The following is a 56,320-nucleotide window of genomic DNA, read 5'->3' as shown; positions in this document are numbered from 1 at the left end:
CGTCGATCGAGACGGCCTCGTACAGGTGCCTCGGCACGCCCTGCAGCCCCGCCAGGAAGATCACCATGGTGTTGCCGAAGCCCCACGTGCTCATGATGATCATCGAGGGCACCGCGGTCGACTCGGCGTAGATCCACTGTGAGCCCGGCAGGCCTCCCTGCCGGAGCAGGGAGTTGAGCAGGCCGAAGTCCGGGTTGAAGATCCAGATCCACAGGACGACGTTGGCGATGGCGGGGACGAGCGTCGGCAGGTAGAAGATCGTCCGCCAGACGGCCAGGCCGCGCACCTTCTGGTTGAGCAGCATGGCCACGGCGAAGCTGACGATCAGCACCAGCGGCACCGCGCCGAGGGTGTAGTACGTGGTGGTGGACAGCGACTTCCAGAACAGCTCGTCCTGGACCATGGTGGCGTAGTTGTCCAGGCCGATGAAGTTCGGGCTGGCGCCGATCGTCCAGTCGGTCAGGCTGAAGAACGCCGACGCCACCATCGGCCCGATCGTGAAGATGACGAAGCCGAGGATGGCGGGCAGCGCCATCAGGACGCCCCATCGTGCTTCGAGGCGGCGCATCAGAGCTCCTGGGTGTGCTGCCAGCCCTGGAGCATGCTGGAGATCTTCGGCGCGACGGCCTTGAGGATCTCGGCGGCCGGGCGCTTGCCGGTCTCGAGCTCCTGGAGAGCGGGGGTGAGCACGTCGCTGGAGATGGTGGACATGTTCTTGACGCGGTTGCCGAACGTGGGGACGCCGTGGTCGCGCGCGTAGTCCACCACGGCCGTGCGGAACTCCGCCGGGTGGAGCTCGTTCTTGGTCCAGGAGTCGATGGAGGCCTGGTCCTCGTAGTACTTCTTCTCCTGCGGCATCCACAGGCCCTTGGCGAACAGGTCGACGTAGCGCGGGTCGTTGTGGAAGGCGAACAGCTCGACCGCCTCCTGCTCGTGCTTGGACCCCGCGAACACCGCCGAGGCGCCCGCCACCTGCGAGGAGGTGAACGGCTCCTTGTACTTGGGCAGCACGCCGATGCCGTAGTCGACCTTGCTCTCGTTCATGTCGAGCAGGCTCCAGTGGCCGTCCACCACCATCGCCACCCGCTTGGTCTTGAGCAGGATGTTGGTGCCGGGCACGTCGTCGCCGGTCGCGGCCAGCTGGCCCGGGCCGGGGGCGACGCGGTGCTTGTAGATGAGGTCCTGCAGGTTCTGGAACACCTGGATCGCCTCGGGCGTGTCGAGCAGGCACTTCTTGCCGGTCTCGTCGGCGAAGTCGACGCCGTTGCTGCGCAGGAACCCGTACCAGGCGGCGCCGTAGGTGATGCTGCTGGAGATGCCGAACTGCTTGATCTGCTTGGGGTCGAAGCCCGACTCGTCCGGGTGCTTGCCGCTCTGGTCGATGGTCAGCTTGTAGGCGTTCTCGACGAGCTGGTCCCACGTCCACGCGGAGGCGGCGTCGGCGGGCGGGGTCACCCCGGCGGCCGCGACGGCGGACTTGCTGTACCACAGCAGCTCGATCTCGTTCGCGGTCGCGACGCCGTGCAGGTTGTCCTGACCGCTCCACAGGTACGCGTCCGGCAGGTATCCGGCCAGCTGCGGATATTTCTTCAAATAGGGGAACAGGTTGACCAGCTTGCCCTGCTGGCCCAGGCGGTACGACATCGCCAGCGGCACGTACCCGGCGTCCGGGAGCCGGTTGCTGGCCACGAGCGTGTTGAGCTTCACGTCGTACTCGTCGGGCGTGTAGAGCGGCTTGACCGTCACCCCCGCGTGCTTCTGCTCGTACTGCTTGAGCATCCGCTCGACGGCCGCCTTCTCGAACGTCGAGCCCCAGTACATGAACTGGAGCTGCACGTTCTTGCCGCCCGAGCCGGAGCCCGAGCCGCCACCGCAGGCCGCGGCCGCGGTGCCGAGGGCGGCGAGCCCGCCCAGCTTCAACAGGTCGCGTCTTCTCATCCGCGTCTTTCCTTACGCGAGGGGGATCCAGACCCGCATCGGGCCGCCGTCCCGGTTGTCCCACTGGAAGTAGGGGACGGCGGTCGCGGTCACGCTGGTGCTGGTCGCCAGGGGTTTCGTGGTGTACGGCAATCCGCCGCGCGGCTCGTCCACGGCGACGGCGTCGGTTTCGATCACTACGGTGCGCCCCACGCCCGGGAGGTCGTCCACGGGCTTCGGACGCAGGGGTGCCTGCGGGCTCAGGGCGAGGTCGTCCACCTCGACGCCCTCGGGCTGGTCGGCCTGCTCGAAGCAGTAGACGAGCGGTCCGCGCTCCAGGGCCACGCTGCCCCGCACCGCGTCGATCCTGCGGTGGGGGTGGACGAGCCTGGGCGTCATGTCGAGCCGGAGCTCGACCGTGTCGCCCTGACGCCACCGACGACGGATGCGGAAATATCCGTCTTCGGCGGCTCGGGCGGGAAGGTCATCGATGTAGGTGTTCTCGCTCCAGGCGGGGATGCGGAGCGCTAGCTCCCATTCGCCCTCGTCCTCGATCGTGAGGCGGACGAGCCCGTCCCACGGGTAGTCGGTCTCGATCCGGACCCGGCCGTGCACGGTCCCGGGGACGTACTGGTGCAGCTGCAGGCCGGCGTCGGTGGTCGTGGCCAGGTAGGAGCCGAGCGAGGCCACCAGGCGCATGATGTTCGGTGGGCAGCAGGCGCACGCGAACCACTCCCTGCGCCGCCCCAGGTAGGCGTCCTCGACGAGGTCGGCGCGGCGCTGCAGCGGGTTGACGTAGAAGAAGCGCACCCCGTCGGCCGACGTGGAGGCGGCGAAGGCGTTGTAGAGCGTGCGCTCGATCAGGTCGGCGTGGCGGCCGTGGCCGGTGGCCAGGAGCAGCCGCCAGTTCCAGTGGATGCTCGCGATGGCGGCGCAGCTCTCGCTGTAGGCGCGGTCGGACGGCAGCTCGTACCGCTCGCCGAACGCCTCGCCGTCGTGGCGCGAGCCGTGGCCGCCCGTGATGTACGTCTTGGTCGCGACCATGTCCTCCCAGCGGCGCAGCGAGCACTCCAGCAGGGACTCGTCGCCGGTCTCCAGGTAGACGTCGACGATGCCGGCCTCCAGGTAGAGCTGGCGCACGGCGTGCCCGACCGCGGTGTCGGCCTCGCGTACCGGCAGGTGGTCCTGGGCGTACAGCATGCCCATGCCGCTGTCCTTGATGAGGCCCTTGCCGCGGTTGTCGATCAGCTTGGACGCCAGCTCCAGGTACGTGCGCTCGCCCGTCAGCCGGTACAGCTCGACCAGCGCGGTCTCGACCTCGGCGTGGCCGTCGATGCCGTCGTTCCCGCCGGTCAGGAACTCCTCCACCAGGTGGTCGGCGAAGCGCCTGGCGACCTCGACCACCCCCTCGCCGATCCCGGCGCGGGCGGCCGCCACCGCCGCCTGGAACAGGTGGCCCGCGCAGTACATCTCGTGGCTGTACTCGAGCTCGGCGTAGATCTTGTCCGGCTTGACGACCTGGTAGTGCGAGTTGAGGTAGCCGTTGTCACGCTGGGCCTTCTCCAGCACGGCCGCCGCCTGGTCGGCGAACTCGGCGTACTCTGGCTCAGGGGCGCGGACGTGCTCCCACGCGACCGCCTCCAGCTGCTTGTAGAGGTCGGAGTCCTGGAAGCGGTAGCCCTGGAAGGGCCCTTCGCCCTCGCCCGCGGCGCGGCGGAGGTTGGGCAGCACGCCCGAACGCTCCATCTGCTCCAGGCCCAGCGGGATGCTGGCCTCGTGATTGATCCGCTGCCATCGCGCGAACGGGCCGCCGGTGATGACGACGTCATTGATGCCGATCGGCCGCCACAGTGCCCGACTGGACGGAACGACAGGACTCTGATGCATCGAGCTCCTCTAACCTCAACCTCGGGGCCTCGCTGAGAAAACCTTGGGAATAGGTTTTCTCAAACGGAGGGTAAGGTGTGATACATCACAGGTCAAGAGCGGATGCTTGTGCGCGAAAGGGGACTCGGTTGACCAGTCCTTCCGATGGGGCGGCGAAGACCATCACGATCAGGGACGTCGCGGCGGCCGCCGACGTGTCGATCGGCACCGCGTCCAAGGCGCTCAACGGCCGTGGCCGGATGCGCGACGAGACCCGCGACCGGGTGCTGGCCGCCGCCGAGCGCCTCGGCTTCCGGCCCAACCCGCTCGCCCAGGGGCTGCTGGCGGGCCGCACGTACACGGTGGGCCTGGTCACGGGCGACAGCTTCGGCCGCTTCAGCATCCCCGTGATGCTGGGCGCCGAGGACGCGCTGGGCGCGGGGCAGATCTCGGTGTTCATGTGCGACACGCGCGACGACCCGATCAGGGAGCGGCACTACGTCGAGCGCCTGCTGGCCAGGCGCGTCGAGGGCATCATCGTCACCGGGCGGCGCACCGAGCCGCGCGCCGGCATCGGCCGTGACCTGCCCGTTCCCGTCGTGTACGCGATGACGCAGTCGACCGACGACTCGGACGTGTCGATCATCCCGGACGACGAGGGCGGCGGGGCGCTGGCCGCCCGCCACCTCATGGCGACTGGCCGCACCCGCATCGGCCACGTCACCGGGCCGCAGCGCTTCCAGGCCGCGCGGCGGCGCGCCCAGGGCCTGACCACCGCCCTCGCCTCGGCCGGGCTGTCGCCCGCGGGCGAGATCCTGTACGGGCAGTGGAGCGAGGAATGGGGGCGGCAGGGCGCCGACGTGCTGCTGCACGCCGCGCCCGACGTGGACGCCATCTTCTGCGGCAGCGACCAGATCGCCCGCGGGGTCGCCGAGACGCTGCGCGAGCGGGGGCGGCGGGTTCCCGAGGACGTGGCGCTGGTGGGGTTCGACAACTGGGAGCCGATGGCGCTGGGCTGCCGGCCGCCGCTGACGACCGTGGACATGAACCTCGGGGAGATCGGCCGGATGGCGGCCCGCCACCTGCTGGACGTCATCGCGGGCAAGCCCGCCACCGGCGGCGTCACGATCGTCCCGGCCAGCCTGGTCCTGCGCGAGTCGACCCGCCGCGCCGCCCCGTAGCGCGGGGCGCTGCAAGGCGCTGCAAGGACGGCGGATGGGGTTGACCGGTGCTGTGTAACACCTTACTGTGCGCCAGGGAAAACCTATTCCCATCCTTTAAGGAGTCCGAATGGACCGAGGATGCCGCAGCGCCCCGAAAGCCGCCAAGGGCGCCAGGCGAATCACCGTGGCGGCAGTCGTACTCGCCTCCTTACTCACCGGCGTGTCGCAGCCAGCGCACGCCGCCGCGCCGACCGCGACGGTCGTCGACATGTTCGGCAGGACCGTCAACGACTACGGCGTCAAGCTCGTCGACTGGCAGGGCTACCTGGCCAACCCGTACGTCGAGCTCACCGTCAAACCCCCGACCGGCGTCCAGTACCCCGTCACGATCGACCTCAAGGCCGAGGGCACCTCCAGGCTCATGATGGACCTGCCCAGCCAGCTCACCGCCACCGGCGCCACCAAGACGCTGACGTTCGCGAACGCGAACGACCAGAAGGTGTTCCGCCTCGCGATCCACTCCAAGCGGGGCCCCGGCCAGGATGAAAGTTACACGCTCAAGCTGAACATCCGGGACGGGTCAGGCACCACGACCCAGCAGCAGCTGCCGATCCGGGTGCAGCAGGACGAGAAGACCGCGCTGCAGCCCAGCCTGCCCCTCACCTTCGACTACCGCTACGACACCATCACCGGCTACTTCAACGAGCCGAACTTCAGGACCGCCGCCGAGGAGGCGGTGAAGGACTGGTTCAGGTTCTTCGACATGCAGCCGTTCGACACCGTGGCGGCCGGGGCCGAGAACAACCACCTGCCGGGCAACGACTGGCAGAACACCATCAACGTCACCAACAACGCCGCCTACAACGGCATGTACGTGTTCTTCCGCGGCATCCAGACTCCGTACTCGACTGGCTACCCCGCCGCCAACGGCAAGTACAGCACCCGGGGCGGCCAGCAGCTCGCGGGCCCGCTGCACCGCTCGACCGCGATGATCTTCGAGTACGACGAGGCCGGCAAGAAGCTGTTCACCTCCCTGGCCGACGAGGACTGGTACAAGACGGAGATCGCCGGCTCGGTGCTCGACGTGCACGGCCTGGTCATGCACGAGTACGGCCACGCCGTCGCCTACCACAGCGACTGGGCCGGGATGCGCTCCTACGTCGCTTCAGGTGGCAATGACCCCGACGTGGTCGCCTACGAGGGCTACCCCGTCCCCCTGGACAGCAGCTACCACATCCCCGGCGACCAGAAGTACTGGGACCGGCTCAGCGGCCAGAACGGCGGCTGGACCCACATGTTCCCCACCCGCCGGTGGATGCTGACCAAGCTGGCGCTGCTGGTCGCCGAGAACGCCGGGTGGAAGCTCAACCGCAACCTCACGCCGTTCCTGCCGCCGTCCATCGTCACCACCTCCCTGCCGTCGGCCACGCCGGGCACCGCCTACAGCCAGACCCTCCAGGCCAAGGGCGGCGTGCCGTTCTACGACTGGCAGGTCACCAGCGGCTCCCTGCCCGCGGGGCTGACGCTCGACCGGTTCACCGGCGCGATCAGCGGCACCCCCACCACGGCCGGGACGTCCAGCTTCACCGTCCAGCTGCGCGACTACGACAAGCTCAGCACCCCGCAGACCAGGACCTTCCAGCTGACGGTCGGCAGCGGCGGCGGCACCTCCACCAACGTGGCCGGCAGCGCGACCCCGTCGGCGTCCTACACCTCCCCGTGGGAGAGCGTGGCGGCGATCAACGACGGCATCGACCCGCCCAGCTCGAACGACACCGTCAACCGCCGCTGGGGCACCTGGCCCAACACCGGCAGCCAGTGGGCCGAGCTCACCTGGCCGTCCGCCCAGACCCTCAAGTCGGCCGACGTCTACTTCTTCGACGACGCCGACGGCGTGCGCCTGCCCGCCTCCTGGAAGCTCCAGTACTGGAACGGCAGCGCCTACGCCGACGTCCCCGGCACCTACCCGATCGCCATCAACGCCTACAACAAGGTCACGTTCAACCCGATCAGCACCACTCGCCTGCGCGTGGTCCTGCAGAGCGGCCAAGCCTCGGTGGGACTGCTCGAAGTGAAGGCCTACACCTAGAAGGGTTCAATGCGGAAGATCGCCATCTTCAGCGCGCTGGCTGCCCTGGCCGGCGCGCTGTCGGTCCCCTCTCCCAGCCTCGCCGCACGCCAGCCCGCCCCCGCGCTGGACGTGTTCGACATCTTCTACCGCAAGGTGAACGACTACGGCGTCCGACTCGTGGACTGGCAGGGCTACCTCGCCAACCCCTACATCGAGCTGACCGTGCGCGCGCCGAAGGTCCCCGGCATCCAGTACCCGCTGAAGGTGGACCTGCAGGCCAAGGGCACGTCCCGGCTGATGTTCAACATGCCGAGCGAGCTGACGGCCGCCGGGGCGACCAAGTCCTTCACGCTCACCGGCCCCGCCGACCGCGAGGTCGTGCGGCTGGCCATCCACTCCAAGCAGAGCGGCGGCCAGGACGAGCAGCACCAGTGGATCATGAAGACCACGGACGCGAGCGGCGCCACCGGCACCCAGACCATGCCGATCCGGGTGCAGCAGGACGAGAAGACCCCGCTCAAGCCGACGATCCCCATCGACTTCGACTACCGCTACGACGACATCACCGGCTACTTCAAGGACCCCGGCGTCCGCAAGGCCGCCGAGGCCGCCGTGCGGAACTGGTTCGCCTTCTTCGACCTGCAGCCGTTCGACACCGTCCCGGCGGGCGACGAGGTCAACCGGCTGCCGGGCGATGACTGGCAGAACGAGGTCGAGGTCTCCAACGCCAAGCCGTACAACGGCATGTACGTCTTCTTCCGCGGCATCCAGACCCCGTACTCGACCGGCTACCCCACCATCAACGGCAAGTTCCACACCCAGAACGGCAAGCCCACCCCCTACCACCGCTCGACCAGCATGATCCTCGAGTACGACGAGCAGCTGATGAAGCTGTTCACCTCGCTCAAGGACGAGGACTGGTGGAAGACCGACCTCGGCCAGGTGATCGACGTCCAGGGCCTGGTCATGCACGAGTACGGCCACGCGGTCGCCTTCCACAGCGACTGGCAGGGCATGGCCGACTACGTGGCCTCCAAGGGCAGGGACGACCGGGAGGTCATCGACTACCAGGGCTACCCCGTACCGCTCGACACCAGCTACCACGTGCCCGGCGACGACCCGTACTGGGACCGGATCAGCGGGCAGAGCGGCGGCTGGCGGCACGTCTTCCCGACCCGCAGGTGGGAGCTGACCAAGCTGTCGCTGCTGATCGCGGAGAACGCCGGCTGGAAGCTCAACCGCAAGCTGACCCCGTTCCTCAAGCCCTCGATCGAGACCTCCGCCGTCCCGGCGGCCAAGGTCGGGGTCGCCTACGAGCAGCGGCTCCAGGCCAAGGGCGGCGTCCCGTTCTACGACTGGCAGGTCACCGGCGGCGCCCTGCCGGAGGGGCTCACCCTCGACCGGTTCACCGGAACCGTCACCGGCAAGCCCGCCAAGGCCGGGTCGTACGAGTTCACCGTCCAGCTCAGGGACTACGACAAGCTGAGCACCCCCGTCACGCGTGACTACAAGCTCACCGTCGGATAGCACGAAGGAGAGCGGCGGTGACCCCGCCGCCCTCCCCCTTTTCATCGTTCGTCAGAGGCCGTAGCGGCTCTTCAGGTGCCGCCACCAGTCCCGGAACATCCACTTGTCGAACTCCGTGATCTGCGCCGCGCTGCCCGCCTTCATCAGGAAGCAGCACTGGCCCGTCGGAGTCCAGTCGTAGAAGTCGTCCAGGCCGAACGAGTGGCCCATCTCATGCAGCAGGATGTGGATGTTGTCGGTGTTGAGGTTCGACATGTAGTACTCGCTGCCGATCCGCTGCCCCCAGTCGCCTCCGGCTCCCCCGCCGAACCCGGCCGTCAGCCAGAGCGACATGTCGTAGTGGTGCGAGGCGCCGCCCGGGCAGTTGGGGTACTGGCCGCTCTGGTTGAAGAACCGGCCGCAGGGCTCGGCGCACTGGGGCGCGTTCTCGCGGATGTTGTTGACGTAGATGTCCACGGAGCTGTCGCTCCACTGCAGCTGCGCCCGGTCCCGTACGGCCCAGCCCACGACCTTGACCGGCACGTTCGCGTAGGGCCAGCCGTTGTGGCCGGCCATGACGTCCATCCACTTCTTGAACTGGCGGGCCAGCGCCGCGTGGATCTGGTCACGCTGCGCCGCCGTCACGGTGGCGGTGGTGTCCCAGCGCACGCAGTAGTTGATCGAGCCGCCGTTGGCCATGACCTGGTCCCAGCCGTAGTTGCGGAACCCGTACAGGTTGGGGTACGTGCTCTCGACGTGCTGCCAGACCTCGTTGAGCGGGGTGACCAGGTTGGCGGGCGGGTTCCAGGTCGAGGTGCCGCCGCCGGAGTCGGGGGCCCACGCCTTGACCTCCAGCAGGCCGACCGAGCCCGCGCCGCTCTGCAGCTGGATTCGCAGGCGCGTGGTGCTGACCTGCGTGAAGGTCACCTTGTTGTAGGCGTTGACGGCGATCGGGTACGAGGCGGAGATGTCGGTGTAGGCGCTGCCGTTCCAGTACTGGAGCTTCCAGGAGGCGGGGACGCGGACGCCGCCGCCGTCGTCGAAGAAGTAGACGTCGGCGCCCTTGAGGGTCTGGTTCGAGGTCCAGGTGAGCTCGGCCCACTGGGTGCCGGTGTTGGGCCAGGTGCCCCAGCGGCGGTTGACGGTGTCGTTCGAGCTGGGCGGGTCGATGCCGTCGTTGATGGCCGCCACGCTCTCCCATGAGGAGGTGTAGGAGGCGGACGGGGTCGCGGTCCTGGCCACGTTCGTGTCGGCCAGGGCGTTCTGGATGGGTAAGAAGAACGTGATGATCAGGAGGAGGGGCAGGACGGCCAGGCGTTTCATTCGGGCCTCTCTGATTGTGGTAGCGCTAACATCCGGAGGTTCACCGGTAGGTGATGTCCGATGAAGAGTAGATGCAGTTCACGCCGTCGGCCCCGGATCCGATCTTCACCGGCTCCTGGCCCTTGGGGACGCCCCGGTACTTCTCGCAGATGGTGGCGCTGCCGTACACGGTGATCCGGCTGAACCTGGCCGTGTCGCCCCAGTTCGTGTTGATGCCGGCCAGGACCTTGGTGGTGCGGACGGTGACGCCGTCCATGACCACGTTCCGCCGGTAGGAGGTGGAGCAGTTGCCGCAGGCGCGGTAGAGCTTGCCCGAGCCGTGCACCTGGAAGTTCCTGATGGTCAGCGTGCCGGCGCCGTTGTGCTGGAACACCTTGTCGGAGGCGGACTTGGCGCCGCCGCCGTCCACCAGGTAGGTCGCCGACGAGCTGGACGACTTGAACGTCGCCGCGTCCTCGCCCACGTCGTTCCACCACACGTTGCGGATGGTGCACGAGCCCTCGCAGTGGATGCCGTCGCCGGCCGGGGCGTCGATGATGACGTTCTGGATGGTGCCGCCGTTGGCCACGACGAACATCGGGTCCTGGCTCTCGCCCTGGCCGCCGTCGCCGATGCCGTAGTAGCGCTTCATGCCGCCGTCGAAGAACGTGCCGGCGTTGCGGGTCGAGGTGAGATGCACGCTGCCGGTGTTCGAGGGCCAGGGACCGCTGCCGTCGGTCGGGGCGGCCTGCGCGGCAGGCGCCGCGGTGACGGCGGCCAGCAGCCCGGCGGCCATCGCCGTGGCCACCACGGTGGAACGGGATCGGATTGTCAAGGTCGCCCTCCCTAGGTTGGTAAGCGCTTTCCCAGCGAGACTGAACCGCGCCTGCTTTGATCGCACGGGCACGGGTCCGCGTCAAACCGCGGAGCGGAGCCTCGTGGCCGACCTGCGCGTTCGGGCTGAAACTTTCATCTTTCGCGGCCCCGGTGAATTGTCGGCCCGGCCACGTAAGGTGCCCGCATGGCGATGCTCATCGGGAGGGAGCGACCCGCCGCCGTGCTCCGCGGCGAGGTCTCGCGCGCGCTCGTCAGCCATGGCGCGCTGGTGCTCGTCACCGGGGAGGCGGGGATCGGCAAGAGCGCCCTGGTGGCGGACGCGGCGGCGGAGGCCGTGCGCGGGGGCGCCCGGCTGCTCGGCGGCGCCTGCTGGGAGGGCGAGGGCGCGCCGGGCTACTGGCCGTGGGTGCAGGTGGTCCGCCGCCTCACTCCCGGGGCGACGCCGCAGAGCCCCTTTCCGGGCCTGGCCGGGTCGGACGGGTTCGAGCTGTACGACGCGGTGACCGGCCTGCTGGTCGACGCCTCCCGCGAGCAGCCGGTCGTGGTCGTGCTCGAAGACCTCCATTGGGCGGACGCGGCCTCGCTGCGGCTGCTGGAGTTCGTGGTGAGTCATGCCTGGTTCGAGCGGCTGCTGGTGATCGGCACCTATCGTGACGCCGAGGTCGACGGGCCGCTGAGCCTGCCCCTGGAGGCCAAGGCCACCGTCCTGACGCTGACGGGGCTGGACCGGGAGGAGGTGGGCCGGCTGGTGGCCCACACCACGGGCGCGGACCCCGGCGAGGAGCTGGTGACGGAGATCCACCGGCGTACGGGCGGCAACCCGTTCTTCGTGGAGCAGACCGCCCGCCTGTGGCAGGGCGGGACCCCTCTCGCGACGATCCCGCCGGGGGTGGGGGCGGCCGTGCGACGCCGGTTGTCGCGGCTGCCGGAGGGGGTGCTCGAGGTGCTGCGCATGGCGGCGGTCCTGGGCCGCGAATTCACCGAACCCACCCTCCACACCGCCCTCACTCCCCCACCCACCGCATCCCCCCTCAACACCTCCGCACCCAACGACACCTCTCCTCACGACACCCGTCACGACAGCTGCCCACCCACCGCATCCCCACCCGACGAAGCTTCTCCTCACGGCGCCCGTCACGAGGTCTCCCCGCCCACCGCATCCCCTCTCAGCACCTCCGCACCCGACGGCACCTTTCCTCACGGCGCCCGTCTCGACGGCTCCCCACCGACCGGCACCTCGTCCGAGGCCTCGGTGCGGCGGGCCCTCGACCAGGCCGTGTCGGCCAAGCTCATCACCTCCCTGGGCTCCGGCCGCCACGCCTTCATCCACGACCTCGTACGCGAGACCCTCTACGCCGAGCTGAACGAGGACGAAGTCCGTGCCCGGCACGCGGCCGCGCTCCGCGCCCTCGACGCGGCACTGCCCGCGATCCGCGCCCACCACGCGTACCTCGCCGCCACACCCGACGCCCCCGACCTCCTCCTCACGGCGGCCAGGGACGCCGAGGCACGGATGGCGGACGAGGAGGCGGTCGGACACTACCGGCGCGCCCTGGAGCTGACCCCGGTGTGGGAGGCGCGCAAACGGGCCACGATCGGCCTGGACCTGGGCGTGGCGCAACACCGGGTGGGTGACACCGCCACCGGCGCTCGCACACTGGAGACCGCCGTCGCCATCACCCGCCGGCTCGACGACCCCGACCTGCTGGCCCTGACCGCCCTGAAACTGCACGACCTCGGCCACACCGGCCAGGGCCGCTGGACCGACTTCGTCCACGAGACCCACCACCGCCTGGTCCCTCAGCCCGCCCCCGCTGCCGACGCGCCCACCGGCCCCGTAGGACGAGCAGCCGCACACGAGCGCCTGGAGGATCAGAGCGCACCTGATCATGCCAGGCCCAACCCGACGGAGGCCCCCGCATACGACCACACCACCCCGGCAGCCCGACGCGACAGCACCGCGCATGCACACCCCGACATCCCTCACGAGGCGGGCGACACCGCATGCCCCCACACCACTTGCCAGGGCCGCAACACCCTGCACGAGCCCAACGCCCGGCACGAGGTCGACCACCCGCTTGGGGGCGACCACCCGCTTGGGGGCGACCACCCGCTTGGGGGCGACCACCTGCACGAGGGCAACCGCCTGCGCGGGAGCGACCGCATGCACGGCAGCGACCACCTGCACGAGGGCGACCACCTTCACCGGAGCGACGCCGTACGCGGGAGCGACCACCTGCGCAGGGGCGGCGCCACGCCCGACACCGCCGGCTATAGCCGGGGTCGGCTGGATGTCGCCGCCCGGGAGTTGAGCGAGGTCGCAGCCGAGCTCGCCAGGCAGGGCGAGGATGACGCGACTCTCGGCTTCAGCCTGCTGGCCCGGCTCGGGGCCATCTGGGGGCCGGGCACCGCGCGCGAGCGGCTGGCCGTCACCGGGGAGCTGTCGGCCGTGGCACGGCGAAGCGGCGATCCACAGCTGGAACTGACCGCCCGCTCCTGGCGCGTCGGGGCGCTGCTGGAGATGGGCGATCCCCGATGTCTGGCCGAGCACCGCACCTTCGTCACGCGCGCCGGAGATGCCGAGCTGGCGCTGTTCCAGCACGAGGCCACGGTCCTCAGGGCGGTGTTCGCCACGCTCACCGGACGCTTCGACGAGGCGGGGACGCACATCGAGGCCGCCTACGAGCTGGGCGAGCAGCCGGGCATCGGCCGACGCGACCTGCGCTGGATGCAGCGGTGGTCGGTCGCGACGCTCAGCGGCCGCTTCGATGTGGCCGACGGTGTTCTGGCGGAGATGGAGCTCGCGGGCAGCCACCACTTCCCGCTCTACCGCGCCGCGACGGCGGTCCAACGCGGCGACGAGGGCGCGGCACGCCACCTGGCGGAGGTGATGGCAGCGGGCGAGCAGTACCTGCGGTGGATGGCGCCGCTGTGGCTGAGGCTCCAGGCGCAGGCGGCCGCCCTGTCCAAGGATCCGATGCTCTGTGAGCAGGCGCGTGCCGCGATCACCCCGTACGTCGGCCAATGGGGCGTGACGGCCACTGTCGCCGTCGAGGGGCCGTTCGCGCACTGGGCGGCGGTGCTCGACGCCGCCCAGAGACGCTGGGACGAGGCCGTCGACGGGTTCACCGCCGCCTACCGCGCGGCCGACCTGCTGGGCGCCCGCCCCTGGTCGGTCGAGTCCCGCGCCCGCCTGGCCGAGGCGCTGCAGGCACGCGGCGACGACGCCTCCGCGCTGATCGCGCAGGTCCAGCGCGACGCCGCCGCCCTCGGCATGCTGGTACGCCTGCCGCGCCCCGCAGCCAACACCTTCAACCTCCACGGCGGGGTCTGGACCCTGACCTTCGCCGGCCGTACCGTTCACCTGCCCGACTCCAAAGGCCTGGCCGACCTGCGCGTCCTGCTCGACCACCCTGGGCACGACGTCTCGGCGGTCGAGCTGCTCAACCCGGCCGGCGGCGAGGCCGTGCTCGCCGCCAGGCGCATGGGCGGTGACGACGTACTGGACGATGAGGCCAGGACCCGCTACCGGAGGCGGCTGGAGCTGCTCGACGACGAGATCGACCGCGCCGCGGAGCTGGGCGACGACCGCCGGGCGGCCGAACTCGACGCCGAGCGCACAGCGCTGCTGAACGAACTGCGCACGGCCACCGGCCTCGGGGGCCGCCCGCGCCGGCTCGGCGACGAGGCCGAACGCGCCCGCAAGGCGGTCACCAACCGGATCCGCAACACCCTGCGCCAGCTCGACCAGCGCCACCCCGAACTGGCCGCCCACCTGAGATCCTCGATCTCCACAGGTGCCACATGCCGGTATCACCCCAGCCCCGAGGTGCGCTGGTCCCCGTGACAACCTTCCCCACCAGCCGCCGATTGCCGGTTGCTCTCAAGAGCGCCGGTCACCGCAACGACCGGCCGTCAAGGGTGCCGATCACCGCAACGACCGGCCACCCGGGGCACCGGTCACCGCAACGACCGGCCGTTTTGGGTGCCGATCATCGCAACGACCGGCTATCCGGGGCGCTGGTCAGCGCGACGGCCGGCCATCGAGGGCACCGGTCACCGTAACGACCGGCCGTTTTGGGTGCTGGCCGCCGAGACGGCCGGACGGCCGCGGGGACGGGCCCAAGCGGCTGGGGCCGGCGATTGGAGCTCGCGATCGTGCCCGGGGCGCGGCGTCCGATGGCTGGGCTCGGTGGTTGCGGCGACGGCGGATCAGTCATTGCCTGGACGGTGTCGCCCATGTCGCCGAGATGCCGTCACCAGGTGGCGTCAGCGGAGCTTGGCAAAGAACGTGGTGACGTCTTCGGCGAAGAGGGCAGGCTGCTCCGTGGCGAAGAAATGGCCGCCCTTGTCGTATTCGGCCCAGTGCACGATGTTGTGATCGCGTTCAGCCCAGGGGCGGATGGTGACGTCGCAGGGCTTCGACACGAGCACGCCCGTCGGCACGGTGCCCCGCGCCGCCGCAGCCCAGTCCTCCGCACCAACCCACTCACCGGCACCTCCCGAATCGGACGCATCCGAGCCCGATGCGCCAGCCCACTCACCGGCGCCGCCCGAACCGGACGCACCCGAGCCCGATGCGCCACTCCACTGACCGGTACCACCTGAATCGGACGCACCCGAGCCCGATGCGCCAGCCCACTCACCGGCGCCGCCCGAAGCTGGAGTGCCGTCCCAGTCGGAAGCGCCGCTCGTGACGGTCTCGTCGCTTGAGGTGGCGGTCCAGTCGTCGGCGGCGGCTTCGCTCCAGTCGGCCGCGCTCATGCTCTCGTAGTAGAACTGCGCCGACGAGCCCGCCGTGCCGGTGAGCCAGTAGATGGTGACGTTGGTCAGCATGAGGTCGCGGTCGAGCGAGTCCTCAGGCAGCCCCTCCACCGGATCCGTCAGCTCCTTGAACTTCTCCATGATCCACGCGAGCTGCCCCACCGGCGAGTCGTGCAGCCCGTACGAGACCGTCTGTGGCCGCTTCGACTGGGTCTGGAGGTAGCCGTCGTTGAAGTTCTGCATCGTGTCCCAGCGCCGCCGCTCCTCCTCCGTCAGCCCCTCCATCTCCCCCTCCTGCCCGACGGGAAAGGTGAGGGCGGCGTTGAGGTGGACGCCGACGACGTGCTCAGGGGCGTGTTTGCCCATCTCCGGCGCGACGAAGGAGCCGCTGTCCCCGCCCTGCACCCCGTACCTGTCGTAGCCGAGCAGCCCCATCAGCTGCGTGAACGCCCTGGCGGTGCGGGCGGGGCCCCAGCCGGGCCCGGACAGCGGGGTGGAGAAGCCGAAGCCCGGCAGGGAGGGGATGACCAGGTGGAAGTCACGGGTGAGGGGCTCGATGACGTCCAGGAACATCACGAACGTGCCCGGCCAGCCGTGCAGGAGCATGAGGGGCAGGGCGGACGGGTTCTTGGAGCGGACGTGGGCGAAGTGGATGTTCTGCCCGTCGATCGTCGCGGTGAACTGGGGGATCTCGTTGAGCCTGGCCTCGTGGGCGCGCCAGTCGTAGCCGGTGCGCCAGTATTCGGCCAGGTTCTTGAGGTAGTCGAGGGGGACGCCGCGTTCCCATCCGGTGCCGGGAAGCTGGTCCTGCCAGCGGGTCATGGCCAGGCGGGTACGGAGGTCATCCAGGTCCTGCTGGGGGACTTCAATATGAAAAGGGCGAATTGTCATGATATTTCTCCTGTTGATGAGCTAAGAGTGGAAGGCGGCGGCGTGCTCCGCGGCCCACTGGGCGAACGTGCGCCCGGGACGGCCGGTCACCTGCTCGACGGTCGGCAGCACGACCGAGGCCGCGTCCGGCGGGTTGGCGCCAAGCTGGACCGCGAACTCGATCAGCTCCTCCCCCGCGCCCCACGCCTCCATCGACGCCCGGTACTGCGCCTCGCTCAGCTCCTCGAACCGGATCTCCCGCCCGACGGCCTCGCCGATCACATGGGCCCGCCGCTCCGGGGTCAGCGCCTCCGGCCCGGTGAGCACGTACGACTGCCCGGCGTGTCCCTCCTCGACCAGCGCCGCCACGGCGACGGCGGCGATGTCGGCCTCGTGCACCACGGCCCCCGGATGGTTGCCGAAGACCCGGACCACGCCCTCCTCGCGGATCGATTCGGCCCATTCGAGCGCGTTGGCCATGAACTCCACGCAGAGCAACTGCGTCCAGCCGAGGTCCCCGGCCCGCAGCGCCTCCTCGACCGAGCACTCGTCCCAGCTGCTCAGCACGCTGACGCGGGTCACGCCCGCCTTCGCGGCCAGCTCGACGAGCTCGGGCCCGGTCCGGAGCGCCGCCCGGTCGTCACCGGCGACCGTGATCAGGTGCAGCCCGGTCACGCCTTCCAGCGCGGGGCCCAGGGACTGCGGCGCGGCCAGGTCGCCGTAGGCCACCTCCACGCATTCGGGCAGCCGTGCCGCCGCCGGGTTCCTGGTCAGGGCCCGGACCCGCTCGCCACGCGCCACGAGCTGCGCCACGATCTGGCGACCGACCGTGCCGGTGGCGCCGGTCACGAGAATCGTCATGGTTTCCTCTCATCCGAAGGTCTCGAACGTCTCGGCAGGCAGGCGCCACACGGGAAATAGCGCCCGCTACACGGGCTGAGTGGGCGTTTGATCCTGTGGGTTCTGTCTGGCTCGGATTTCAGGCGTTCCGCCAGGCTTGGGTGGATTCTTGGGTGAGGCGGCGGGTCATGAGGTCGATCATCGCGAGGTGGATCATGGCTTCGGAGCGGGCAGGCAAGGTCTCGTAGTCGCGTACCAGGCGGCGGTGGAACATCAGCCAGCCGAGGGTGCGCTCGGCTGCCCAGCGGCGGGGAAGAACGGTGAATCCCCTGGTGGCAGGATCGCGGCGGACGACTTCGACGTTGATGCCGAGGGCGGCGCCGCCTTCGATGACCGTGCTGCGGTAGGCGCTGTCGGCCCAGGCCTTGGTGATGGCAGGGTGGTCTGCGGCGACCTGGGTGAGCAGGGGGAGGCCGGCGGCGCTGTCGGAGACGCCGGCGGCGGTGACCAGCACGGCGATCAGCAGGTCGAGGGTGTCGGTGACGATGCTGCGTTTGCGTCCGGCGATCTTCTTGCCTGCGTCGTAGCCCTGGCTGTGGGCGGGCACGTTGGCGGAGGTCTTGACGCTCTGGGCGTCGATCACACAGGCGCTCGGGTCGGGATCACGCCCTTCGGCGGTGCGGACCAATCGCCGGAGCAGGCCGCTGAGCTGAGTGAAGATGCCGTCGCGTTGCCAGTTGGCGAAGTAACCGTAGACGGTCTGCCAGGGCGGGTACTCGTGCGGCAGGTAGCCCCAGGGGATGCCGGTGCGGTCGACGTAGACGATGGCGTTCAGGATCGCGCGCAGGTCGTGCTCGCAGGGACGCCCGATGTCGAGCCCCTTGCTGCGGCGCTCGGCGCGCCAGGCGCTCAGCAGGGGTTCGACGAGCTCCGATCGCGGTGGTCGAATCCTGTGCCCCGCGCATCGCGAACCGGCGGTGGCTGGGCCCGGTCGGCGTCGGCGTCATGGTGCTGCAGTGGGCGCTGAGCGCCGCGCTGGTCTTCAGCGACACGGCGGCGGACTCCACCGCCAGCCCGGCGCAGCTGATCGGCGCCGCCGTGGTGGCCATCGCCCTGATCGCCGCCGCGTTCACCATCCGGCCTGCGAGGACCCGGTCGCCTGCGAAGGCGCCGTCGTGGTGGCTGGTCGGCGGTGTCACAGGGGCCGCATGGTGCGCCAATCAGCTGCTGCCGGCGACCTGGGCAGGGGTGATGGTGAACGTCGTCGCCATGGCCGTACTCGGCTGGCTCCTGCTGCGCTGGTCGCGCCGCCAGGGCTGGGGCCGCCGACACATACTGGCCGCCGCGGGCAGTGCCCTCGTCGTCCGCGCGGGGCTGTCCTTCCTGGTCGAACCGCTCGGCAACGTCGATGACACGATGAAGTACGTGGTCAACGCCGCGATGCTCGGCGGTGTCGTCGCACTTCTCCTTATGGCCGCCTACCGTCAGCGTCGACAGGAGCCGAGCGCACGCTGACCGGCCGCGGCATTTCCTACCTGGTCGGCGAGGCAAAGCACCGATGACGTGCGGCGGGACCTGGAGGTCATCGCGCGGAATCTGCACTGCACCGCGGTCATGCTCATTGGGGACGGGAAGCGGTTGATCGATGCCGCCCGTACCGCGCTGGAGACCGGTCTCGGCGTCTACATCCGGCCCAGCGTTCCCGAGCTGGCTCAGCCGAAGCTGCTGGAGCGCCTGGACGCCGTCGCCGAGGCGGCCGAAGAACTTCGCCGGGAACACCCGGGCCGGGTGACGCTCCTGGTCGGCAGCGAGTTCTCAGACACCGTGCCCGGCATCGTCCCCGGGCCTCGCTCGTTCCTGCGCTTGAAGCTCATTTATCGTTTCCACCGCGTGCTGCGGCGAAGGCCGACAGGCGGCTCCACAGGCTGCTCACCGCCGCCGTGACCACCGCGCGGCGCCGCTTCGGCGGGCCGGTCCGCCGGATATGACCAGCACCCGGATCGACCACGTGCTGGCGGACTCGCGGATGGCGGTGCGGGACTTCCGGGTGCTGGAGCTGCGGCGCACCGATCACGGGCCGGTGTTCGCCGAGGTCAGACTCCCGCAATGGGGGACAGCGCGCACCGGAGAGGGTTCGCTCGGGTCACCGAGACCCCTCACCCGAGCTGCGTCCCGGTCACCTGCTGTGACCTGCGACGACGGTCGTACGTTGGGGCTGGTCGCACCCCGAGCGAAGGGCCGTGATGAAGCGCCGGACCGGCGCGGCCGCCACCTGCCGGCCCTGTGCTCCTTCACCACCTGGGGCCGGCATCAGGGAATTGCCGGCCACCGACCCGGCCCGGCGCCTGCAGCGCCGCAAGAGCGCCCGCCGCGGCGACCGCGCGGCTGGAGAGGCTGTTCACCGACCCCGCGCACGGCCTTCGCGAACGGGTGCTCTGGCGGCGCTGCATGACACGGCCGCGCCCGGGTCGTCTCCAACGGCAGGCCAGGCGAATCCTTTGGAGGTTCCCCCGGACTGCGGCCAGGCCCTCATGGTCGGACATCGGGCTGTGCGGCGCGGTCAGAAGGCGGCCTTGTCGAGGATGCCGGCAAGCTCGATGGGCGCCGACAGCATCGGCCAGTGTCCCGTGGGCAGGTCGAAGCGCCGCCACGGCGGCTGATTCAGGAAGGCCAGCATCGGCGTTCCGGCATCCAGCAGGCCCGTGAAGTCATGGCAGGCGATCAGGACACGGTCCACACCGACGCCAGGCTCGGCCGGGCCGGCCAGGCGCTGGGTGCAGGTGCCGAACGGCTGAGGGGTGGCACGAGCGCGGAGAACGTCCAGCTGACCCTCGTCGAGCCCGTCAAGGCTGCTGGACAAACCCAGGACCGCCGCAAAGGACAGCCGCCACCCATCACCGGAAGCGGCGACCTGCCGGCGCAGCTGGTCTGCTGCCTGCGGTGGCATGAGGTCCAGCATGCACATGCCCGCGGCGAACGGAGCGCTGTCCACGTAGACCACGCGCTCCAGCCGGTCACCGAGACGTCCGGCTGCCCCGGTCACCGGGGCAGCCGCATAACTGTGGGCGACCAGCGTGACGTCGCGCAGATCATTGCGCTCAACGAATCCGGTGATGTCCGCGATGTGCGTATCCAGGTCCGTCTGCGGTCCGCCCTGGTCGGCGTGCTCGGCCAGTCCCGTCAGCGTCAGCGGCAGCGCGGCGTGGCCCTGCTCTCGCAGGGCCCGGGCGGTGTCTTCCCAGGCCCAGGCCCCGAGGCAGGCACCGGGAACGAGTACGAAGGTGGCCATGTGATCTCCCAGAAGTGAGGTGTTGCCGGGAGCGTATAGTCGATACAGGACAGATTCCGCCCTGAAATGCCGAGTGATCCATGTCGCATCCCCTCACCCGTGTGCTGACCCTGCTGGAACTCCTCCAGTCGAATGCCCGGCTCACCGGGGCGGAGCTGGCAAGCCGCCTGGACACCGACGTCCGCACGGTGCGCCGGTACACCGCCCACCTGCGGGAACTGGGCATCCCCGTGGAGGCGGAGCGCGGCCGCTACGGGGGCTACCGACTGGCCCGCGGTTACCGGATGCCGCCCCTGGTCCTGACCAACGACGAGGCTCTCGCCGTCGTCCTCGGCCTGCTCGCAGCGGAACGTCTGGGCATGGGCACGGCCGCGCCGGCCAGCGCCGGTGCCCTGGTCAAGATCGAGCGGGTGCTCCCGCACGCCCTGCGCGAACCGCTCGCCGCCATGCGGGAGACTCTTTCGTTCACCGCCGACGCCGTGATCGGGCAGGCACCCGAAACCAGCGTCCTGCTGGCCCTGGCCCAGGCCTCCCGCGCCCGCACGACCGTCGGCATCGGCCACCGCTCCTGGCGCCAGGAACACACCGAACGTGACATCGACCCCTACGGCGTGGTCTTCCACACCGGCCGCTGGTACGTCGTCGGCCACGACCACCTCCGCGACAGCCTGCGGACCTTCCGCATCGACCGCATCGCTTCCCTCACTCCCCGGCCCCGCCACTTCACCGCCCCCGACGGCTTCGACCCTGTCGCCCACCTGACCTCGACCCTGGCCAAGGGGTCCTACCGCTGGCAGGTGGAGGTGACGGTCCACGGCCCTCTCGATGCGATCGCCCGTCGGCTGCCTCGCTCAGCTGTGACGCTCACCGCCCGGCCCACCGGGGTTCTCGTGCGCGCGCGGGCAGAACGGCTGGACGGCATGGCCCACATGCTCGCCTCCTTGGAATGGCCCTTCACCATCCACCGCCCCGACGAACTACGAGGGGCCCTCAAGAACCTTGCCGACCGGCTCACCGCGACCGCCCAACGGGGCTCGGAGGAACTACCGCAGTAAAGCGGGCGCCACCGGAATCCGGCACAAACGGGCCGCGGAACGGCAGAGCCGCTGCTCAGCCCTGGGCGAGCGCCTCGTAGGCGGTGGAGCGGCCGATCTTGAGGGTGCGGCAGCCTCGGTGATCGAGACACCGTCGTCGACCAGGCGGCGTAGGGCGGTCAGCTCGACGGGGCCGATGACGCGCGGTCAGCCGGACTTCTTCTTCCGGCACACTTCCCACTGGCGAGCGGGTTGAGGCAGCGGCCCGTGGCGGAGCTGGTCACCAATGCGCTGAAGCCGCTGCCCCGTCCTGTAGCTGAGGAAGCATCAGCCAGGGAGCGGCTGTTCGTCACTGAGCTGAGCGGCCGAGATATCGGCGCAGGGCTTCTCGCCCACCTGGAACGAAGGGCCCTCGATCGACCACCTTCCGCAGTTCGAGCTCCGTGAGCCAGGCGTGCCAAGCGATCTCGGACGGATCTGGAGCCAATGGCTCGGCGATCAAGGCCTCGTGCACCCCGAACCAGACAGGGCTGATCCCGTCCTGGCACAGGAACTTGAACAGAAAGCGGACCGGGACGCCGGCGCCCAGTTCCTCGACCAGTTCGCGGGCCGCCGCGTCCTCATACGATTCGCCCGCGCCCACGGCGCCGCCGACCAGCACGTCATAGTGGCCGGGAAAGCGAACATGCCCCTCGGCTCGGCGCAGCACGAGGATCCGCCCCATCGGATCGCGGCAGATCGTCGTCGCGATCCGATGCATCCACCGCCGACGCACCGCCTCTGCGCGCTCCACGACTTCCAGCACGCGGTCCCGTTCATCCACCCGCTCGATCAGCTCACCCATGCAGCACACGGTCGCAGACGCCACTGACAACCTGCTGGCTTGGGATCAGCCCACTACGTCGAGCGGCTGCGATGGCGCTCACCGCTTGATCATGTCCGCGGGGACGGATCCCCGCAGCCTGCTAGCCGAGGAGACTGCCGCCGGTGGCGTCGAGGGACGATCCGGTGACCCAGCGGGCCTGGTCGGTGGCGAGGAAGACCACCACGTCGGCGACGTCCGCCGGCTCGCCGAGGCGCTTGAACGCCGACAGCTGGGACATCGGCTCGCGTATCTCGGGCATCTGGAAGGCCACACTGCCGTTGTCCGTGGCGCCGGGGAGCACGCTGTTGACGGTGATCCCCCGAGGGGCGAGGTGCCGGGCGAAGTGCAGCGTGAGCTGGTCGAGCGCGCCCTTGGACATCGCGTAGACCACCTGCGGCGGCATGGCGATCCGCGTGACCGCGGAGGAGATATTGATGATGCGGCCTCGCTCCGGGATCAGCCCGAGGGCCCGCTGGAGGATGAGGAAGGGAGCCTTTGCGTTGACCTCGAAGATCTTGTCGAGCTGCTCGGTGGACACCTCTTCCGGGGCGTCGCCCGCGAACGTCGCGGCGGCGTTGTTCACCAGGATGTCGAGGACGGTGTCGTCGGTGTGTTCGCGCAGGCCGGCCTCGAGCCGGTGGAACAGCTGGTCGACAGCGCCGGGCGTACCCAGTTCCGCGCCGACGGCGAAGGCCCGCCCGCCGTCCTTCTCGATGAGGTCGACGGTCTCCTGGGCCGCCTGCTCGTCGCCCCCGTAGTGCACGGCGACCAGGGCCCCCTCGCGGGCCAGGCCGCGTGCGGTTGCCCGGCCGACGCCGCGGCTGGAACCGGTGACGAGAGCGGTCTTGCCCCTGAGCTTGCTGTTCATGCTGATGGTGTCCTTGCCGTGTTTCGCGGGAGTTGGTGGGGTGTCAGCCGTTGAAGACGGCTTCGGCCTGGTCGCCGCGTTCGTACAGGTCCCAGTACAGGGGCGCGACCTGCTCGGGGGTGGCCGAGGGGATGCCCTCGGGCCCGCCCTCGCCGAGCCAGGTGTTGATGGCGATGTGCGCGGCGTGGATGCCGGAGCCGGACAGCTCGTTGTGCAGGTTGAGCACCCAGTTACGCAGGGCGCCGCCGGCGGCGTTGACGTTGCCGAGCATGGGGATCGGGTGGATCGACCCGCCGCCGGTGGTGAACAGCAGCGTCCCGGCTCCCGCCTCGCGCATCGCGGGCAGCACCGCGCGGGCTGCGGTGACAGCGCCGTAGAAGGTGTACTCGATCTGCGGCTGCAGGTTGTCGACCGTGACCTCACTCGGGACGGCCATGGTGAGGCCGGGTACCGGGGAGTGCGGCGCCGGGGAGTACTCCAGCACGTCGATGCCACCGAAGTGCTCGGCGGCCGCGTCGAGGGCGGCGGACAGGGAGGGACGCTCCAGCACGTCGGCGGGAAACGCGGCGGCCGTGACGCCCTCTGCTTCGAGCTGAGTGACCAGGCTGTCCAGTTTGTCCTTGGTACGGGCGATCAGGGCGACGTCGAAGCCGCGGACGCCGAAGGTGCGGGCGATGGCCAGGCCCAGGCCGGGGCCTGCGCCGACGATGGCGATGGTGGGCACGATCAGATCTCCTTCGTGGTGATGGACGGGGCCGGGTCAGGAGCAGGTGACGGCGAGCTTGCCGAGCGCGCCGGCGCCAAAGGCGGCGAACGCCTCGGGGGCCTGCTCCAGCGGGTAGGTGGCGGTGACCGGGACGCGCAGCCCGCCCGAGACGGCCTGGGTGGCCAGGGCGGTCAGGGTCTGCGCATTGGTGTCGGCCATGATCGTGTGGACGGTGACGTCGGAACCTTCGACGGCCTCAGCGGTCAGCCCGAGGGTGGAGGCCAGGCGGCCGCCCGGACGCAGCAGGCTCGCGAGCTGGAGGCCGTCACCCGCCAGGTGCAGCACGGCGTCCACCCCGTGCGGGGCGAGCGCGCGTACCTGGGCCGGGAGATCGCCGCCGAAGTCCACGAGGTGAATCGTGGCGTCGGTCAGCCCGGTGACGAAGTCGGCTTCGGCGCCGGGGCGGGCGGTGGCGATGACGCGGGCGCCGCGGGCGGCGGCCAGCTGCACGGCCAGCGCGCCGACGCCGCCGGTGGCGCCGGAGATCAGCACGGTCTCGCCCTCGGCCGGGGCGACGGCGGTGATGCTGTCCAGCGCCGCGGTGCCGGCCAGGCCCAGCGCGCCCGCCTCCTGAACGCTCAGCCCCTGCGGGATGGGGGCGATGCCGTAGCCGGCGGGCACGGTGACGTACTGGGCCAGTGAGCCGGTGCCCAGGAACGGCTTCATCACCACGCCGAAGACCGCCTGCCCGAGCGAGAAGTCCTCGACGCCGTCGCCGAGCGCCTCGACGGTGCCGGCGAAGTCCTTGCCCACCACCAGCGGGAAGCGGTGCTCCATCACCCCTTGCAGGTAGCCGGCGGCGGTGGCGGCGTCGAAGCCGTTGATCGAGGAGACGGCCACCTTGACCAGCACCTCCCCGGCCTCGGGGCGCGGGGCGGGGACGTCGGCCAGGGCCGGGGTCTGCGGGACGGAGTTCAGTGTTGCGGCACGCATGAGCGGCACCTTTCAAGAAGTGGAACGGCTTACCCGTTTCCATGCTGAAGCTTAACAACGAAAGTGGGTAGGTCGTTCCAGTTGGGTAGGATGAGGTTCATGACCTCCGCCGATGACCCCGGCTCGCCCGCCGACCGGCAGCCCGGACCGGGATTGCGCGCCGACGCCGAGCGCAACCGCGAACGCATCCTGGCCGCCGCCCGCCGCCTGTACGCCAGCCACGGCCTCGGCGTCTCCATGGCCTGCATCGCCCGCGAGGCCGGCGTCGGCAAGGCCACCCTGTCGCGCCGCTTCGCCACCCGCGAGGAACTCGTCAACGCCGTCTTCGCCGACCGCATGGACGCCTACGCCGCCGCCACCGCCGAGGCGCTGGCCGACCCCGACCCCTGGCACGGCTTTGTCGGCTACGTCCAGGCCGTGTGCGCCATGCAGGCCACCGACCGGGGCTTCGCCGACGTCCTGGCCATGACCTTCCCCGCCGCCAAGACCTTGGAGGCCCGCCGCGACGAGGCGTACAACGGCTTCCTCGAACTCATCGCCCGCGCCAAGGCGAGCGGCCACCTGCGCGAGGACTTCACCGACCGGGACATGGTCGTCCTGCTCATGGCCAACGCCGGCGTCATCGCCGCCACCGGCAACGCCGCCCCCGACACCTGGCGCCGCCTGGTCGGCCAGATGCTGCGCGCCTGGGCCGCCCCTGGCGCCGACCTGCCGCCGCTGAACCCGGCCCCCGCGCCCACCGCCCTGTACCGGGCCATGGTCCGCCTCGCCCGCACCGCCTCCGGTCGCGAGGCAGACATGGAGTGAGCAAGCAGCCGTGCCACCGTCGGTCGCCTCGCCGTATCGCGGGCTGGCCGACGCCGACCAGCGCAGCGTCTCGCCGGCCGCCTGCGTGACGACTTCACCCCGCAGGACGTGGCCCTGCTGCTCATGACCACCGCCGGTGTCATCACCGCCACCGCCGACGCCGCCCTGATGATCCGGTCGTTTCAGGCCCCGGCACGCGGCCCGCTCCTCGCACCGTCCGCCCATGGCGCCCTGTACCGGGCCGTGATCAACGTCGGAAGCTGATCGCTTGAGCCCAAGAGCGATTCCGAGAAGATCGCCAACACGGCCGGCAGCCTGGAATCCCTCGCCACGCCCGGGGCGATCGGCAGTCAGGCCGCGTCGTCGGCGAAGTGCGACAGGACCATCTCGACCAGTGCGGCCACGTCGGCATCCGCCATCGGCTCGCCGGTCATGCCCATCCGGTGGAGCAGGGTTCCGACGACGACGTCGATGAAGAACAGGACCCGGTGTTCCGGCTCGCCGAGCGCGTCCTGGAGCGCGAGCCGGTAGGGATCCTGCAGCCGCGCGGACAGGATCTCGCGCAGGGCGGGGTCGCTGACGGCGTCGCTGAACACGCCGGCGAACGCGTCACCGACCCCGGGCTCGCTGATCTTCCCCGCGATCCAGTGGACAGCCGAGGACATGAGCTCGGCTCGACCGGTGCCCTCCAGCGGCACCGGTCCGAACACGTCCAACAGGCAGTCCACGATCAGCGCGCCCTTCGACGGCCAGCGGCGGTAGACCGTCGTCTTGGCGACCCCGGCCGCGGCGGCGATGCGGTCGACGGTGGCCCGCGCGTAGCCGAGCTCGTGGACCGTGCTCAGCGTCGCGGCGAACACCACGTCGTTGACGCCGGCGCGCGGACGACCCGGTGGCCGGGCGGAGGTGGTCGAGCTCATGACCACACGATAGCCTATTGCGCTACTAGCGGTAGCGTAACTGTCGAGCTGCGGGCCGCCGTCCTCGGCGAGAGCCGCGGCGCCGACGATCTCGACCGAAGAGGACGGCCTGCGGCCGACGCCGGGATGGCTCCCTGCGTGGCGGGTCTCCTGGCGGTCGTGCTGTTGTGGAGAAGGAGGAAGACACGGTGAAGCGCATCGGCATCATCGGAGTTGGCGAGATCGGCCGGGCCATCGTGGCGGGTCTGTGTGACGGAGCCGGCGAGGCTCCGGAGGTGTTCCTGTCCCCCCGGGGAGCCGGCACGGTCGCGGAGCTGTCCGAACGCTACGAGAGCGTGCGGGTGTGCGCCGGCAATCAGGAGGTGGTGGACCGCTCCGAGGTGGTGATCATCGCCGTACGCCGCCCGGACCGGCACGAGGCGCTGGCTGGGCTGCGGGTGGACGGCGACAAGGTGGTGGTCAACGTGATGGCCGGGGTCGGCAACGACGACCTGCGCCAGACCCTCGCCACCGACGCCCCGCTGGTACGGGCCATCCCCCTGCCCGCCGTACGTGAACGCCGCTCCGTCACGGTGACCTGCCCGTCGCACCCGGTGGTGGACTCGCTCTTCGAGCACCTGGGCGGGGTGCTCCCGGTCGCGGACGAGGCGGCCTTCAACGTCTTCTCCGCACTGACGGGGACGCTGACCACCCACTACTCGTATCTCGCCACGCTCACGTCGTGGGCCGTCGAACACGGCATCGACTCCGACGACGCCGACCGCTACGTTCGCGGCCTCTTCCAGGGGGTCGGCCGTTCCCTGAGTGACGAGACCCGGTCCCTGCACCAGCTCGCGGCCGACCACGAGACCCCGAAGGGCAGCAACGAACGCATCCGCACCACGTGGTTCACCCCTGCCAACTCCGAAGCCCTCGCCAGGGCCCTCGACGACCTCCTTGCCGATCTCTGAAGCGGTCCCGTGAGTTGAGATCACCCCTCAGCGCCGGTCGCCACCAGCTCGCCGGCGAAGTGGCACGCGGTCAGTTGCCCGCCCGGCGTCTCGGCGAGCAGCGGCTCCTGTTCGGCGCAGATCGTCCGCTCCGGACGGGCCAGCGGGCCGATGGGGCAGCGGGTGCGGAAACGGCAGCCCGACGGCGGGCTCTTCGGGCTGGGCAGGTCGCCGGTGAGCACGATGCGTTCGCGGCCGCGCACCCTAGTGTCGGGCACCGGCGAGGAGGACATGAGCGCGACCGTGTACGGATGCTGCGGGGCCGCGTAGACCGCCTCGACCGGACCGATTTCGACGATCTTGCCGAGATACATGACGGCGACCCGGTCGGACAGGTGCCGCACGACGGAGAGGTCGTGCGCGATGAACAGGTACCCGAGGCCGAGCTCGTCGCGCAGCGACTCCAGCAGGTTGATGATCTGTGCCTGGATCGAGACGTCCAGTGCCGACACCGGTTCGTCGCAAATCAGCACCTTCGGTTCGACGGCCAGCGCGCGGGCGATGCCGATGCGCTGGCGCTGCCCGCCGGAGAAGGCGTGCGGGTAGCGGTCCAGGTGCGACTCGTTCAGGCCGACCCGCCGGATGAGCGCGTCCGCCTCCGCGGCCCGCTCGGCGACCGGCACGCCACGCATGTCGAGCGCCTCGTCGAGCGACTGCCTGATCGTGCGGCGCGGGTTGAGCGACGCGTACGGGTCCTGGAACACGTACTGCACCGTGGAGCGCAGCGCCCGGGCGCCGGCCGGGGAGAACGCGTCGACGCCGTCGGATCCGACGCGGACTTCGCCCGCGGCCGGCCGGTTGATCCCGACGACCGTCCTGGCGAGGGTCGATTTGCCGCACCCGGACTCGCCGACCAGGCCCAGCGCCTCTCCGCCGGCGACCGTCAGGCTCACCCCGTCCACGGCGTACACGGGCTCCGGCCGCCCGAACAGGCTCCTGCGGCCGGAGGCGACGTCGACCCGGAGGTTCTCGACGCTCAGCAGCGGGGTTCGCGCCTGTTCGGCCCGCGCGGCCGGGTCGGTGGCGACGAGCGTGAGCGGGGGTATGGGCGCGCCCTGATGGGTCACCCAGCAGGCGGCGGCGTGCCCTGCCGTGGCCAGGGGCAGCAGCTCGGGAACCTCGGCGCGGCAGCGGTCCTCGGCCAGGCGGCAGCGCGGGTGGAAGGCGCACCCGGGCGGCAGCGCGGCGGGGTCCGGCGGGGCGCCGGGGATCGCCGGCAGCCGGTTCCCGCCCGCGGTGTCCATCCGCGGCATGGCCTTGAGCAGGTCGGCGGTGTAGGGGTGCTCCTGCCGCGCGAAGATCGTCTCGACCGGGCCCCGCTCCACGACCCGGCCGCCGTACATGACGACGACGTCGTCGCACATCTCGGCGACCACGCCCATGTCATGGGTGATCATGAGCACGGCGATGCCCAGCTCGTCGCGCAGCTGCCTGAGCAGGCGCAGGATCTGCGCCTGGATGGTGACGTCCAGGGCCGTGGTGGGCTCGTCGGCGATCAGCAGCGACGGCGAGCTCGCCAGCGCGATGGCGATCACGGCGCGCTGGCGCATGCCTCCGGAGAACTGGTGCGGGTAGTCGTCGATCTTGCGTTCGGCGTCCGGGATCCCGACCTGCCGGAGCAGTTCGAGTGCCCGCGCGCGGGCCGCGCGCTTGCCGGTGCCGTGCACGGTGAGGGCTTCGACGATCTGTGCGCCCACGGTCAGGACCGGGTTGAGCGCGGACTGCGGGTCCTGGAAGACCATCGCGATCTCGGCTCCGCGGATGCGGCGCATCTCCTCCTCCGACAGCCCGAGCAGGTTGCGGCCGCCGAAGCGGATCTCGCCGGCGGCGATCCGGCCGGGTCGGGGCACCATCCGCAGGATGGAGCGGGCGGTCACCGACTTGCCCGAGCCGGACTCGCCGACCACGCCGAGGATCTGGCCGGGTCGCAGGGTGAGATCGACGTCGTTGACGGCGTGGACGATTCCCGCGCCGGTCGCGAACTCGGTACGCAGTCCGCGCACCTCGAGCAGGGCGTCCGCGTCGTGACGCGCCCGGGCCGCCGACGCGACGCCGTGGGGGTGGATGGTCATTTGCGCAGCACCGCCTTGTTGAGCGCGTTGGACAGCAGGGTGAAGGCCAACGCGAGGAGCAGCAGCACCAGGCCGGGCCCGAGCACGTACGCGGGATGCACCTCGATGTAGCGCGCGCCGACGTTGAGCATCGCGCCCAGCGAGGGAACGGGCGGCTTGATGCCGAGGCCCACGATGCTCAGGCCGGACACGATGAAGATGGCGACCACCATGTAGACGGCGGCGCCGACGACGATCGGGTCCATGATGTTCGGCAGCACGTGCCGTACCAGCACGGTGCGCTTGCGCACGCCGAGCACCTTGGCGGCCAGCACGTACTCGCGCTCCTGCTCGACCTGGAGCCCGGCCCTGGACAGCCGCCCGAACCCGGGCAGGCCGCTGATCAGCACGGCCACGAACAGCGAGAGCCAGCCCGTGCCGAGCACGAGGACGACGCTCATGCCGAGCACCAGTCCCGGGAAGCCGAGGATGATGTCGAGCGCGCGCTGCATCGCGGCGCCGAGCAGGCGCGAGACCACGCCGCTGAGCCCCATGAGCGTCCCGATGACGGCGCTGACCGGCACCGCGGCCAGGATCAGGCTCAGATCCGTACGAAGGCCGTAGATCGTACGGGCGAGGATGTCGCGGCCCAGCTCGTCGGTGCCCATCCAGTGCGCGGCCGAGGCGCCGGCCAGCGAGTCGCCGCTCTGGTCGTCGTAGCCGCCGGGAAACAGGACCGGGGCCAGGAGGGCGAGCGCGACCAGGGCCAGCAGCAGGCCGGCGCCGAACGCGCCGCGCGGGGTGCGCAGTGCGGTGAGGTACTGCCGCAGCGCCCCGCCGCCGGGCCGGCGCGGCACCGCCGGCGCGGCCGCTTCGGGTGCGGTGACGGTGGTGGTCATGGTTTCACGCTCCCAACCTGACGCGGGGATCCAGGACCGCCATGGCGATCTCTGTGAGCAGCTGCACGACCACCGCGATCAGCACCGTGCCGACGATGATCACCTGTACGAGGTTGTAGTCCGCGCTGAGCACGCCCGACACCCCGAGCTGCCCGATGCCGTTCCTCGCGAAGATCATCTCGATGACGACGGCACCGGCCAGCATGTCGCCGAACCGCATGCCGATCGTGACGGCGGCGGGCCCGAGGCTGTTGCGTACGACGTGGCGCAGGGTGATCAACCTGCGTGGCACGCCCTTGGCCACGGCGAGGTCGACGTAGTCCTGCCGCCACGCGTTGTCCATCGAGGACTGGACGAGCATGGCGACGTGGCCGCCCATCGGCACCGCCATCGCCACCGCGGGCAGTATCAGGTACTGCACGCCGATCACCGGGTCGTCCAGCACCGCGACCTCCCCGCTGATCGGCAGCAGGCGGAACACCACCCCGAACAGGATGATCAGCAACAGGCCGAACAGGAAGGGCGGCATCGCCAGGAGCACCGTGTTGCTCGCGTCGGCGGTGAAGCGGGACAGCCGCGAACGCGCCGACCCGGCGAAGATGCCGAGCCCGAGCGAGACCACGACCAGGAGGATCGTGGCCGCGACGGTCAGCTCGAACGTGCTCTCCACCCTGCTGCCGATCAGCTCGGCGACCGGGCGCTTGAACTGCAGCGACTGGCCCAGGTCGCCGGTGAGCAGCCCGCCCATCCAATGGACGTACTGCTCGGCCAGGGGGCGGTCCAGCCCCATCTCGACGCGGATCGCCGCGACCTGCTCGGCGGTGGCCTCCGGCCCCGCCGCGATGGCGGCCGGGTCACCGGGGGCCAGGCGGGGCAGGAGGAAGGCGATGGCGGTCGTCGCCACCAGGACGAGCAGGACCGACGGCAGGCGCCGGATCAGGAAATAGATCATGCTCGCCCCCTGTTCACCGGGTGAGGTAGGCGGCGCGCATGGAGCGGCCGTAGCGGCTGACCAGGACGTCCCTCGCGGCGTCCGCGCGCACGACCGTGGCCGGCACGATGGCGATGGTCTGGAGGAACGCGGCATCGAGGAAGTACTGCGAGAGGTCCTTCAGCCGCTGCGCCGTCTCGCTCTCGTCGGCGCTGTCGATCAGCGCCTGCGCCCGCTCGCGGTAACCGGCGTCGGCGTAGTTGGAGGTGTTCTTGCCCGGCCGCAGGTCCGGGTATCCGTACAGCGAGAGTGCCGGCGGCAGCTTGGCCACCGCCGTCCAGGTCAGGAACGCGGGCCCCAGCTTGCCGGCGATCCTGCGCGGCTCGAACTCCGCGGGGGGCAGCTCGAGTGCCGAGGGCTGGAGCCCGACGTCCGTCAGGTTGCGGGTCACGATCTCGATCACGTTGCGCGGCACCGGCAGCGCGTGGACGGCGATCTCGACGCGGGCCCCGGTCGCCCCGGCGGCCTGGATCATCTGCTTCGCGCGGTCCGGCTGGTAGGCGTAGGTGGCGGCGAGCTCGGCGGGGTAGCCGGTCGCGTCCTCGCTCCACGGCAGGCTGGTGGTCGTGCCCACCCCGCCGAAGACCTGCTGGTTGATGCGCTGGCGATCGATCGCGTAGCCGATGGCCCGGCGCACCTCGGGCTTGTCGAAGGGTGCCTTGGTGACGTCGAAGCCCAGCGCGTACACGAGTCCGTGGTTGAGGTCGAGGTGGAACTTCTTGTCGTCGACGACGGTCTTGGCGTCCTGGATGTTGAGCCCGTTCGCCAGGTGCGCGCGGCCCGAGCGCAGCGCCGCCAGCTGGGCGGTGGAGTCGCCGATGACCGTGAGCTCGATGCCGTCGAGGTAGGGCAGCCCCTGCTCCCAGTACGCGTCGTTGCGCGTCATCTTGATCTCCGTGCCGGCCTTGTAGCCGGACCACAGGAACGGTCCCGTACCGATGACCTTCGACCCGTCCGCGAGCCCCTTGTAGGTCTCGCGGTCGATGATCGGCGTCGAGTCGAGGATGTCCAGCACCACTTCCTGGAGCGGCCGCGGCGAGGTGATCGTGACCTCGTGCTGGCCGGTGGCGCTCGCCTTCCAGCCCTTCATCGCGCCGGTGAGCGTGGCCAGGCCGTCGCCCGCCATCTCGCGTTCGATGGTGAACACGACGTCGTCGGCGGTGAAGGCGCGGCCGCTGTGGAACTTGACGCCCTCGCGCAGCGACAGCACCAGCGTCCGGTTGTCGTCGCGCAGCTCCCACTTCGTCGCCAGCAGGGGCTGCGGCTTGTTGTCCTGGTCGACCATGACCAGCGTCTCCAGGACGTTGCGGTTCCAGAAGATGTTGCCGGGGCGGCCGGTGAAATAGGCCGCCGGGTCCGGCGGCGCGGCGACCGTGGCGACGAGGGTCCCGCCGCGGGCCGGGCCGCTCGTCGCGCCTGCCGTCTTGCTCTCGTTCACCGCGGAACGGCATCCGGCCAGGCCGGCCGCGCCGAGGACGGCCAGCCCGCTGAGGAGCGTCCGGCGCGACAGGGCCGAAGTGCCGGGGACGGAATCGACATGGCGATTACTGGGGTACATCGCTGCACCACCTCACTTACTTTCTCTCGGGCCGGGGGGAAGACCCGGTTGATCACTCCTCGTGAACCTTGATCGACGTCGTGCCACGGATGTCCGCGCAGGAGAATCCGATGGAGACTTCGAACGTTCCAGGCTCGACCGCCCAGTCGTGCCGTGCCGTGTCCCAGTGCTGGAAGGCCTGGGGCGGCAGCGGAATCTCGGCGGTGAGCGTTTCGCCGGGTTCGCCGCGCACGACGGCGAAACCGGCCAGCCAGCGGGCGGGGCGGTCGACGCTCGACCCGGGCCGCGCCAGGTAGACCTGCAGCACCTGCTTGCCCGGCCGCGAACCGGTGTTGCGCACGGAGACCCGTACGGCCGTGTCCGGTCCGCCGTGGACGTCGACGAGCTCCCAGGACGTGTAGCCGACGCCGTGCCCGAACGGGTACGCGGGCTCGACCCCGGCGCGCAGCCACGCCCGGTAGCCGACGTGGACGCCTTCGCCGTACTCCAGCCGGCCGCCGGCGGGCGCCGTGTCGAGCACCGGCACGTCCTCGCCGCGGGCCGGCCACGTCATCGGCAACCTGCCGCCGGGCTCGGCGTGACCGAGGAGCACGTCCGCCAGCGCGGCGCCGGACTCCTGGCCGCCGAACCACGTCACGAGCACCGCCGCGACGTCATCGCGCCACGGCAGCAGCACGGGGGCGCCGGCGTTGACCACGACGACGGTGTTCGGGTTCTCCGCGGCGACCGCCCGCACCAGGTCGTCCTGCCCGTCGGGCAGCGACAGGTCCGCCCGGTCGAAGCCTTCGCTCTCGGTCTGCGAGCTGGTGCCGACCACGACGATCGCGACGTCCGCGGCCCTGGCCTGCTCGCGGGCAACGGCGAGCTCCTCCGCAGCGGAGCGCCGCGGCGGACGGGAGCGGATCGCGACGGCCGAGCCGGCCTTCGGCATCCGCTGCCGCAGCAGCACGTCGACCGGCCTGCCTGCTTCGAGCGGCACGTCGAACGTGCGCAGGGGCGGCGTGAGGATCTCCGCGCCCGGGCCGTCGTGCGACGGCCGCACGTCGTCGTCCAGCAGGGTCTCGCCGTCCGCGGCGAACACGATCCGGCCCGCCCCGCTGAGGCCGAGCTGCCACGTGCCCGACACGTCCGGGACGATCCGGGTGGTCAGCTCGACCGTGGTGGCCCCCGCGGGGACATCGGCGCCGAGCCGTACGAGAGCGGCGCTCTGACGATCCTCGCGCGCCACCTCGGCGCCCGCGTCGTCGAGCCAGCGGATCAGCACGGGCGAGCCGAGCATCTCCGGCGGCACCGGGGCGGGGTCGCCCTCGAGGTAGCTGCCGGCGGTGTAGGTCACCTGGACGCCGGGGGGCAGCGTGGCCACGAGCCCGTCCAGCGGGGACACGACGTGGGTCGGCCGCACTTCGGCGCTGCCGCCGCCCTGGATGCGCGGGCTGCCGGCCAGCTCGCCGAACACGGCGACGCGGCGCAGGCGCTCCGGCGCGAGCGGCAGCAGGTCGCCGGAGTTGTGCAGCAGCACGGTCGCGTCCGCGCCGGCCGCGTGCAGCTCGCGGCGTACGTCGACGGTGACCGGCGTACGGGTCACCGGCACCGAGTCGAGGGCGCCGAGCCGGGCGGCGAGCCGCAGCAGGTTCTTCACCTTCGCGTCCACCGCGGCCTCGCTGACCAGGCCGTCGGTGACGGCCTGCACCAGCGCGGCGCCCCACGGCCCGCCGGGGCCCGGCATGGTGAGGTCGAGGCCCGCCGAGGCGGCTGCCACCGAGCGGGTGGCGTGCCAGTCGGACATGACGAGCCCGTCGAAGCCCCAGTCTTCGCGCAGCGGGCTGTCGAGCAGCTCGTGCTCGGTCATCGCGGTCCCGTTGACGGCGTTGTACGAGGCCATGACCAGCCACGGCCGTTCGTTACGGACGATGTGCTCGAACGGGGCGAGATACACCTCGCGCAGCGTGCGCTCGTCGAGGCGGATGTCGACGGTGGCGCGTTCGGTCTCGGAGTCGTTGGCGACGTAGTGCTTCACGGTCGCCGCCACGCCGTGCCTCTGGAGCGTTCCGACCAGCGCGCCGGCGAGCCGGGCGGTCAGGAACGGATCCTCCGACCACCACTCGAAATGCCGGCCGGCGAGCGGGCTGCGCTGGAGGTTCGCCGTGGGGCCCAGCACCACGTCGACGTCCTTGCGGGTGGCCTCCGCGGCGAGCACGCGCCCGGCGGCGGCGGCGCGGTCGACGTCCCAGCTCGCCGCGATCGCGGTCGGGCACGGCAGGCACGCGGACGGGGAGCCGTTGTCCCATGCCGGGCCGCGCACTCCGGCGGGCCCGTCCGACACGTTGATCGGGCGCAGCCCGACGGCCTGCTCGGCGTACGTGCGCCAGTGGGACTCCCCCGTCAGCAGCCGCACCTTCCGCGGCAGGTCGAGCTTGCCGACCAGGGCGTCGAGGTGCTCCTCGAGTCCGTCGTTCACCGGTCCTCCTTGATGATGAGTCGCTCGAGGTAGGCGGCCATGCGTCCGGGGAGGTCCATGGTGGGGTCGAGCAGCCACTGGATCTGGAGCCCGTCCATCACGGCGATCATCTCGCCGGCCAGGACGACCGGGTCGAGCGCGGCGGGAAGCCGGCGCAGCTCCTGGTCCCGGCGGATGCGCTCGGCCACGCGCTCGCGGACCCGGGCGTAGCGGCGCAGGAAGAACTCGCGGGCGGGGTGGCCCGGCTCGATGCTCTCCGCGGACTCCACGGCGTACAGGCGCATCGCCGTCGGGTCCTCGACGTTGTGGCGGCACAGCGAGATCAGCGCGTCCACGACGGACATCTCCTGGAACATCGCGTCCATGTGGTCCCGGCTGTCCTCGTCACGCCGTTCGAGGGCCGCGAGCAGCAGCTCTTCCTTGTTCTTGAAGTGGTGGATCAGGCCGGGCTGGGAGATGCCGACCCGGGCCGCGATGTCGGCGAGCGAAACACCCCGGTAACCGCTGTCGCCGAACATCTCGGTGGCGACCCTGAGGATCTCCTCCCGCCGCACCCCTGGCGGCCTGCGGTTACGCACCGACGGTGCCACTCCTGACAAGAGATTCTCCTTGTGTTTCGCGGTTTCGGCAGACCTTACCGAGTACTCGGTAAGGTACGCTACCCCCCAATTCAGTAACGGGAGGATGACCATGGCGTATCGCCCGAATTTCCTGGTGGTGGTCGCGGACCAGCTGAGGGCCGACGCGGTGGGCGCCTTCGGAAACCCGTCCGCGCGCACTCCGAACCTCGACCGCCTCGCCGCGACCGGCACCGCCTTCACCAACGCCTACGCGCAGCACCCGGTGTGCTCTCCCAGCCGCGCGTCGTTCCTGTCCGGCTGGTATCCGCACACGGCGGGGCACCGCACGTTCGGGACGCCGCTGCGCGCCGACGAGCCGAACTTCCTGCGCACGCTCAAGGAGAGCGGCTACCACGTGGCCTGGGCCGGGGATCGCGGCGACACGTTCGGGCCCGGCGCCACCGAGCTGAGCGTCCACGAGCACGGCTTCGGCACGCGGCCGACCAGCGGCCGATGGGCCGGTGGCAGCAGGCCGGCCACCGAGCTCCCCCGGTTGGGGTCCGACGTCGATCCGGACCTGTGGGACCGCCTCTACTACCACGGTCGCGTGGCCGACGACGGCGACATCGACTTCGACGAGGCCGCCGTACGCACCGCCGAGGATTGGCTGGCCGCCCCGCCGGACGAGCCGTGGGTGCTGTTCGCGCCGCTGGTCGCGCCGCACTGCCCGTTCCGTGCCCCCGAACCGTGGTTCTCCCTGCACGATCGCGACTCCGTGGGCGATCCCGTGTCGGGCAGCGGCCCGGAACCCGCCTACCTGCAGGGGATCCGCGACTACTACGGCACGGACCGCGCGACGCCGGAGGTGTGGCGGGAGCTCCGGGCCACCTATCAGGGCATGGTCTCGCGGCTGGACTCCCATGTCGGCCGCCTGCTCGACGGCGTGCGCCGTGCGGGCGCGGCCGAACGTACGGTGACGGTGTTCTTCTCCGACCACGGCGAGTACCTCGGCGACTTCGGCGTGGTCGAGAAGTGGCCGTCGGCGCTGCACAGCTGCATCACCCGCGACCCGCTGATCGTCAGCGGTGGCGGGCTGCCGGCGCACGGCGCGGTCGATGCCATGGTGGAGCTGATCGACGTCTTCCCGACCGTGCTCGATCTCGCCGGGGTCGAGCCGGGGCATCACCACTTCGGCCGCAGTCTGCTCCCGGTGCTGCACGACCCCGCCGCGGGGCACCGCGAGTACGCGTTCAGCGAAGGCGGCTTCCTCGTCGAGGAGGAGCCGAAGTTCGAGCGCAGCGGCTTTCCGTACGACCGCAAGACGGCCCTGCAGCACGAGCGGCCGATGACCGTGGGCAAGGCCGCCGCCGTCCGGGACGGACGCTGGACGTACGTGTGGCGCCTGTACGAGCCCGCCGAGCTCTACGACCGGTCGGCCGACCCGCACGAGGCCCACAACCTCGCCGGGCGCCCCGACCTCGCCGAAGTCGAGGCCCGGCTGTCCGGCGTGCTGCTGCGCTGGCTGGTGGAGACCGCGGACACCCTGCCGGAGCAGGCCGACGACCGGATGCCCGACGTCGACCTCCCCGTCCCGGGCGCCCGCTCGCGCAAGGCCGGATCCGCACGATGAGGGGAACACCGTCGCCTGGCAGGAAGCGCCGGACCTCGGACGGCACGGCATGAGCGGCCGGGGGCCCGCCGCGGGCGAAGTCGTCCAAGTCGCCTCCACGACACTGCCCTTCGAGGTACGAAGGACATGGACGGCGCCGGCCTACAAGGAGTTCACCGTGGAGAAGAGGAGCCGACGATGACCATCGAGTGGGCCGCGCTGTCGCCCGCGGACATACCGGCGATCGCCGATCTCGCCCGGCGGTGCGTGGCGCACGACGGCGGGCTCCAGGCGACCGCGTCCCCGTCCTTCCTGGAACGCAGGTACGCCGCGGGAACGACGGTGGGCGCCTTCGCCGACGGGCGTTTGGTGGCGTGCGGGGCCGTGCGCCCCGTGGGCGAGGCGTCGGCGGCGACCGGCCTGGTGGATCCGGGCCACCGGGGGCTGGGGCTGGGGTCGAGCCTGCTGGACCGCCTGCTCGGGGAGGTGGGACCGGTCCGGCTGGAGACGGAGTCGGTGACCCCGCAGGCGCACGCGCTCTTCCTCTCGCGCGGGCTGCGGCAGACCTTCGCCGAGGACGTCTACCGCCGTGACCTGACCCGGCCGCTCCCTGCCGTCCCTCTGCCGCCGGAGCTGGAGATCGAGGAATGGTCGCAGGACACCGAAGGGGCCTTCTACGAGGCCTACTCCGCGTCGTTCGCCGACCGTCCCGGCTTCCCCGGCTGGTCGCGGGAGGAGTGGGTCGGCTGGCTGGTCGACGACGAGTTCCTGCCCGGTTGTTCCCTGGTGGCGCGCGAAGCGGGCGGGGTCGCCGGCTTCGTGGCGTGCGCGGAAGGGTTCCTGATCCAGGTCGGCGCCGTGCCCGGGTGGCGGCGGCGCGGCCTGGCCAGGGCCCTCGCGGCGGAGGCGCTCGATCGCATGCGCACCCGCGGGGCGACGGAGGTCTTCCTGGACGTCAACGTCAACAACCCGGCCTCGGCCGCGCTCTTCCGCGGCCTCGGATTCGAGGTGATCGCCCGCCGGGCCCGCTACGAATGATCCACCCGTTTCCGGCCGGACACTGAGCCGCGTTACGGGGCGTCGGCGCGGGCCCGCGGGTCGTCCTCTCCCCCGGCAGCCGGCTCTCCCCTGCTACCCGTCATGACCGATGACCAGGTAGAACGAGTGGCCATAGGCTCAGGGCCGGACGTCGATCTCGGAGGAGCGAAGTGGCTGGTCAGCGGGTGGAGGGCGGGGCGGAGGACGCAGGCACGGCCGGACGCGGCGGGAGCTTCGCGCGTGCGGTGACCGAGATGTTCGCTCCGCAGTACGTGGGGATCGCCATGCCTCCGGTGGCCGGGCTGTCAGCCGAGGGCTGGACGGGCCTGGCATGGGGGTTGCTCGCCGCTGCGGTGTGCGCGGGGGTGCCCGCGGTTGTGATCGCGGTGGGCGTGCGGCGAGGCCGGCTCGACTCGATTCACCTGGTCGAGCGGAAGTCGCGGAAAGGGCCGATGCTGATCGGGCTCGCCGCGGTGCTGGTGGGCCTGACCGCGCTGGCGCTGCTGGACGCGCCCCGTGTGGTGGTGGCGTCGGTGGCCGTGATGCTGGCCTGGGTGTTGGTGATGGGGCCGATCACGCTGGTGTGGAAGATCAGCTTCCACACGGGGGTGTCGGCCGGCACCGCCGTCGTGCTCGCGTACGTGCTTCCTGCGGTGCCGGTCCTGGTGGTGGGCGCGGTGGTGGTGGCGGTGATCGGGTGGGCCCGGGTCCAGGTGTCGCACCACACGGCGGCGCAGGCGCTCGCGGGCGCCGCCGTGGGGGCGGCGGCGGCCTGGGCGACGCTCGCGATGATGCTTTAGGCGGTTTCGTGCATCGAGGTGGCGGGTGCTCCGCAGACACTGTCCCACTCGGCGGGGCTGGACGGCGGGGCATCGGCGTGCTCTTCCGTAGGTGGCGGTTCGGGGCGACCATCTGGTGGTGAGTCGTGATGGGAGTCTTCCGCCTGAGCGCTTCCGGTCGCCCGCTGGTTGGCGGCCGCCAGCTGGGGGGCGGCCTGGTTGGGATTGGATGCCGCCTGGGGGGTGGTCGGCCCTGCTTGGAGTTGGCGTCCTGGTGGGTGAGGGTTCTGTATCGGGTCCCGTTTGTTGATCGTGTTGCCCATGTGCGCATGTGGGAGCAGAGTGCCTGGATCGTGACGCCTGCCGACCAGATCGGCCTTCGCCCAGAGGCCGGGCCAGGGCCAACAGGCGCGGGGCCGCCCCGAATGGGGAAGTGAGCGTTCCGCCCCCGTTGGATGGCCTTCTTGCTGCGAACGCGACTCGACCGCAGCCGGCCCTGATACATCATGATCGAGTAAGGATGGTCGGGCATGCGTCCCGTCAGCACGAGGAGTCACATGGCAAACGGCTTCAACCCTTCAGGAATCTGGGCGCCGAACGGGCGGGCGTTTTCACAAGGCGTCATCCAGGGCGCGGGGGAGGTTGTCCACGTCACCGGACAGGTCGCCTGGGACGAGCACGGCGAGGTGATCGGCGCGGGTGACATTGAGGCGCAGATGGAGAAGAGCATTGACAACGTCCGCCGCATCCTCGCCGCCGTCGGCGGTCGGCTGGACGACATCGTCTCGATGACGATCTACTTTCTGCGCCGTGAGGATCTGTCGACGATCCAGCAAGTGCGGTCCCGGCATTTCTCACCTGGCTCCGCCCCCGCCAGTGTGTTGATTCAGGTACCCGGACTGGTTCTGCCGGAGTTCCTGGTGGAGCTCGTACCGATCGCCGTAATACCTCTGGAGCGGTTCGTTCACCCATCCTAGGGCTGTACTGGAAGAAGATCCTCCTCGACGAGGACAAAGGGGGCAAGATCGGCATGGCGGCCTGAGCCCGGCCCGCCCTCACCCGCTCTCACGTAGGTAGGTCAGCACGGCCAGGACACGGCGGTGGCCTTCATCTGGGTGCAGACCGAGTTTGCCCATGATGTTGCTGATGTGTTTGCTGATCGCGGCCTGTCCGATGACCAGGCTCTGTCCAATGGCGATGTTCGACTTACCCTCGGCCATGAGGGCGAGCACTTCCCGCTCTCTGGGGGTCAGGCGGAGCAGGGGGTCGCGGCGGTGGCGCAGAAGTTGACGTACCACCTCGGGGTCCAGGACCGTTCCGCCGTCAGCGACCTGGCGGATCGCCTCGAAGAACTCCGTGAGGTGGCCGATGCGGTCCTTGAGCAAGTAGCCCACGCCGCAGCCGCCGTCGGAGTCGAGCAGTTCGGCCGCGTACGTCCGTTGTACGTACTGGCTCAGCGCCAGGACGGGGGCGCCGGGGCGGTGCTGGCGTACCTGCGGGGCGGCGCGCAGTCCTTCGTCGGAGAAGCCGGGCGGCATGCGGACGTCGGTGATGAGCACGTCAGGCTGGTGCCGGTCAGCCAGGCCGATCAGTCCGGTGCCCGCGGCCGGGTCAGCGCCGCCGGCGCCGTCGTCGGTCACCTGCAGGGCCAAGATGTCGCCGATCAGGCGGCAGGTCAGTTCGGCCCGATCGGCGCCGCTGTGCCTGTCGACGTTGGTCAGTGCCTCGGTGGCGGCGAAGTAGACGGCGGACTCGACGGCGGGCGGCAGTCGCCGGGGCAGGTCGGTGCTCACCTTCACGGGTACGGCGCAGCGATCGGCGAGATCGGCCAGCGCCGGCCCCAGCCCGTGATCGGCGAGCACCTTGGAGTGGATGTTGCGGATCAGTTCCCGAAGCTCCGACAGGGCCGCGAAAGCGTGTTCCTGTGCGCGGTCGAGTGCGGACGCACGTGCGGTCCTACCGGGCTGCCGCGCCGGCTGGTCACCGTGCCAGCCGGCCCAGCAGCAGGGACGCCGCCGTGATGCCGATCGCCGTGGCCGCGAAGAGCACCGCGAAGTCCAGCGGCAGGTGCGAGGGGACGCCGAGCAGCAGCCCGCGCAGCGCGTCGACCTGATAGCTGAGCGGATTGACCGCGCTCATGTACTGCAGCCAGTCCGGCATGGCCGTGGTCGGGTAGAGCGCGTTGGACGCGAAGAACAGCGGCATCGTGATCGCCTGCCCGATGCCCATCAGCCGGTCGCGAGTCAGGACGATCCCGGCGATCGTCACCGACAGGCACGAGAAGAACGCCGAGCCGAGCAGCACGGCCACGATCACGCCGGCCAGGCGCACCGGGTTCCAGGTCATGCTCACGCCCAGGAGCGCGGCGATGAGCATCACGACCACCGCCTGGATCATCGCCTTCACGCCGGCGGCGAACGCCTTGCCGGTGACCAGCGCGGCTCGCGGGGTGGGCGTGACCAGGAGCTTGGTCAGGACCCCCGAGTCGCGCTCCCAGATGATCTGGATGCCGTAGAAGATGGCGATGAACATCGTGGACTGGGCGATGATCCCGGGGGCCAGATAGTCCAGGTAGGGGATGCCGTCGCTGGGGATCAGCTTGATGCGGGTGAACGTCTCACCGAAGATCAGCAGCCACAGGGCGGGCTGGATCGCGCGGGTGTACAGCTCGGTGCGGTCGTGGCGCAGCTTCTGCAGCTCCACCACGCACATCGCGGCGACCCTGGCGGGCAGCACGCGCCACCCCGTACGGGCGCGCGGCGGAACGAGCAGCAGGCCGAGGTCGCCCGCGCCGGTGCTGTCAGCCGACACGGGAGGCGGTGTTGCGGGTACGGCGGACATCGCGGAACTCCCCTCCTCCTTCGTCGAGGCCGCTTCCGGCGACGTCGCGGAACACGTCCTCCAGCGTTGGGACCGAGCCGTCACCGCGCCGCTCGCGCAGGTCGGCGATGAGCCGCTCGGGGGTGCCGAGCGCCCGTACGCGTCCCTTGTGCATGAGCGCGACCCGGTCGCAGTACTGCTCGGCCTCGTCCATGTAGTGCGTGGTGACCAGGACGGTCATCCCGGTGGCGGCGCGCACCGCCATGATGTGCTCCCAGACGCTGGTGCGGGCGATGGGGTCGAGCCCGATCGTCGGTTCGTCCAGCATGAGCAGGCGCGGCGCGCTGACCAGGGCCTGGGCGAGTTCGAGGCGGCGTACCATGCCACCGGAGTAGGTGCCGGCCATCCGGTCGGCGGCGTCGGCGAGCCCGACCGCCTCCAGCGCCTGGCCGACCCGGCCCGCGCGTTCGCGCCGGGGGACGTCGAACACGCGGGCGAACAGCGAGACGTTCTCGCGGCCCGTGAGGCTCGCGTCCGCCGACAGCTGCTGGGGAACGTAGCCGAGCAGGCGGCGCACCGCCATCTTCTCGGTGGCCGCGTCGTACCCGAAAACCCGCACCATCCCGGACGGGACGGGCAGCAGCGTGGTCACGCACCGGATGGCGGTGGTCTTGCCGGCCCCGTTGGGGCCGAGCAGACCGAACACCTCTCCGGAGGCGACCGTCAGGTCGACGCCGTCGACGGCCCTGGTCTGGCCGAACGAGTAGCGCAGGCCGGAACAGGCGACCGCGTCACCCGTCGTCGGAGTATCGTCCCTCATGCCGTCCCCACCTCCTCATGCAGGCCCTCGGCGAGCCTGCGCAGCGCCGGGAGCGCGGCGGTCAGCGCGGCCCGGTCCTCCTCACTGAGCCGTTCCACCTGCTCGCGGACGAGCGCCGCGCGCCGCTCCTCCCAGGCGCGCAGCCGAGCCTCCGCCTCCGGGGTGGGCAGCAACCGGGCGGAACGGCGGTCGTCGTCGCTGGTCTCGCGGCGCAGCAGCCCGGCGGTCGTGAGCTGGTTGACCAGCGTGGACACCGAGTTTCCGGCCAGGTACAGCTCCTTGGCCGCCGCCGAGACCCCGATGCCGGGGTTGGCGGAGACCAGCCGCAGCAGCTCGACCTGGGCACCGCGCAACCGCGGCCCGGTCAGCCCCTGGCGCAGCCTGCGCCGCAGAAGCCGCTGGATACCGGTCAGGACGCCCGCGAGAGCGTCGGGAAGTTCAGTGCTGCCCATACCCAAAAGATTAGCTCTGTTCACGAGCTAATGTGAAGTGCCCAGCTCAGCACTGTCTGAAGCCGGCTTACTCGGCCGGGCTCTGTCTCGGGGCCGCACGGACGTGCGCGCGCTCGCCTTGTTTCCCGATGAGGCTCAGGAACTCGACGGGGCCGGCGCTGGTGGCCCCGAACCAGTGCGGTGTACGCGTGTCGAACTCAGCGGCCTCCCCCGGCTTGAGGATGAGATCGTGCTCCCCGAGCACAAGGCGGAGCGTTCCGTTGAGGACGAAGACCCAGTCGTAGCCCTCGTGGGTGCGCAGGTCGGGTTCGGCGTCGTCGCTTCCGGCCGGGAGGAGGAACTTGTAGGCCTGGATTCCGCCGGGCCTACGGGTCAGCGGCAGGATGGTCGAGCCGTCGCCGCACGGAATGGGACGCAGATTGATGCGGGGGTCGCCGGTCGGCGGCGCGTCGACGAGCTCGTCGAGGGTGACCCCGTAGGCGCGAGCGAGGGGAAGCAGCTGCTCGAGCGTGGGCCGTCGCAGGCCCGCCTCGAGCCGGGACAAGGTGCTGGTGGAGATGCCGGTCTCCGCCGCGAGGTCGGCGAGCGTGACGTCCCGTTGCAGCCGAAGGCGCTTCAGCCTCGGTCCGACGGCGTCAAGGGTGCGGTCAATGATCTCATCCACCCTCTGATTTTGCCATTCGGCAACAAGGTTTGCGCATCCGCCTGCTCTGTCAGCACCATGACCGGCGAAGAGTTCATCGCGAACGAGAGGGACGACCTGTGACGTACGAATTCGACAAGGACTTCTGGGAGCGGCACTGGCAAGAGGGGCGAGCCGGGAGCGCCGGATCCATGGGCGGCAACCCGCCGAACCCGTACCTCGCTCGTGAGACCAGCGGCCTGGCACCGGGCACGGCACTCGATGCGGGATGCGGCGCCGGTGCCGAGGCGATCTGGCTCGCCTCCCGCGGCTGGCACGTCACCGCGGCCGACATCTCGTCCGAGGCCCTTGCCCGCGCCGCCGAGCGCGCGGCGACGAGCGGGGGCGCCGAGCACTTGCGGTGGGTTGAGGCGGATCTGAGCGTCTGGACTCCGGACGCGCAGTTCGACCTGGTCATGACCCACTACGCCCACCCGGCGATGCCCCAGTTGGAGTTCTACGACCGCATCGCCGGGTGGGTGGCTCCCGGCGGCACGCTGCTCATCGTGGGACACCTGCACACCCCGGGCTCCACCGGCCACGGGCACCATCCCCCCGCCGAAGCGTCGGCCACCTCCGCGGCCATCACCGCGCGCATGGACGACATGGAGTGGGAGATCAACACCGCCGAAGAGCGCCTGCGCACGCTCACCGGCGGCGGCGGCCGAGCGGTCCCCCTCCACGACGTCGTCGTGCGCGCCACGCGCCGCCGGTAATCCCTTGCTTGAAAGGAATCCCATGAGTACGAACCCCACCATCCAGGACCCACGCCAACGACGCATGACCTTGGCCGGGGTCTGCGTCGCGCTCATGGCGGTCATCGCTTCGGTGTCCGGGCTGAACGTCGCCCAGCCGGAGCTCGCCGTCGCGTTCGACGCCTCGCAGACCGAGGTCTTGTGGTTCATCAACATCTACACGATCAGCCTGGCCGCGCTGCTCCTGCCGCTCGGCGCGATGGGCGACCGGTGGGGCCGCCGGCCGGTGCTGCTCGCGGGCCTGCTCGTCTTCGGGACGGCGAGCGCGGCGGCCGGCCTTGCCACGTCGTCCGAGATCATGCTCGCCGCGCGCCTCCTCAGCGGCGTGGGCGCGGCGATGATCATGCCGGCCACCCTCGCCGTCATCACCTCGACCTTCCCGGACGGGGAACGTTCCAGGGCGATCGGTGTGTGGACCGGCGTCGCCGGCGGTGGAGGCATCCTGGGGATGTACCTGTCGGCCGTCCTGGTCGACCTGGCGAACTGGCGGTGGCTGTTCGTCCTGCCGGTCGTGCTCGTCGTCGTCGCCGCCGTCATGACGCTGCGATCCGTGCCGGACTCGCGAGAGGCGTCAGGCGACGGGTTCGACGCCGTCGGCTCGCTGTCGTCCGTGGTCGCGGTGGTCGGGCTCGTCTTCTTCCTCCACGAGGGCCCCGAGCAGGGCTGGACGGCTCCCGCGACGCTACTGGGCCTCCTCGTCGGCGTCGTCGCCGCTGTCGGATTCGTGGCATGGGAGCTGCGCGTACGGGCTCCGCTCCTCGATGTAAGCCTGTTCCGCGAGCGAGGTCTCGCGAGCGGTTCCGTGTCGCTCTTGACGGTCTTCGGCGTACAGGCGGGGATCTTCGTGGTCCTCTTCCCGTACTTTCAGGCGGTGCTCGGCTGGTCCGGCCTTCGCTCCACCCTGGCGCTCATGCCGATGGCGCTGCTGATGATGCTCGCCTCCGGCCTCGCCCCGCGGATGGCCGCGCGCATCGGCAGCCGCTCGACGATGGCCTCGGGGATCCTCCTGGGCGGCGCGGGGCTGGCCCTCATGGCCGCCTTCGTCTCCGTCGACGGCGGCTACCTCTCGATCCTGCCGGGCATGCTCGCCATGGGGCTCGGCATGGGGTTGACGATGACGCCCTCCACCGAGGCCATCACCACCGCCTTGCCGCGTGAGCGTCAAGGCGTGGCGTCCGCGCTCAACGACGTCACCCGGGAGTTCGGCACCGCGCTCGGTGTCGCGCTGCTCGGAGCGGTCCTGACCGCCGGATACCGCGCCGCCGTCGACTCCCGGCTCGACGGGGTGCCGGACGCCGCCGCCGACACCGCCCGCGAGGGCATCGCCAACGCCCTCGCGGCCGCCGAGGGGGCCGGCTCCCAGGCGCAGGCGCTGATCCGAGCCGCCCAGGAGTCCTTCGTCGCCGGCTGGCAGCAGGCCATGTGGGCGGGCGCGGTGGCGATGACGGTGCTGTTCGTCTACGTGCTCGTGCGAGGTCCGCGCTCGGCTGCCTGACCGTGTTTCAGGAACGTGCGGCGGCTGCGCCGTCGTAGGCCCGGCGGGCCGCGGTGATGGCGGGGGCGGCGATCCGGGCCCACGCCGTGAGCGCTTCCAGGGGCTCGCGTATGTCTTCGATCAATGGAGTGGTCGCGTACTCGACCCGCGGTGGGGAATCCGGATACACGGTCCGGGTGATGAGTCCGTTGCGTTCGAGGTCGCGCAGGCTCACGGTCAGCATCCGGCGGCTGATGCCCGCGATCGCGCGCTCCAGCTGGGTGAACCGGCGTGCACCTTCGCCCAGCTCGACCAGCACCTGAGCGCTCCACTTGCCGCCGATCAAGGCCAGGACCTCAGGTAGCGGGCAATCGTCGGGGCCCGGTCCCGCCGCCTCGGGCACGAGCTGGTCTGTTACCGCGGTGTTCCGTTGCGACAAGAAAGTGCCTTCTTTCGAGCTTTCTGAGCATGCGCCACGATTGTTCCCGTTACCAATCGTAACGGTCCTGCGTACAGGCGCAGGGCCCTCGTGAACAGGTGAGGGAACGACACGTGCCCTTCGCACGCAGCAACGGTTTCAAGATTTCGTACGAGGTATCCGGCGACGGCCCCGCAGTGGTGCTTCATCCGGGGATGTTCCAGGACGGGGCGCATTGGGCGTACAGCGGCTACACCTCCGCGCTGACGTCCGCCCACACCGTGATCGCCGTCGACCCGCTCGGTCTGGGTGCCAGCGACGCGCCGCACCAGGCCGAGGACTATTCGCTCGAACGGCGCGTGGACTCCGTCACCGCAGTGCTGGATGCGGTGGGCGTCGAACGGGCCGCGTTCTGGGGGTACTCGCTCGGCGCCATGACGGGTTATGCGGTCGCCGCTCACGCGCCCGACCGCTTGACCTGCCTGGTGGCCGGCGGTTTCGATCCGATCGACGGCTTCCGCTCCGCGATCGGCCCCACGCTGCGCCTGCTCGGTCTGCCCGCCGACACCGACGCCTACCACCTGATGAAGCAGGGCGCCGCCGCCGATCCCTATCAGGCCGCGGTGATCGAGGCGGGTGACCCCGCCGGTTTCCGGGCCAACTACGAGGCGTTCTGCCGCGAGCCCGGGCTGCAGCGCGAACTCGCCGACTCCGGCGTGCCGACGCTGCTGTACGCGGGGACGGCCGACCCTTGGCACGAGCCGATGCGGACCTTCGCCGAGCGCTCAGGCGCGAGCTTCGTGTCCGTCTCCGACGCGGATCACAAGGGCTGCTGGGACAGGTCGGCCGATGTGCTGCCGGCGGTGCTGCCGTTCCTGCGGATATGACATCTCATTCCTCCTCGTCGATGGAGACCTTTATAGGCCTGTTGACCACGTCACGCGCACATGACGCCGGTCTGCGCCAATTTGTGACGCCCATGCCCAGTGGCGCACGTCACGTCACCGAGCTGTCACAAGGACCGGGCCGCCGGCATCTCCATGCCGTCAGGACGCCGCGCGAACGATCCGCGCGGCGTGCAGCTCCACAAGTGAGGTCGAAGTCATGGAACCCCGTATGAACCTGAACGCCAACGAGCTCGGCGTCAAACTCGGCAAGCGGTTCTACAACGTCAGCCTGGCGATCGAGCAGTCGACGCTGCCCAAGTCCACCCAGAACCTGGTGATGCTGCGTGCCAGCCAGATCAACGGCTGCGGCTTCTGCGTCGACTACCACTCCAAGGACGCCGCGGCCGCCGGGGAGAGCTCGGTCCGGCTCAACCTGGTCGCCGCCTGGCGCGAGTCCAGCGTGTTCACCGAGGCCGAGCGGGCCGCGCTGGCGCTCGCCGAGGAGGGCACCCGGCTCGCCGACGCCCACCGAGGCGTGTCCGACGAGACCTGGGCCCAGGTGCGCGAGCACTACGACGAGGACCAGCTCGCCGCGCTGGTCTACCTGGTGGCCATGATCAACGCGGCCAACCGGCTCGGCGTCATCGTGCGCACCCAGGGTGGCTCCTACGAGCCCGGCATGTTCAACTGATCGACGGGCGGGCCCCGGCCCAGGATCGTCCGATCCGGGCCGGGCCCGCCGATCGGCACTGCTCGGGCTAGGATCGCGCCATGCCCTTGACCGCGGACGACGTCGACCGGTTCGAGGCGTCCAGGCCACGCCTGGAGGCCATCGCCTACCGCCTCCTCGGCTCGGCCGCGGAGGCCGAGGACGCCGTCCAGGAGACGTTCTTGCGGTGGCAGGCCGCCGACGTCGACCGCATCGAGGTCCACGAGGCCTGGCTGACGAAGGTTCTCACCAACCTGTGCCTCAACCAGCTCACCTCCGCGCGGGCGCGCCGCGAGACCTATGTGGGCCGATGGCTTCCCGAGCCGCTGCTCGCGGGCGACCCGATGCTCGGCCCGGCCGACACGGCCGAGCAGCGCGAATCGGTCTCGTACGCGGTCCTCACCCTCATGGAGCGCCTCTCCCCCAACGAACGGGCCGTGTACGTGCTGCGGGAGGCCTTCGACTACCCGCACCGGGAGATCGCCGAGATCCTCGACCTCACCGAGGCCGCCAGCCAGCAGATCTTCCACCGCGCCAAGAAGCACGTCGCGGACGGCAGGGCCCGTACCGAGATCGACGCGGCCGCCGCCCGGCGGATCGTCGAGGAGTTCCTGGCGGCCGCCACCAGCGGCCGGACCGAGCCGCTCGTACGCCTGCTCACCCAGGACGCCATCTCCGTCGGCGACGGCGGCGGGAAGGTCCCGGCCCGTGCCAAGGCGTTCGAGGGCGCCGTCGCGGTCGCGAAGTTCCTGCGGAGCCTGTTCAAGCCCGCCGAGGCCAAGCGCGCCATCGTCGGCGGGTCGCCCCGGATATACGCCTGGACCGCCAACGGAGACCCCGCCGTCGTGGCCGTCGTGGACGGCCGGGTCGTCGCCATCATGTGCCTGGAGGTCACCGCCGACGGCATCACCGCGTTCCGCAACCAGGTCAACCCCGACAAGCTCGAACGCGCGACCAGGCAATGGGCGGCCGCCGACCACGGCGAGCCCCTGTTCGACGGCCTCTGACCGAGATGTGAGGTGCTTCACATCGCGTTCCTGTCAGGAAACGGCGGGCCATCCGGTTCAAGGGGCGACCGCACAAGACAGGAGCAGGACATGCAGCACCGCATCGTCGTCCTCGGAGCCGGATACACCGGAGCCGTCGCCGCCGGCCGCCTCGCCAAGCGGCTGCGCCGCGAGGACGTCGCCATCACCCTCGTCAACGCCGAGCCCGACTTCGTCGAACGCGTCCGCATGCACCAGCTGGCCACCGGCCAGGACCTCAAGCCCCGGCCGTTCAGCGAGATGTTCGCGGGCACCGGCGTCGAGCTTCGGCTCGCGCAGGTCACCGGCGTCGACGTCGACCGCAAGACGGTCGCCGTCATCGACGCGAACGGCACTGGACAACTTTCCTACGACACGCTCGTCTACGCCCTCGGCAGCCGCTGGAACGCCCAAGGCGTCCCCGGGACCGCCGAGCACGCCTATGAGATCGCCGGCCGCCCCGGAGCGCTCCGGCTGCGCGAGCGTCTGACCCGCCTCGACGCCGGGCAGAGCGTGGTCGTCGTCGGCGGCGGCCTCACCGGCCTGGAGGCCGCGACCGAGATCGCCGAGGCCCGCCCGGACCTCGACGTCGCCCTCGCCGCCCGAGACGGCCTCGGCGACTGGCTCTCCCCCAAGGGCCGCGAGCACCTGCGCAAGGTCCTCGCCAAGCTCAGGATCACCGTGTACGAGCACGCCGCCGTCACCGGCGTCGAAGCCGACCGCGTCGCCACCGCCGACGGCAAGGCCATCCCGGCCGCGGTCACCGTGTGGACCGCCGGCTTCGCGGTCCACCCGATCGCGAAGGCGACCGCTCTGGAGGTCACCGACAGCGGCCAGATCGTGGTCGACGGGACCATGCGCTCGGTCTCGCACCCGGACGTGTACGCCATCGGCGACGCCGCCATGGTGACGGGCCCCGGCGACAAGCCGCTGCGGATGTCGTGCGCCTCGGGAACCCCGACCGCGTGGCAGGCCGCCGACGCGATCGCGGCGCGCCTGACCGGCGGCAAGCTCCCGAACGTGTCGATCCGCTACTTCAACCAGTGCATCTCGCTGGGCCGCAAGGAGGGCCTGATCCAGTACGTCACCGCCGACGACCGCGCCTTGCAGGCGGTCCTGACCGGCCGGCTCGCCGCCGTCTACAAGGAGCTGATCTGCAGGAGCGCCGCCTGGGGCGTCGCCAACCCGACACTCGGGCTGCCGACCCGGCGCCGCCGCGTCACCCGGGAGCGGGCCGCGACCGGCTCGGCCGTCAAGGCCTCGGCATAGAGCGTGAAGGCAAGCGGGAGCCCGCGCGGTCGCCGGGACGTCCTGGGCTCGGCTTGACCTTACCCTCAGCCGAACGAGCACGCCGGCCAGGTCCTGGCCCGGCTACGGGGCTGTAGCTCTCTCCGCGCTGAGGGTCGGTGCCACGGGCCGCCAGGCGCCGGTGGCGAGCATCGCCGGCCACCCTGCCCGCCTAACGTCGAAAGCCTGTGGTGACGTCGTCCGTGGTCACGTCGTCACCGTTGTCGAACGGGTCGTCGCTGACGTCGTCGTCGGTGGACGGGTCGTCGGTGGACGGGTCCTCGGCGGACGGGTCCTGGGTCGGCTTGGGCGTCGGCTTCCGCACCAGGTCGTGCTGCCGGCCACCGAAGGTGGGCGCCGGGAACTGCTCGACCGGCTTGCCATCCATCGCGATCGTCATGAATTCACGCCAGACCTTGGTGGGCGTTCCGGCACCCTGGATGTTGCCCAGGGAGACCTCCCTGGGCAGGGGGTGGCCGTTGGCGTCCTTCATGACCTTCTTGGTCTTGGGGTCGGTCCGCGGGATCTCCTTGTACATCCCGACGGCCGCGGAGAGCTGCGGGGTGTATCCGACGAACCAGGCCTCCTTGTTCTCGTTGTTGGTGCCGGTCTTGCCGGCGATCGGCCGCCCGCCGGGCAGCGAGGTGCCCGCGGCGGTGCCGTACTTGACCACCTGCTGCATCGCGTACGTGGCGTCGGCGGCGCTGTCCGGGCTGATGACCGTTTTGGGCACGCCGACCTCCTCCATGACGGTCATCCCCTTGACCGTCTTGACCGAGACGACCACGTGCGCGTCGCGGTGGACGCCGCCGGCGGCGAAGATGCCGTACCCGGCGGCCTGCTCGACCGGAGTGACCAGGCCGGCGCCGATGGACATGCCGTACGCGTGGTCCTTGATGGCCTGCGCCAGATTCTTCTGGTTGATCCCGGCGCCCTCGGCGATCCTCTCCACCTCCTCCAGGCCGACCTCCTGCGCCATCGTGGCGAACGCCGTGTTCACCGACTCGGCGGTGGCCCGGTCGATCTGCACGGCCGCGCCCACGTTGTGCGAGTTGCCGATCGGCTTGGTGCCCGGCAGCGAGACCGGGCCGGTGCCGGACACGTAGCTCTTGAGGCTGTAGCCGTTCTCGAGCCAGGCTGCCAGCACATACGGCTTGAACGCCGAGGCGGCCTGCTTGTAGGCGTCGAAGGCGTTGTTGGTGAAGCTCTTCAGGTAGTCGCGGCCGCTGTAGAAGGCGATCACCCGGCCGTTGCGCGGGTCGACGGCGGCCATGTTCGCGCGGATGTGCTTGTCGTTCAGAGTGGCGAGGTTGCTCTCCACCGCCTTCTTCGCGGCCTGCATGAGCTTCTTGTCGAACGTCGACGTCACCCGGAAACCGCCGCTGCGCAGGCTCTCCCTGGAGATCCCCCGCTGCTCCAGCTCGCGCTGCACGATGTCGACCATGTAGCCGTTGATGCCCTTGAGGGTCTCTCTCTTGTCCAGCTTGGCGAGCTTGGGGAACTTCGCCGTCGTGGGCAGCTGCCCGTACTTCGCCGGGTCGACGATCGCCATGCCGCCGATGACGTAGGTGAACCGCTCCCGGGTCGGCGCCCAGTTCTTCTTCGCCTCCGTCCTGTCGAAGGCGTCCGGGTTCTGGATCCGGCCCGCCAGGTAGGCTCCCTCGGCGGGGGTCAGCTCCTCGACGTCCTTGTCGAAGAACGCCTGGGCGGCGGCCTGGATGCCGTCCGCGCCGCGGCCGAAGTAGATGGTGTTGAGGTAGTTGGCAAGGATCTCGTCCTTCGACATCTCCTTGCTGGCGCGGATGGAGACGAAGATCTCCTTGACCTTCCGCTGGATCGTCCGCTCCTGGCTGAGGCCGTCGTAGTAGCCGCGCGCCATCTCCTGCGTGATCGTCGAGCCGCCCTGGACCTGCCGGCCGGTCACCGTGCTCCACGCCGCACGCATGGTGCCGGACACCGAGAAGCCCGGGTCGGTGCGGAACGTGCGGTTCTCGGCGGCGATGAAGGCGTCCTGGACATGTCGCGGGATCTTGCTGATCGGGACGATCTCGCGCTTGGTGCCGAGCCTGGCGATCTCGGTCTTGCCGTCCCGGTAGTAGATGATGCTGCCCTGCTCGACGGCCTGCTGTTGAGTCGCCAGAGGGAGCGGAGTGTTGGCGTACGCCACCATGATCATGCCGAAGAGGCCCGCCGCCAGCACCGTGCAGGCGAGGACCACGACCTTCCAGCTGGGGATGAACCGCTTCCAGCCGGTCCGGCGCGGACGGCCGCCGTCCTCGTCCGGCCGGCCGCCCGCTCCCCCGGGACCGTCGTCACCCGGTCCGCCGGGGCCGCCGTGCCCCTGGCCGCCGGATCTCCGTAACCTGTCACGGCCTGGCTGCGGGCGCTGGGCCATCGCCTGGGCGCCGTCGGAGGCTCCGGTGCGGCGCCGCACCCTGCGCGGACCTTCCCCGGCACCGCTCCGGTCCGACTCGCTCCTCTGCCGCGGCCGAGCATTTGCCAGCAATCCATCCCCCTAACGGTTAGCCAATAGATAGCGGCTACCCTATGGGGTGTCAAAACGCTGCGCCTGATGATCTCCTGGACTTGACGCGCGGATAGCAGGCCACGGCGGACAGCTCTTTGCAGTCCAGGATGCGGATGAGCGTGTAGCCGGTCTCGACGATGTGCTGGGTGCGCCAGTTGGCCAGGGTGCGGTGGCCGCAGCCGGTGTCGAGCACGCGATCAGCGGTCCGGACGTCAGCGGCCGCACGTTGTCGCACCCCGGTCCGGCGTCATGGCCGAACGGCTCAATCGCCGCCCGGATCCGCTGGGCCGTCGCGGAGTACGCCGCGCACCGTGTCGAGCCGTACACCCGGGTCGAACTCCGTCAGCCACCAGGTCGCGCCGGCGGCGGCGTACGGCAGTGGGTCGACGTCGGAGGGCAGGCTGATGGCGATGTCGTACGAGGCCATCTCGCCATGTCGCAGTTCGGTGAGGGTGCCGACGACCTCGGCGAGCTGGTCCGGGTGCTCCAGATTGATCGGAAAGAAGCCGTCGAGCCGGGCGGCCCGGCGGATCGGCTTGACGTTGCCGGGGAATCCGGCGGCCCACACCGGCACGCCGGGTCGCTGAACCGGCCGCGGCAGGAACGTGATGTCGTCGACGATGTACGTCTCGCCGCGATGGCGCACCGGCTCGCCGGACCAGGCGGCGGCCAGGATCGCCAAGGACTCGTCGAGCATCCGCCCCCGCCGCCGGTCGTCGAGCTGCTCGCCGGTTTTGGACAGCTCACCGCCGAACCGGTCGCTTCCGAGCCCGACCCCGAGAGTGAGGCGGCCGCCGCTCAGCCGATCCAGTGTCGCGGTCTCTCGCGCCACTTTGGCCGGCCGCCGGCGGGCGAGCGTCGACACCATCGGGCCGAGCCGCAGCCGCTCGGTCGCGGTCGCGATCGCCGCCAGCGCGATCCACGAGTCGGCGACCTGCTGGACCGGCGCCCGCCAGGACAGGTGATCCCACACGAAGCAGCCGTCCCACCCGGCTTCCTCCGCTTCGGCGGCCAGGTTCGCCACCGCCCGCGGGTCGGCGAGCTCGTCGAAGAGCGGCAGCCAGAGTGCCGATCGCAGCCGGTTCACGGGCACTCTCCGCCGGAAACTGAAAGGATCTCCGCGATCGCGACGTCCCAGAGCTCCGGCGGCGGCATCTGGTGCCCCATGCCCTTGAGCGGGACGAGCCGTGCTTGCGGGATCTCCCGTGCCAGCGCCTCGCCGTGCCCGTACGGGAGGAGCGGGTCCGCGGTGCCGTGCAGCACCAGCGTGGGCACCGCGATCTCGCCGAGGCGGGCGCGGACGGGCTCGCCGCCGGTGAGCTGCCAGTGGTTCTGCGCCGACGCCAGTGACGGGCTGCGGTCCCAGGCGCGGCCGACGACGCGGCGCAGCCGCGCCTCGTCGACGGGGATGGTGCCCGCGAAGGTGCGCTCGCCGTCGGTGTAGTACGCGATGACGGCCTCGCGGTCGGACCAGTCGGGCGCCTCCTCACCGCCCTCGGCGAACCGCTTCGCCAGCTCGGCGCTCATCGGCGGCAGGTCAGGGCGATCGGGGTTGCCGGGTCCGCCCGGGCTGGTGGCGATGAGCGTCAGGGAGGCGACCCGGCCGGGGTGGTGCACGGCCAGATGCTGGGCGATGCCGCCGCCCATGGAGACGCCGACTATGTGGGCGGCCTGCTCGATGCCGAGTGCGTCGAGCAGGCCGACGGCGTCGTCGAGCAGGGCGTCGCTTCCGTACGGCGGTGCGCCGGGCGGGAAGGTCGTGGAGCGGCCGGTGTCCCGGGTGTCGTACCGGATGACGTGCCGCCCGCCGGCGGCGAGACGCTCGCAGAACTCATCGTCCCACCAGTCCATCGACGCCTCGGCGCCGCCGATGAGCAGCAGGGCGGGTGCGGCAGGGTCGCCGAATGTCTGAGCGCAGAGCTCTACGCCGTTGATTTCGAGGAGTTGCTCGGGGTGATCTTGATTACCGTTCATGTCCGGCACGCTAAGCCGCGCGGCCCCATCGCGAAAAGCCATGATTTTCGATCGAATCAATCGCCTACAGCGATATAGTCGCCGTCGCTGAACCCTTCCACGCGGCGAGAGTCGCGCCCTCCTGCCCCTCGTCCGATGTCACATCTGGCCGGCCAGCTCAGTGGCGGCTTCGACGGCGATGTCGATGGCTCGGGCCGCGAGGGGCGACTGGGTGCGCCCGGCCGGCCAGTACAGATACCACGTGCAGGCGGGCGACGGTCGCAGTCGATGGATGCTGAGCTGGTCGTCGGACCAGACATCGGATCCCTGGAGGGCGAGCCAGGGCAGCACCGCCGAGCCCAGGCCCACCCGCACCATCGACACGACGGTTTCGTGACCGGCCGTTCGGAACACGATCCGCGGCCGGGCACCCGCGCCGGCGAGCTCCCGCTCCAGCCATCTTTGGTGGACGTTGGGCGGCCAGGCGACCATGGGAGCGCCGTCGAGCAGCTTCACCGGTACCGGACCATCGGGGAACGCACCTGCGCCGGCCACCAGGAGGTACGGCTCGTCGAGCAGCTCGACGTGCTCGACGTCGCCGTCGATGCGATCGTAGTGGAACAACAGGTCAAGATCTCCGATCCTCGGATCCTCCGGTCCCACCTCCGACAGCCGGATGTCGCAGCCGGGGTGCTCGCTCAGCAGCCGGCGCACGACGGCCGGCAGGATCAGCTTGGTCGCGCCCTGGAAGGTGCCGATGTCGATCCGGCCGTTACCGGCCTTGAAGCGATCGACGGCGTCGGCGAGCGCCTCCGACTTCGTGAGCAGATCGCGCCCGTGGGCCAGGACAACCTCGCCAAGTGGAGTGGTCCGCACCGGTTTGGGACCACCGGGCCGGTCGAAGACGGCGCCACCGACGGCCTTCTCCAGCGCGGCGATCTGCTGGCTCACCGACGACTGG

51 protein-coding genes (2 of these 51 only partly in view) are annotated in these 56,320 nt (G+C 70.6%); 20 read left to right on the top strand and 31 right to left on the bottom strand.

Going from position 1 to position 56,320, the window contains the following annotated elements:
- The 3 genes in view from ACFKCF_RS32500 to ACFKCF_RS32490 are tightly spaced (at most 12 nt apart) and all read right to left on the bottom strand, a layout consistent with a single transcriptional unit that may run on beyond the window.
- Nucleotides 1-568: the 5' portion of a carbohydrate ABC transporter permease gene (locus ACFKCF_RS32500; RefSeq protein ID WP_394499076.1), read on the bottom strand. The gene continues 314 nt to the left of window position 1, outside the view; the window shows 568 of its 882 coding nt (coding positions 1-568); its start codon is at nt 566-568; its stop codon lies off the left edge, out of view.
- The gene (locus ACFKCF_RS32495) at nt 568-1,938 is read right to left on the bottom strand and encodes an extracellular solute-binding protein (protein ID WP_394499075.1); all 1,371 of its coding nucleotides are present in this window, start codon (nt 1,936-1,938) and stop codon (nt 568-570) included. The genes ACFKCF_RS32500 and ACFKCF_RS32495 overlap by 1 nt, the downstream gene beginning before the upstream one ends.
- Before the next feature lie 12 nt (nt 1,939-1,950).
- Nucleotides 1,951-3,804: a glycoside hydrolase family 127 protein gene (locus ACFKCF_RS32490; RefSeq protein ID WP_394499074.1), complete on the bottom strand. Its 1,854-nt coding sequence runs from the start codon at nt 3,802-3,804 to the stop codon at nt 1,951-1,953.
- A gap of 128 nt (nt 3,805-3,932) precedes the next feature.
- Between ACFKCF_RS32490 and ACFKCF_RS32485 the strand changes: the two genes are divergently transcribed.
- From ACFKCF_RS32485 to ACFKCF_RS32475, 3 genes are all read left to right on the top strand, one after another.
- The gene (locus ACFKCF_RS32485; protein WP_364854141.1) at nt 3,933-4,964 is read left to right on the top strand and encodes a LacI family DNA-binding transcriptional regulator; all 1,032 of its coding nucleotides are present in this window, start codon (nt 3,933-3,935) and stop codon (nt 4,962-4,964) included.
- A 109-nt stretch (nt 4,965-5,073) separates the two neighbouring features.
- A complete protein-coding gene (locus ACFKCF_RS32480) occupies nt 5,074-7,035 on the top strand; it encodes an Ig domain-containing protein (RefSeq protein ID WP_394499072.1) in 1,962 nt (653 codons plus the stop codon).
- A gap of 9 nt (nt 7,036-7,044) precedes the next feature.
- Nucleotides 7,045-8,544, top strand: a complete 1,500-nt coding sequence (locus ACFKCF_RS32475) for an Ig domain-containing protein (protein WP_394499071.1) — start codon at nt 7,045-7,047, stop codon at nt 8,542-8,544.
- A 51-nt stretch (nt 8,545-8,595) separates the two neighbouring features.
- Here ACFKCF_RS32475 and ACFKCF_RS32470 read toward each other — a convergent pair whose 3' ends face one another.
- Entirely contained in the window at nt 8,596-9,846 is a 1,251-nt protein-coding gene (locus ACFKCF_RS32470; RefSeq protein ID WP_394499070.1) for a hypothetical protein, read from the bottom strand.
- Between the two features lie 40 nt (nt 9,847-9,886).
- Entirely contained in the window at nt 9,887-10,660 is a 774-nt protein-coding gene (locus tag ACFKCF_RS32465) for a pectate lyase (RefSeq protein ID WP_394499069.1), read from the bottom strand.
- Between the two features lie 186 nt (nt 10,661-10,846).
- Here ACFKCF_RS32465 and ACFKCF_RS32460 point away from each other — a divergent pair, with 186 nt between their 5' ends.
- Nucleotides 10,847-14,509 carry an AAA family ATPase gene (locus ACFKCF_RS32460; RefSeq protein WP_394499068.1) on the top strand — a complete coding sequence of 1,221 codons (3,663 nt, stop codon included), beginning with the start codon at nt 10,847-10,849 and terminating at the stop codon, nt 14,507-14,509.
- Between the two features lie 422 nt (nt 14,510-14,931).
- Here ACFKCF_RS32460 and ACFKCF_RS32455 read toward each other — a convergent pair whose 3' ends face one another.
- The 3 genes from ACFKCF_RS32455 to ACFKCF_RS32445 form a co-directional block, all read right to left on the bottom strand.
- Nucleotides 14,932-16,317, bottom strand: coding sequence for an epoxide hydrolase family protein (locus ACFKCF_RS32455; RefSeq protein ID WP_394499067.1), 1,386 nt, complete (start codon nt 16,315-16,317; stop codon nt 14,932-14,934).
- Between the two features lie 21 nt (nt 16,318-16,338).
- Nucleotides 16,339-17,157: an NmrA family NAD(P)-binding protein gene (locus ACFKCF_RS32450; protein ID WP_394499066.1), complete on the bottom strand. Its 819-nt coding sequence runs from the start codon at nt 17,155-17,157 to the stop codon at nt 16,339-16,341.
- 118 nt (nt 17,158-17,275) lie between these two features.
- Nucleotides 17,276-18,085: an IS5 family transposase gene (locus ACFKCF_RS32445; protein ID WP_394499103.1), complete on the bottom strand. Its 810-nt coding sequence runs from the start codon at nt 18,083-18,085 to the stop codon at nt 17,276-17,278.
- Here ACFKCF_RS32445 and ACFKCF_RS32440 point away from each other — a divergent pair.
- A complete protein-coding gene (locus ACFKCF_RS32440) occupies nt 18,076-18,651 on the top strand; it encodes a hypothetical protein (protein WP_394499065.1) in 576 nt (191 codons plus the stop codon). The genes ACFKCF_RS32445 and ACFKCF_RS32440 overlap by 10 nt on opposite strands.
- A gap of 48 nt (nt 18,652-18,699) precedes the next feature.
- Complete coding sequence (locus ACFKCF_RS32435; protein WP_394499064.1) at nt 18,700-19,080, top strand: hypothetical protein; 381 nt, start codon at nt 18,700-18,702, stop codon at nt 19,078-19,080.
- Between the two features lie 616 nt (nt 19,081-19,696).
- On the opposite strand, the gene ACFKCF_RS32430 is transcribed toward ACFKCF_RS32435, so the two are convergent.
- On the bottom strand, nt 19,697-20,425 hold the full coding sequence (locus ACFKCF_RS32430) for an alpha/beta fold hydrolase (protein WP_394499063.1): 729 nt from the start codon (nt 20,423-20,425) through the stop codon (nt 19,697-19,699).
- A 101-nt stretch (nt 20,426-20,526) separates the two neighbouring features.
- On the opposite strand from ACFKCF_RS32430, the gene ACFKCF_RS32425 reads away from it, so the two are divergent.
- Complete coding sequence (locus ACFKCF_RS32425; protein WP_394499062.1) at nt 20,527-21,480, top strand: helix-turn-helix transcriptional regulator; 954 nt, start codon at nt 20,527-20,529, stop codon at nt 21,478-21,480.
- Nucleotides 21,481-21,808: 328 nt separating this feature from the next.
- Here the strand turns inward: ACFKCF_RS32425 and ACFKCF_RS32420 are convergent, their stop codons facing one another.
- The 4 genes from ACFKCF_RS32420 to ACFKCF_RS32405 all read right to left on the bottom strand — a co-directional run bounded on the left by ACFKCF_RS32420 (nt 21,809) and on the right by ACFKCF_RS32405 (nt 24,891).
- Nucleotides 21,809-22,303, bottom strand: coding sequence for an NUDIX hydrolase (locus ACFKCF_RS32420; RefSeq protein ID WP_394499061.1), 495 nt, complete (start codon nt 22,301-22,303; stop codon nt 21,809-21,811).
- A gap of 121 nt (nt 22,304-22,424) precedes the next feature.
- Nucleotides 22,425-23,192 carry an SDR family NAD(P)-dependent oxidoreductase gene (locus ACFKCF_RS32415; RefSeq protein WP_394499060.1) on the bottom strand — a complete coding sequence of 256 codons (768 nt, stop codon included), beginning with the start codon at nt 23,190-23,192 and terminating at the stop codon, nt 22,425-22,427.
- Nucleotides 23,193-23,235: 43 nt separating this feature from the next.
- Nucleotides 23,236-23,916, bottom strand: coding sequence for an SDR family NAD(P)-dependent oxidoreductase (locus ACFKCF_RS32410; RefSeq protein WP_394499059.1), 681 nt, complete (start codon nt 23,914-23,916; stop codon nt 23,236-23,238).
- A gap of 36 nt (nt 23,917-23,952) precedes the next feature.
- Nucleotides 23,953-24,891, bottom strand: coding sequence for an NADP-dependent oxidoreductase (locus tag ACFKCF_RS32405; RefSeq protein ID WP_394499058.1), 939 nt, complete (start codon nt 24,889-24,891; stop codon nt 23,953-23,955).
- Between the two features lie 99 nt (nt 24,892-24,990).
- Between ACFKCF_RS32405 and ACFKCF_RS32400 the strand changes: the two genes are divergently transcribed.
- Both ACFKCF_RS32400 and ACFKCF_RS32395 read left to right on the top strand, forming a co-directional pair.
- Nucleotides 24,991-25,698 carry a TetR/AcrR family transcriptional regulator gene (locus ACFKCF_RS32400; protein WP_394499057.1) on the top strand — a complete coding sequence of 236 codons (708 nt, stop codon included), beginning with the start codon at nt 24,991-24,993 and terminating at the stop codon, nt 25,696-25,698.
- 108 nt (nt 25,699-25,806) lie between these two features.
- Nucleotides 25,807-25,962 (top strand): hypothetical protein, encoded by a 156-nt coding sequence (locus tag ACFKCF_RS32395; RefSeq protein WP_394499056.1) that lies wholly within the window; start codon nt 25,807-25,809, stop codon nt 25,960-25,962.
- A gap of 86 nt (nt 25,963-26,048) precedes the next feature.
- Here ACFKCF_RS32395 and ACFKCF_RS32390 read toward each other — a convergent pair whose 3' ends face one another.
- Nucleotides 26,049-26,618, bottom strand: a complete 570-nt coding sequence (locus tag ACFKCF_RS32390; RefSeq protein ID WP_394499055.1) for a TetR/AcrR family transcriptional regulator — start codon at nt 26,616-26,618, stop codon at nt 26,049-26,051.
- A 188-nt stretch (nt 26,619-26,806) separates the two neighbouring features.
- On the opposite strand from ACFKCF_RS32390, the gene ACFKCF_RS32385 reads away from it, so the two are divergent.
- Nucleotides 26,807-27,568 carry an NAD(P)-binding domain-containing protein gene (locus ACFKCF_RS32385; RefSeq protein ID WP_394499054.1) on the top strand — a complete coding sequence of 254 codons (762 nt, stop codon included), beginning with the start codon at nt 26,807-26,809 and terminating at the stop codon, nt 27,566-27,568.
- 20 nt (nt 27,569-27,588) lie between these two features.
- Here ACFKCF_RS32385 and ACFKCF_RS32380 read toward each other — a convergent pair whose 3' ends face one another.
- Genes ACFKCF_RS32380 through ACFKCF_RS32355 form a run of 6 tightly spaced genes read right to left on the bottom strand, consistent with a single transcriptional unit; the run spans nt 27,589 to nt 36,154 of the window.
- Nucleotides 27,589-29,679: a dipeptide ABC transporter ATP-binding protein gene (locus tag ACFKCF_RS32380; RefSeq protein ID WP_394499053.1), complete on the bottom strand. Its 2,091-nt coding sequence runs from the start codon at nt 29,677-29,679 to the stop codon at nt 27,589-27,591.
- A complete protein-coding gene (locus ACFKCF_RS32375) occupies nt 29,676-30,557 on the bottom strand; it encodes an ABC transporter permease (protein WP_394499052.1) in 882 nt (293 codons plus the stop codon). The genes ACFKCF_RS32380 and ACFKCF_RS32375 overlap by 4 nt, the downstream gene beginning before the upstream one ends.
- 4 nt (nt 30,558-30,561) lie before the next feature.
- Nucleotides 30,562-31,509 (bottom strand): ABC transporter permease, encoded by a 948-nt coding sequence (locus ACFKCF_RS32370; protein WP_394499051.1) that lies wholly within the window; start codon nt 31,507-31,509, stop codon nt 30,562-30,564.
- Between the two features lie 13 nt (nt 31,510-31,522).
- The gene (locus ACFKCF_RS32365) at nt 31,523-33,106 is read right to left on the bottom strand and encodes an ABC transporter substrate-binding protein (RefSeq protein ID WP_394499050.1); all 1,584 of its coding nucleotides are present in this window, start codon (nt 33,104-33,106) and stop codon (nt 31,523-31,525) included.
- Nucleotides 33,107-33,158: 52 nt separating this feature from the next.
- Nucleotides 33,159-35,564 carry a beta-glucosidase family protein gene (locus tag ACFKCF_RS32360; RefSeq protein ID WP_394499049.1) on the bottom strand — a complete coding sequence of 802 codons (2,406 nt, stop codon included), beginning with the start codon at nt 35,562-35,564 and terminating at the stop codon, nt 33,159-33,161.
- Complete coding sequence (locus ACFKCF_RS32355; protein WP_394499102.1) at nt 35,561-36,154, bottom strand: TetR/AcrR family transcriptional regulator; 594 nt, start codon at nt 36,152-36,154, stop codon at nt 35,561-35,563. Before ACFKCF_RS32355 ends, ACFKCF_RS32360 begins: the two co-directional genes overlap by 4 nt.
- 100 nt (nt 36,155-36,254) lie before the next feature.
- Between ACFKCF_RS32355 and ACFKCF_RS32350 the strand changes: the two genes are divergently transcribed.
- The 4 genes from ACFKCF_RS32350 to ACFKCF_RS32335 all read left to right on the top strand — a co-directional run bounded on the left by ACFKCF_RS32350 (nt 36,255) and on the right by ACFKCF_RS32335 (nt 40,527).
- On the top strand, nt 36,255-37,754 hold the full coding sequence (locus ACFKCF_RS32350) for a sulfatase-like hydrolase/transferase (protein ID WP_394499048.1): 1,500 nt from the start codon (nt 36,255-36,257) through the stop codon (nt 37,752-37,754).
- A 177-nt stretch (nt 37,755-37,931) separates the two neighbouring features.
- Nucleotides 37,932-38,771, top strand: coding sequence for a GNAT family N-acetyltransferase (locus ACFKCF_RS32345; RefSeq protein WP_394499047.1), 840 nt, complete (start codon nt 37,932-37,934; stop codon nt 38,769-38,771).
- A 170-nt stretch (nt 38,772-38,941) separates the two neighbouring features.
- Nucleotides 38,942-39,571: a hypothetical protein gene (locus tag ACFKCF_RS32340; RefSeq protein ID WP_394499046.1), complete on the top strand. Its 630-nt coding sequence runs from the start codon at nt 38,942-38,944 to the stop codon at nt 39,569-39,571.
- Between the two features lie 536 nt (nt 39,572-40,107).
- The gene (locus ACFKCF_RS32335) at nt 40,108-40,527 is read left to right on the top strand and encodes a RidA family protein (protein WP_394499045.1); all 420 of its coding nucleotides are present in this window, start codon (nt 40,108-40,110) and stop codon (nt 40,525-40,527) included.
- 78 nt (nt 40,528-40,605) lie between these two features.
- On the opposite strand, the gene ACFKCF_RS32330 is transcribed toward ACFKCF_RS32335, so the two are convergent.
- The 5 genes from ACFKCF_RS32330 to ACFKCF_RS32310 all read right to left on the bottom strand — a co-directional run bounded on the left by ACFKCF_RS32330 (nt 40,606) and on the right by ACFKCF_RS32310 (nt 44,306).
- Complete coding sequence (locus tag ACFKCF_RS32330; protein ID WP_394499043.1) at nt 40,606-41,412, bottom strand: LuxR C-terminal-related transcriptional regulator; 807 nt, start codon at nt 41,410-41,412, stop codon at nt 40,606-40,608.
- Between the two features lie 118 nt (nt 41,413-41,530).
- Nucleotides 41,531-42,361 carry an ABC transporter permease gene (locus tag ACFKCF_RS32325; protein WP_394499042.1) on the bottom strand — a complete coding sequence of 277 codons (831 nt, stop codon included), beginning with the start codon at nt 42,359-42,361 and terminating at the stop codon, nt 41,531-41,533.
- A complete protein-coding gene (locus ACFKCF_RS32320; RefSeq protein WP_394499041.1) occupies nt 42,351-43,190 on the bottom strand; it encodes an ABC transporter ATP-binding protein in 840 nt (279 codons plus the stop codon). Before ACFKCF_RS32320 ends, ACFKCF_RS32325 begins: the two co-directional genes overlap by 11 nt.
- A complete protein-coding gene (locus ACFKCF_RS32315; protein WP_394499040.1) occupies nt 43,187-43,642 on the bottom strand; it encodes a MarR family winged helix-turn-helix transcriptional regulator in 456 nt (151 codons plus the stop codon). The genes ACFKCF_RS32320 and ACFKCF_RS32315 overlap by 4 nt, the downstream gene beginning before the upstream one ends.
- Before the next feature lie 67 nt (nt 43,643-43,709).
- Entirely contained in the window at nt 43,710-44,306 is a 597-nt protein-coding gene (locus tag ACFKCF_RS32310) for a helix-turn-helix domain-containing protein (protein ID WP_394499039.1), read from the bottom strand.
- 98 nt (nt 44,307-44,404) lie between these two features.
- Here ACFKCF_RS32310 and ACFKCF_RS32305 point away from each other — a divergent pair, with 98 nt between their 5' ends.
- Nucleotides 44,405-45,040, top strand: a complete 636-nt coding sequence (locus ACFKCF_RS32305; RefSeq protein ID WP_394499038.1) for a class I SAM-dependent methyltransferase — start codon at nt 44,405-44,407, stop codon at nt 45,038-45,040.
- A gap of 22 nt (nt 45,041-45,062) precedes the next feature.
- Nucleotides 45,063-46,574: an MFS transporter gene (locus ACFKCF_RS32300; protein WP_394499037.1), complete on the top strand. Its 1,512-nt coding sequence runs from the start codon at nt 45,063-45,065 to the stop codon at nt 46,572-46,574.
- A gap of 7 nt (nt 46,575-46,581) precedes the next feature.
- Here the strand turns inward: ACFKCF_RS32300 and ACFKCF_RS32295 are convergent, their stop codons facing one another.
- Complete coding sequence (locus tag ACFKCF_RS32295) at nt 46,582-46,992, bottom strand: winged helix-turn-helix transcriptional regulator (protein ID WP_394499036.1); 411 nt, start codon at nt 46,990-46,992, stop codon at nt 46,582-46,584.
- Between the two features lie 113 nt (nt 46,993-47,105).
- Between ACFKCF_RS32295 and ACFKCF_RS32290 the strand changes: the two genes are divergently transcribed.
- The 4 genes from ACFKCF_RS32290 (at nt 47,106) to ACFKCF_RS32275 (ending at nt 50,861) form a co-directional block, all read left to right on the top strand.
- Complete coding sequence (locus ACFKCF_RS32290; protein WP_394499035.1) at nt 47,106-47,858, top strand: alpha/beta fold hydrolase; 753 nt, start codon at nt 47,106-47,108, stop codon at nt 47,856-47,858.
- A 217-nt stretch (nt 47,859-48,075) separates the two neighbouring features.
- Entirely contained in the window at nt 48,076-48,549 is a 474-nt protein-coding gene (locus ACFKCF_RS32285) for a carboxymuconolactone decarboxylase family protein (protein ID WP_394499034.1), read from the top strand.
- A gap of 80 nt (nt 48,550-48,629) precedes the next feature.
- The gene (locus ACFKCF_RS32280) at nt 48,630-49,574 is read left to right on the top strand and encodes an RNA polymerase sigma-70 factor (RefSeq protein ID WP_394499033.1); all 945 of its coding nucleotides are present in this window, start codon (nt 48,630-48,632) and stop codon (nt 49,572-49,574) included.
- A 90-nt stretch (nt 49,575-49,664) separates the two neighbouring features.
- Nucleotides 49,665-50,861: an NAD(P)/FAD-dependent oxidoreductase gene (locus ACFKCF_RS32275; RefSeq protein WP_394499032.1), complete on the top strand. Its 1,197-nt coding sequence runs from the start codon at nt 49,665-49,667 to the stop codon at nt 50,859-50,861.
- 190 nt (nt 50,862-51,051) lie between these two features.
- On the opposite strand, the gene ACFKCF_RS32270 is transcribed toward ACFKCF_RS32275, so the two are convergent.
- From ACFKCF_RS32270 to ACFKCF_RS32250, 5 genes are all read right to left on the bottom strand, one after another.
- Nucleotides 51,052-53,313 (bottom strand): transglycosylase domain-containing protein, encoded by a 2,262-nt coding sequence (locus ACFKCF_RS32270; protein WP_394499031.1) that lies wholly within the window; start codon nt 53,311-53,313, stop codon nt 51,052-51,054.
- A 121-nt stretch (nt 53,314-53,434) separates the two neighbouring features.
- Nucleotides 53,435-53,599, bottom strand: coding sequence for a hypothetical protein (locus ACFKCF_RS32265; RefSeq protein WP_394499030.1), 165 nt, complete (start codon nt 53,597-53,599; stop codon nt 53,435-53,437).
- 69 nt (nt 53,600-53,668) lie between these two features.
- On the bottom strand, nt 53,669-54,493 hold the full coding sequence (locus tag ACFKCF_RS32260) for an LLM class flavin-dependent oxidoreductase (RefSeq protein WP_394499029.1): 825 nt from the start codon (nt 54,491-54,493) through the stop codon (nt 53,669-53,671).
- Entirely contained in the window at nt 54,490-55,380 is an 891-nt protein-coding gene (locus ACFKCF_RS32255) for an alpha/beta fold hydrolase (RefSeq protein ID WP_394499028.1), read from the bottom strand. The genes ACFKCF_RS32260 and ACFKCF_RS32255 overlap by 4 nt, the downstream gene beginning before the upstream one ends.
- A 138-nt stretch (nt 55,381-55,518) precedes the next feature.
- A protein-coding gene (locus ACFKCF_RS32250) for a LysR family transcriptional regulator (RefSeq protein ID WP_394499027.1) crosses the window boundary here: on the bottom strand, nt 55,519-56,320 show its 3' portion. It continues 92 nt past the right edge of the window; only the last 802 of its 894 coding nucleotides appear in the window; its start codon lies beyond the right edge, outside the window — the gene reads right to left on this strand; the stop codon is at nt 55,519-55,521.

Origin of the sequence: Nonomuraea sp. JJY05 (genome assembly GCF_043496855.1) — a bacterium.
Classification (GTDB): Bacteria; Actinomycetota; Actinomycetes; order Streptosporangiales; family Streptosporangiaceae; genus Nonomuraea.
This window is presented reverse-complemented; position numbering and strand designations above follow the sequence as displayed.

What these genes read in the sequence shown, in the direction of transcription:
- ACFKCF_RS32430 (WP_394499063.1), bottom strand. Translation starts at nt 20,425, where the DNA reads ATGGCCACCTTCGTACTCGTTCCCGGTGCCTGCCTCGGGGCCTGGGCC.
- ACFKCF_RS32490 (WP_394499074.1), bottom strand. Translation starts at nt 3,804, where the DNA reads ATGCATCAGAGTCCTGTCGTTCCGTCCAGTCGGGCACTGTGGCGGCCG.
- ACFKCF_RS32320 (WP_394499041.1), bottom strand. Translation starts at nt 43,190, where the DNA reads ATGAGGGACGATACTCCGACGACGGGTGACGCGGTCGCCTGTTCCGGC.
- ACFKCF_RS32495 (WP_394499075.1), bottom strand. Translation starts at nt 1,938, where the DNA reads ATGAGAAGACGCGACCTGTTGAAGCTGGGCGGGCTCGCCGCCCTCGGC.
- ACFKCF_RS32345 (WP_394499047.1), top strand. Translation starts at nt 37,932, where the DNA reads ATGACCATCGAGTGGGCCGCGCTGTCGCCCGCGGACATACCGGCGATC.
- ACFKCF_RS32315 (WP_394499040.1), bottom strand. Translation starts at nt 43,642, where the DNA reads ATGGGCAGCACTGAACTTCCCGACGCTCTCGCGGGCGTCCTGACCGGT.
- ACFKCF_RS32420 (WP_394499061.1), bottom strand. Translation starts at nt 22,303, where the DNA reads ATGGGTGAGCTGATCGAGCGGGTGGATGAACGGGACCGCGTGCTGGAA.
- ACFKCF_RS32255 (WP_394499028.1), bottom strand. Translation starts at nt 55,380, where the DNA reads ATGAACGGTAATCAAGATCACCCCGAGCAACTCCTCGAAATCAACGGC.
- ACFKCF_RS32470 (WP_394499070.1), bottom strand. Translation starts at nt 9,846, where the DNA reads ATGAAACGCCTGGCCGTCCTGCCCCTCCTCCTGATCATCACGTTCTTC.
- ACFKCF_RS32450 (WP_394499066.1), bottom strand. Translation starts at nt 17,157, where the DNA reads ATGACGATTCTCGTGACCGGCGCCACCGGCACGGTCGGTCGCCAGATC.
- ACFKCF_RS32480 (WP_394499072.1), top strand. Translation starts at nt 5,074, where the DNA reads ATGGACCGAGGATGCCGCAGCGCCCCGAAAGCCGCCAAGGGCGCCAGG.
- ACFKCF_RS32405 (WP_394499058.1), bottom strand. Translation starts at nt 24,891, where the DNA reads ATGCGTGCCGCAACACTGAACTCCGTCCCGCAGACCCCGGCCCTGGCC.
- ACFKCF_RS32390 (WP_394499055.1), bottom strand. Translation starts at nt 26,618, where the DNA reads ATGAGCTCGACCACCTCCGCCCGGCCACCGGGTCGTCCGCGCGCCGGC.
- ACFKCF_RS32460 (WP_394499068.1), top strand. Translation starts at nt 10,847, where the DNA reads ATGGCGATGCTCATCGGGAGGGAGCGACCCGCCGCCGTGCTCCGCGGC.
- ACFKCF_RS32285 (WP_394499034.1), top strand. Translation starts at nt 48,076, where the DNA reads ATGGAACCCCGTATGAACCTGAACGCCAACGAGCTCGGCGTCAAACTC.
- ACFKCF_RS32365 (WP_394499050.1), bottom strand. Translation starts at nt 33,106, where the DNA reads ATGTACCCCAGTAATCGCCATGTCGATTCCGTCCCCGGCACTTCGGCC.
- ACFKCF_RS32280 (WP_394499033.1), top strand. Translation starts at nt 48,630, where the DNA reads ATGCCCTTGACCGCGGACGACGTCGACCGGTTCGAGGCGTCCAGGCCA.
- ACFKCF_RS32375 (WP_394499052.1), bottom strand. Translation starts at nt 30,557, where the DNA reads ATGACCACCACCGTCACCGCACCCGAAGCGGCCGCGCCGGCGGTGCCG.
- ACFKCF_RS32415 (WP_394499060.1), bottom strand. Translation starts at nt 23,192, where the DNA reads ATGAACAGCAAGCTCAGGGGCAAGACCGCTCTCGTCACCGGTTCCAGC.
- ACFKCF_RS32275 (WP_394499032.1), top strand. Translation starts at nt 49,665, where the DNA reads ATGCAGCACCGCATCGTCGTCCTCGGAGCCGGATACACCGGAGCCGTC.
- ACFKCF_RS32400 (WP_394499057.1), top strand. Translation starts at nt 24,991, where the DNA reads ATGACCTCCGCCGATGACCCCGGCTCGCCCGCCGACCGGCAGCCCGGA.
- ACFKCF_RS32335 (WP_394499045.1), top strand. Translation starts at nt 40,108, where the DNA reads ATGGCAAACGGCTTCAACCCTTCAGGAATCTGGGCGCCGAACGGGCGG.
- ACFKCF_RS32350 (WP_394499048.1), top strand. Translation starts at nt 36,255, where the DNA reads ATGGCGTATCGCCCGAATTTCCTGGTGGTGGTCGCGGACCAGCTGAGG.
- ACFKCF_RS32380 (WP_394499053.1), bottom strand. Translation starts at nt 29,679, where the DNA reads ATGACCATCCACCCCCACGGCGTCGCGTCGGCGGCCCGGGCGCGTCAC.
- ACFKCF_RS32300 (WP_394499037.1), top strand. Translation starts at nt 45,063, where the DNA reads ATGAGTACGAACCCCACCATCCAGGACCCACGCCAACGACGCATGACC.
- ACFKCF_RS32455 (WP_394499067.1), bottom strand. Translation starts at nt 16,317, where the DNA reads ATGACAATTCGCCCTTTTCATATTGAAGTCCCCCAGCAGGACCTGGAT.
- ACFKCF_RS32475 (WP_394499071.1), top strand. Translation starts at nt 7,045, where the DNA reads ATGCGGAAGATCGCCATCTTCAGCGCGCTGGCTGCCCTGGCCGGCGCG.
- ACFKCF_RS32370 (WP_394499051.1), bottom strand. Translation starts at nt 31,509, where the DNA reads ATGATCTATTTCCTGATCCGGCGCCTGCCGTCGGTCCTGCTCGTCCTG.